Annotated in this window: 38 protein-coding genes and 3 pseudogenes; 28 read left to right on the top strand and 13 right to left on the bottom strand. The window is 71.1% G+C overall.

The genetic code is table 11. From position 1 onward, the window contains the following. The first annotated feature begins 242 nt into the window (after nt 1-242). From ACFWPS_RS44995 to ACFWPS_RS45085, 19 genes are all read left to right on the top strand, one after another. Nucleotides 243-1,262, top strand: coding sequence for a LacI family DNA-binding transcriptional regulator (locus tag ACFWPS_RS44995; RefSeq protein ID WP_383717580.1), 1,020 nt, complete (start codon nt 243-245; stop codon nt 1,260-1,262). After that, entirely contained in the window at nt 1,160-1,765 is a 606-nt protein-coding gene (locus ACFWPS_RS45000) for an alpha-galactosidase (RefSeq protein ID WP_383717583.1), read from the top strand. The genes ACFWPS_RS44995 and ACFWPS_RS45000 overlap by 103 nt, the downstream gene beginning before the upstream one ends. 5 nt (nt 1,766-1,770) lie before the next feature. Next, entirely contained in the window at nt 1,771-2,013 is a 243-nt protein-coding gene (locus ACFWPS_RS45005) for a GH36 C-terminal domain-containing protein (RefSeq protein WP_383717586.1), read from the top strand. Between the two features lie 274 nt (nt 2,014-2,287). Next, nucleotides 2,288-3,355 carry a sugar ABC transporter substrate-binding protein gene (locus ACFWPS_RS45010; protein ID WP_383717589.1) on the top strand — a complete coding sequence of 356 codons (1,068 nt, stop codon included), beginning with the start codon at nt 2,288-2,290 and terminating at the stop codon, nt 3,353-3,355. 46 nt (nt 3,356-3,401) lie between these two features. Continuing rightward, complete coding sequence (locus ACFWPS_RS45015; protein ID WP_383717591.1) at nt 3,402-4,967, top strand: sugar ABC transporter ATP-binding protein; 1,566 nt, start codon at nt 3,402-3,404, stop codon at nt 4,965-4,967. Beyond that, nucleotides 4,960-6,000: an ABC transporter permease gene (locus tag ACFWPS_RS45020; RefSeq protein ID WP_383717593.1), complete on the top strand. Its 1,041-nt coding sequence runs from the start codon at nt 4,960-4,962 to the stop codon at nt 5,998-6,000. Before ACFWPS_RS45015 ends, ACFWPS_RS45020 begins: the two co-directional genes overlap by 8 nt. 94 nt (nt 6,001-6,094) lie before the next feature. Then, nucleotides 6,095-7,420, top strand: a complete 1,326-nt coding sequence (locus ACFWPS_RS45025) for an L-fuconate dehydratase (protein WP_383717595.1) — start codon at nt 6,095-6,097, stop codon at nt 7,418-7,420. Then, nucleotides 7,413-8,315 carry an amidohydrolase family protein gene (locus ACFWPS_RS45030; RefSeq protein ID WP_383717598.1) on the top strand — a complete coding sequence of 301 codons (903 nt, stop codon included), beginning with the start codon at nt 7,413-7,415 and terminating at the stop codon, nt 8,313-8,315. Before ACFWPS_RS45025 ends, ACFWPS_RS45030 begins: the two co-directional genes overlap by 8 nt. After that, nucleotides 8,306-8,743, top strand: a complete 438-nt coding sequence (locus ACFWPS_RS45035) for an RbsD/FucU domain-containing protein (protein WP_383717601.1) — start codon at nt 8,306-8,308, stop codon at nt 8,741-8,743. The genes ACFWPS_RS45030 and ACFWPS_RS45035 overlap by 10 nt, the downstream gene beginning before the upstream one ends. Beyond that, the gene (locus ACFWPS_RS45040; RefSeq protein WP_383717604.1) at nt 8,740-9,783 is read left to right on the top strand and encodes a zinc-binding dehydrogenase; all 1,044 of its coding nucleotides are present in this window, start codon (nt 8,740-8,742) and stop codon (nt 9,781-9,783) included. Before ACFWPS_RS45035 ends, ACFWPS_RS45040 begins: the two co-directional genes overlap by 4 nt. After that, nucleotides 9,780-10,541 carry an SDR family oxidoreductase gene (locus ACFWPS_RS45045; RefSeq protein WP_383717606.1) on the top strand — a complete coding sequence of 254 codons (762 nt, stop codon included), beginning with the start codon at nt 9,780-9,782 and terminating at the stop codon, nt 10,539-10,541. Before ACFWPS_RS45040 ends, ACFWPS_RS45045 begins: the two co-directional genes overlap by 4 nt. 165 nt (nt 10,542-10,706) lie before the next feature. Further along, complete coding sequence (locus tag ACFWPS_RS45050; protein WP_383717609.1) at nt 10,707-11,168, top strand: bifunctional 4-hydroxy-2-oxoglutarate aldolase/2-dehydro-3-deoxy-phosphogluconate aldolase; 462 nt, start codon at nt 10,707-10,709, stop codon at nt 11,166-11,168. Then, complete coding sequence (locus ACFWPS_RS45055; protein WP_383717612.1) at nt 11,165-12,202, top strand: PfkB family carbohydrate kinase; 1,038 nt, start codon at nt 11,165-11,167, stop codon at nt 12,200-12,202. Before ACFWPS_RS45050 ends, ACFWPS_RS45055 begins: the two co-directional genes overlap by 4 nt. Nucleotides 12,203-12,238: 36 nt before the next feature. Next, nucleotides 12,239-13,219 carry an aldo/keto reductase gene (locus ACFWPS_RS45060; protein ID WP_383717614.1) on the top strand — a complete coding sequence of 327 codons (981 nt, stop codon included), beginning with the start codon at nt 12,239-12,241 and terminating at the stop codon, nt 13,217-13,219. A 23-nt stretch (nt 13,220-13,242) separates the two neighbouring features. Continuing rightward, nucleotides 13,243-13,989, top strand: a complete 747-nt coding sequence (locus ACFWPS_RS45065; protein ID WP_383717617.1) for a FadR/GntR family transcriptional regulator — start codon at nt 13,243-13,245, stop codon at nt 13,987-13,989. Nucleotides 13,990-14,262: 273 nt separating this feature from the next. Then, nucleotides 14,263-17,328, top strand: coding sequence for a glycoside hydrolase family 2 TIM barrel-domain containing protein (locus ACFWPS_RS45070; protein WP_383717619.1), 3,066 nt, complete (start codon nt 14,263-14,265; stop codon nt 17,326-17,328). 115 nt (nt 17,329-17,443) lie between these two features. Then, complete coding sequence (locus tag ACFWPS_RS45075; protein WP_383717621.1) at nt 17,444-17,902, top strand: nuclear transport factor 2 family protein; 459 nt, start codon at nt 17,444-17,446, stop codon at nt 17,900-17,902. Between the two features lie 93 nt (nt 17,903-17,995). Continuing rightward, nucleotides 17,996-18,610: a TetR/AcrR family transcriptional regulator gene (locus ACFWPS_RS45080; RefSeq protein ID WP_383717623.1), complete on the top strand. Its 615-nt coding sequence runs from the start codon at nt 17,996-17,998 to the stop codon at nt 18,608-18,610. 266 nt (nt 18,611-18,876) lie between these two features. Next, nucleotides 18,877-19,035, top strand: a complete 159-nt coding sequence (locus ACFWPS_RS45085) for a hypothetical protein (RefSeq protein WP_383717626.1) — start codon at nt 18,877-18,879, stop codon at nt 19,033-19,035. A gap of 160 nt (nt 19,036-19,195) precedes the next feature. Here ACFWPS_RS45085 and ACFWPS_RS45090 read toward each other — a convergent pair whose 3' ends face one another. From ACFWPS_RS45090 to ACFWPS_RS45100, 3 genes and pseudogenes are all read right to left on the bottom strand, one after another. Beyond that, entirely contained in the window at nt 19,196-20,044 is an 849-nt protein-coding gene (locus ACFWPS_RS45090; RefSeq protein WP_383717672.1) for a collagen binding domain-containing protein, read from the bottom strand. Between the two features lie 48 nt (nt 20,045-20,092). Next, a pseudogene (locus tag ACFWPS_RS45095) lies at nt 20,093-21,652 on the bottom strand (MFS transporter); the annotation flags it as partial. A gap of 157 nt (nt 21,653-21,809) precedes the next feature. Then, the gene (locus ACFWPS_RS45100; protein ID WP_383717629.1) at nt 21,810-22,295 is read right to left on the bottom strand and encodes a MarR family winged helix-turn-helix transcriptional regulator; all 486 of its coding nucleotides are present in this window, start codon (nt 22,293-22,295) and stop codon (nt 21,810-21,812) included. A gap of 650 nt (nt 22,296-22,945) precedes the next feature. Here ACFWPS_RS45100 and ACFWPS_RS45105 point away from each other — a divergent pair. Next, nucleotides 22,946-24,421, top strand: coding sequence for a DHA2 family efflux MFS transporter permease subunit (locus ACFWPS_RS45105; protein ID WP_383717632.1), 1,476 nt, complete (start codon nt 22,946-22,948; stop codon nt 24,419-24,421). Between the two features lie 379 nt (nt 24,422-24,800). On the opposite strand, the gene ACFWPS_RS45110 is transcribed toward ACFWPS_RS45105, so the two are convergent. Beyond that, a complete protein-coding gene (locus ACFWPS_RS45110; protein WP_383717634.1) occupies nt 24,801-25,274 on the bottom strand; it encodes a MarR family winged helix-turn-helix transcriptional regulator in 474 nt (157 codons plus the stop codon). A gap of 57 nt (nt 25,275-25,331) precedes the next feature. Here ACFWPS_RS45110 and ACFWPS_RS45115 point away from each other — a divergent pair, with 57 nt between their 5' ends. Together ACFWPS_RS45115 and ACFWPS_RS45120 are read left to right on the top strand one after the other, a co-directional pair. Continuing rightward, nucleotides 25,332-26,081, top strand: a complete 750-nt coding sequence (locus ACFWPS_RS45115; protein ID WP_383717637.1) for a pirin family protein — start codon at nt 25,332-25,334, stop codon at nt 26,079-26,081. Nucleotides 26,082-26,124: 43 nt separating this feature from the next. Then, entirely contained in the window at nt 26,125-26,778 is a 654-nt protein-coding gene (locus ACFWPS_RS45120) for an FMN-dependent NADH-azoreductase (protein WP_383717639.1), read from the top strand. Between the two features lie 528 nt (nt 26,779-27,306). On the opposite strand, the gene ACFWPS_RS45125 is transcribed toward ACFWPS_RS45120, so the two are convergent. Further along, nucleotides 27,307-28,806, bottom strand: a complete 1,500-nt coding sequence (locus tag ACFWPS_RS45125; RefSeq protein ID WP_383717642.1) for an MFS transporter — start codon at nt 28,804-28,806, stop codon at nt 27,307-27,309. Nucleotides 28,807-28,914: 108 nt separating this feature from the next. On the opposite strand from ACFWPS_RS45125, the gene ACFWPS_RS45130 reads away from it, so the two are divergent. Beyond that, nucleotides 28,915-29,928 carry an Lrp/AsnC family transcriptional regulator gene (locus tag ACFWPS_RS45130; RefSeq protein ID WP_383717644.1) on the top strand — a complete coding sequence of 338 codons (1,014 nt, stop codon included), beginning with the start codon at nt 28,915-28,917 and terminating at the stop codon, nt 29,926-29,928. Nucleotides 29,929-30,047: 119 nt separating this feature from the next. Here ACFWPS_RS45130 and ACFWPS_RS45135 read toward each other — a convergent pair whose 3' ends face one another. The 4 genes and pseudogenes from ACFWPS_RS45135 to ACFWPS_RS45150 form a co-directional block, all read right to left on the bottom strand. After that, the gene (locus ACFWPS_RS45135; RefSeq protein ID WP_383717647.1) at nt 30,048-32,297 is read right to left on the bottom strand and encodes a glycoside hydrolase family 3 C-terminal domain-containing protein; all 2,250 of its coding nucleotides are present in this window, start codon (nt 32,295-32,297) and stop codon (nt 30,048-30,050) included. A gap of 226 nt (nt 32,298-32,523) precedes the next feature. Continuing rightward, the gene (locus ACFWPS_RS45140) at nt 32,524-33,810 is read right to left on the bottom strand and encodes an MFS transporter (RefSeq protein ID WP_383717649.1); all 1,287 of its coding nucleotides are present in this window, start codon (nt 33,808-33,810) and stop codon (nt 32,524-32,526) included. Between the two features lie 88 nt (nt 33,811-33,898). Beyond that, entirely contained in the window at nt 33,899-34,669 is a 771-nt protein-coding gene (locus ACFWPS_RS45145) for an SDR family NAD(P)-dependent oxidoreductase (RefSeq protein WP_383717652.1), read from the bottom strand. Between the two features lie 646 nt (nt 34,670-35,315). Continuing rightward, nucleotides 35,316-36,035, bottom strand: a pseudogene (locus tag ACFWPS_RS45150) (aldo/keto reductase); the annotation flags it as partial. Between ACFWPS_RS45150 and ACFWPS_RS45155 the strand changes: the two are divergent. The 3 genes and pseudogenes from ACFWPS_RS45155 to ACFWPS_RS45165 form a co-directional block, all read left to right on the top strand. Then, nucleotides 36,025-36,133, top strand: a pseudogene (locus ACFWPS_RS45155) (aldo/keto reductase); the annotation flags it as partial. The pseudogenes ACFWPS_RS45150 and ACFWPS_RS45155 sit on opposite strands and share 11 nt — an antisense overlap. A 31-nt stretch (nt 36,134-36,164) precedes the next feature. Beyond that, complete coding sequence (locus ACFWPS_RS45160; protein WP_383717675.1) at nt 36,165-36,317, top strand: hypothetical protein; 153 nt, start codon at nt 36,165-36,167, stop codon at nt 36,315-36,317. 24 nt (nt 36,318-36,341) lie between these two features. Then, entirely contained in the window at nt 36,342-36,464 is a 123-nt protein-coding gene (locus ACFWPS_RS45165) for a hypothetical protein (RefSeq protein WP_383717655.1), read from the top strand. Between the two features lie 451 nt (nt 36,465-36,915). Here ACFWPS_RS45165 and ACFWPS_RS45170 read toward each other — a convergent pair whose 3' ends face one another. Further along, nucleotides 36,916-38,490, bottom strand: a complete 1,575-nt coding sequence (locus tag ACFWPS_RS45170) for a carboxylesterase/lipase family protein (RefSeq protein WP_383717658.1) — start codon at nt 38,488-38,490, stop codon at nt 36,916-36,918. A gap of 319 nt (nt 38,491-38,809) precedes the next feature. Beyond that, the gene (locus ACFWPS_RS45175; protein ID WP_383717660.1) at nt 38,810-39,205 is read right to left on the bottom strand and encodes a winged helix-turn-helix transcriptional regulator; all 396 of its coding nucleotides are present in this window, start codon (nt 39,203-39,205) and stop codon (nt 38,810-38,812) included. Nucleotides 39,206-39,353: 148 nt separating this feature from the next. Here ACFWPS_RS45175 and ACFWPS_RS45180 point away from each other — a divergent pair, with 148 nt between their 5' ends. Next, the gene (locus ACFWPS_RS45180) at nt 39,354-39,815 is read left to right on the top strand and encodes a YybH family protein (protein WP_383717662.1); all 462 of its coding nucleotides are present in this window, start codon (nt 39,354-39,356) and stop codon (nt 39,813-39,815) included. A gap of 193 nt (nt 39,816-40,008) precedes the next feature. On the opposite strand, the gene ACFWPS_RS45185 is transcribed toward ACFWPS_RS45180, so the two are convergent. Together ACFWPS_RS45185 and ACFWPS_RS45190 are read right to left on the bottom strand one after the other, a co-directional pair. Then, nucleotides 40,009-41,001 (bottom strand): alpha/beta hydrolase family esterase, encoded by a 993-nt coding sequence (locus tag ACFWPS_RS45185; protein WP_383717664.1) that lies wholly within the window; start codon nt 40,999-41,001, stop codon nt 40,009-40,011. Between the two features lie 245 nt (nt 41,002-41,246). Next, complete coding sequence (locus ACFWPS_RS45190) at nt 41,247-41,672, bottom strand: nuclear transport factor 2 family protein (protein ID WP_383717666.1); 426 nt, start codon at nt 41,670-41,672, stop codon at nt 41,247-41,249. On the opposite strand from ACFWPS_RS45190, the gene ACFWPS_RS45195 reads away from it, so the two are divergent. Next, complete coding sequence (locus ACFWPS_RS45195) at nt 41,671-41,811, top strand: hypothetical protein (protein ID WP_383717669.1); 141 nt, start codon at nt 41,671-41,673, stop codon at nt 41,809-41,811. The genes ACFWPS_RS45190 and ACFWPS_RS45195 overlap by 2 nt on opposite strands. Nucleotides 41,812-42,400: the final 589 nt, after the last annotated feature.

Consider the following 42,400-nt stretch of genomic DNA (forward strand, 5'->3'; position numbering starts at 1 on the left):
ACAGACTTCCGGACACGATTCACTCCCGGTGCATCAGAGGGCGGAGGGGCTGATGTGACCTATGAATCTCATCCGTGTATCGGGCCGGTCAACCCTCGTGCAGGGATGAATAGCCTTTGAAAACAAAGTGGTTGACGGAGCAAAACCTGACATTACTTCCCAGAGCCTCCCGCATACATCACATGTATGACTCGCACCTCGCTCGGTCTCGGCTTGACCGGCACGGTGTTAGCCATGACACCGTGCCCGTGGAACCAGCGGCCCGAAAGGGCGCCGAGTCCTCACCGGGGAGTGGGGCCGGGGCCGGCCCGGCCAGGGCGGTCAGCATCTTCGACGTGGCCAAGGCCGCCGGAGTCTCCCACCAGACCGTGTCCCGCGTGATCAACGGCAGGCCGAGGGTGAAGGAAGTCACCCGGGAGCGGGTCCGGGAGGTGATCGACGCGCTGGGCTACGGGCCCAACCGGCTGGCCAGAGCGCTCCGAGGTATCGAGGAGGCGGCCCGCGGGGCGGACTTCATGGTGTCGATCAGCGTGCTGGACGACCACGCCCCGCTGACATCCGAGGACATCACCGGCAGGCTCGCCCGCCCAGGCGAGCCCGTGCTGGTGATCGCCTTCAACGGGCCGGGGCGGCCGGCCTGGCGGGCGCTGCCCGTCGGGTACCCCGCGGCCGCCGTGGTGGAGATGCCGCCCGGAGGGCGTGACACCGGCTGGCCTGTGGTATGGCTCGACGACCGGACGGCGGCGGCCCAGGCCACCCGTTACCCGCTCGGTCTGGGGCACGGAACCGTCCGCTACCTGGCGATCCCGTCGTCGACCACCAAGGTCGGCCGGCGCACCGAGGCGTGGCGGGACGCCCTGGCGGGCGCCGGGCGCCCGGCGCCCGAGCCCCTGGAAGGCGGCTGGAGCCCACGGTCCGCCTATCTGGCCGCCCGCGCGCTGGTCGCCGACCCGCAGGTCACCGCGGTGTTGTGCGGCAACGACGAACTCGCCCTCGGTGTGCTGCGCGCGGCGCGGGAGGCGGGCCGGGATGTCCCAGGAGACCTGAGCGTCGTCGGCTTCGACGACACCCCCTACGCCGGATTCATCCTCCTCGCCCTGACCACCGTACGGCTGGACCGCACCAGCCGCACCGCCGCCGCACCGAGCACGGCAACCAGTTGGTCCTCAACCTCGCCCGCCCTGAGGTGGCGGACTGGCTGTACGGCACACTGCACGACCTGCTGTCGAAGAACGCGATCGACTTCCTCAAGTGGGACATGAACCGCCCCTTCACCGAGGCCGGCTGGCCCGCGGCCTCGGGCGACCCGGACCGCCTCTGGATCGATCACGTACGCAACCTGTACGCCGTGATCGACCGGCTGCGTGCCGACCACCCGGGGCTGCGCATCGAGTCGTGCAGCAGCGGTGGCGGCCTGGTCGACCTGGGCATCCTCGCCCGTACCGACCAGGTGTGGACCTCCGACAACACCGACGCGGCGGACCGCGTGGACATCCAGCACGGCTTCTCGCAGGTCTACCCCGCGCGGGTCATGGGCGCCGGGGCAACCGTCAGCCCCAATCCGTACACGGGACGGCGACTGCCCCTGGACTTCCGTTTCCATGCCGCCATGGCCGGAGTGCTGGGCGTCGGCGACGACCTCAACCGCTGGGACGAGGGCGAACTGGCGCGGGCCGCGGAGCACGTGGCCGCCTACAAGCGTGTACGACAGCTGGTTCAGCGGGCGAACAGTACCGGCTGCGGACTGTCGGCGACGGCGAGCTGAGCGCCGTGCAGTACCTCGCGCCGGACGGTCGCGAGACCGCGGTGATCGTCCTGCGCCGGGCGCGGCGCTTCGGTCACCACGACCGTCCGCTGCCGCTGCGGTCGCTCGATCCGGCCGCCCGCTACCTGGACGCGCTCACCGGTGCCGTCCACCACGGTGCCGTCCTGCTCAGCCAGGGACTGCCGTTGGACCTGGACGCCGACGACTACGCCTCCGCGCTCGTCCATCTGGTGCGTGAGCAGGGCTGATTCCGATCCTGCCACATCGGCCGCCGGAAGGGGCGGGGGCTGCCGCAACCTGCGACCCCCGGCCCCCTCTGAAGGTGTGCTCCGTCCAGCGAGCATCGACATTGATGGGATTGATTCCTCGTCCTGTGGCGAGGGCCTGCCTTCGAGTCCTCTTTGTTACCAGCGGATTTCGAGTTTCTACGTCAGGGGTATGGACAGCTCAGTCGGGCTCTGTCTATAAAGACATCCCATCTATCGGGGGAATCAGTCGCCCGCCGGATCAGTGCGAGGAACAATGACGAGACTCAGAACTGCTCTCTTCTCCGCGGTATCGGCCTGCTCGGCTCTGGCCCTGCTCAGCGCCTGCAGCTCCAGCACCGACTCCTCGTCAGCGACGAGCGACAAGCCGCTGGTGGGTGTCGACTACCCGCGCTCCGACACCGACTTCTGGAACTCGTACATCAAGTACACGCCGGAGTACGCCAAGCAGCTCGGCCTCTCGCTGAAGACCACGAACTCCCAGAACGACGTGGCCAAGCTGACCTCCAACGCGCAGACGTTCATCAGCCAGGGTGTCAAGGGCATCGCGATGGCGCCGCAGGACACCGCCGCGATCGCGCCGACCCTGGCGCAGCTGGAGGCGAAGAAGATCCCGGTCGTCACCGTCGACACCCGCCCCGACAGCGGCAAGGTGTTCATGGTGGTGCGGGCCGACAACCGCGCCTACGGCGAGAAGGCGTGCCAGTTCCTCGGTACGAAGCTCGACGGCAAAGGCAAGGTCGTCATGCTGGAGGGCGGTCTGGACTCGATCAACGGCCGTGACCGCACCGAGGCGTTCAACGACTGCATGAAGAAGAACTACCCAGGCATCAAGGTCTTCGGCGAGCCCACCAACTGGGACGGCGCGACGGCCGCGCAGAAGCTCCAGACGGACCTGACCGCCCACCCGGACATCAAGGGCGTCTACATGGAGTCCAGCTTCGCCCTGTCCGGCACGCTCCAGGTGCTCAAGCAGAAGGGGCTGCTGGTCGGTCCGAAGGACAAGAAACACGTCTTCATCGTGTCCAACGACGGCATCCCTGAGGAGCTCAAGGACATCGCCGCCGGCAACATCGACGCGACCGTCTCCCAGCCCGCCGACCTCTACGCCGAGTACGCGCTGTACTACCTGAAGGCGGCGATCGACGGAAAGACGTTCAAGCCGGGCAAGACCGACCACGACAGCACAATCATCAAGGTTCGTGACGGTCTGCTGGAGGACCAGCTCTCCGCCCCGCTCGTCACCGCCGACGGCGGTACCTACGGCGGTGTGCCCAGCGTGAAGAGCGACGACAAGTCGCTGTGGGGCAACAACCTCGACTGATGGTCCGTCGGAAAAGCCAACAGCTCACGATTTCAAGGCGGTTGAGATGAGCGACGGGGAGCGAGCAGTCACCCCCGCGCCCGCCCCGGCTGACGACGGGCGGGCCCCCGCAGCCCCGCCCGTCGTCGAGGCGACGGGCATTGTCAAACGATTCGGTCCGACGGTGGCCCTGCGTGATGCCCGGATCACCGTCCGGCCGGGCGAGACGCACGCCCTGGTCGGCCGCAACGGAGCCGGGAAGTCGACCCTGGTGTCCGTCCTGACCGGTCTGCAAGCCCCGGACGAGGGCACGGTGACCTTCGGGGGCGAGCGGGCCCCCCGGCTCGCCGACCGGGACGCCTGGCGGCAGCGCGTGGCCTGCGTCTACCAGAAGTCGACGATCATCCCCGCGCTGACCGTGGCCGAGAACCTCTTCCTCAACCGCCACCAGCGCGGACGCAGCCGCCTGATCAGCTGGCAGGGCATGCGCGGCCGGGCCCAGGAACTGCTGTCGACCTGGTCGGTGAACGTCTCCCCGCAGACCATGGCCGGCGATCTGAGTGTGGAGCAGCGGCAGTTCGTCGAGATCGCCCGGGCGTTGTCCTTCGGGGCCCGGTTCATCATCCTCGACGAGCCGACGGCCCAGCTCGACGCCGCCGCCATCAACCGGCTCTTCGACCGGATCCGCGACCTGCAACGGCAGGGCGTCACCTTCCTGTTCATCAGCCACCACCTCCAGGAGATCTACGAGATCTGCGACATGGTGACGGTGTTCCGCGACGCCCGGCACATCGTGACCGCCCCGGTCGCCGAGCTGCCGCGGACCGAACTGGTCGCCGCCATGACCGGTGAGGCCGCCGGGTCCGACCGTCCGGAGCGGGCGGGCGGTCCCGACACCGCCGCTCGGACCGCCCTGGACGTGCGTGCCCTGCGCAGCGAGGGTGTGTTCGAGGACATCAGCTTTACCGTGGCCGCCGGTGAGATCGTGGGGCTCGCCGGCGCTGCGGGCAGCGGCCGTACGGAGGTCGCCGAGACCGTCGTAGGGCTTCGGGCCGCCGGGGCGGGCGAGCTGGAGATAGCCGGGAACCGGCCCCGGCCGGGCAGCGTCCCGGCCGCGCTCGCCGCCGGCGCCGGGTTCGTCCCGCAGGACCGGCACCACCAGGGCTTCGTCCCGGACATGTCGATCGCGGACAACGCCACCCTGTCGGTGCCCGGCCGTATCGCGCAGCGCGGCCTGCTGAGCCGGGCCCGCCGGGACCGGCTCGCCGGGGACATGATCGAGAAGCTGGCGATCAAGACCCCTGGGCCGGAACTCCCGGTATCCGCACTGTCCGGGGGCAACCAGCAGAAGGTGGTCATGGCACGCGCCCTCGCCGACGACCCCCGGCTGCTGGTCCTGATCAACCCGACGGCAGGCGTGGACGTGCGGTCCAAGGAGTTCCTCCTCGGCAAGGTCGAGGAGACGGCGGACGCCGGAACCGGAGTGCTCATCGCCTCCGACGAACTCGACGACCTGCGCATGTGCGACCGGGTCCTGGTGATGTTCCAGGGCCGGATGACGACGGAGATCGCCCGCGGCTGGCACGACCACGACCTCGTCGCCGCGATGGAAGGAGTGGACCTCGATGCCTGAAACCGCCCTCGCGGAGACCCCCGCGCCCGAGACGGGAGAACAGCCCGGGCGTCGCGCACTGTTCGGCGGACGCGTCCCCCTCGCCCGGCTGCGCGACCTCGCCCTGGTCCCCGCCATCGTCGTCATCGCGATCGTCGGCCAGATCGTCAACCCGATCTTCCTGCAGACGGACAACCTGATCAACGTCCTGCAGACCATGTCCGAGATCGCGCTGCTGGTCCTCGCCCAGACGATGATCCTGATCGTCAAGAAGATGGACCTGTCCCTGGAGTCCACCATGGGCCTCGCGCCCGGCGTGGCGGCCTGGCTGGTGGTGCCCACCGGCGCCGGGCACGGACTCGGCCTGCTCCCCGGTGCCTGGGCGATCCCCGTCACGCTCGCCGTGGGCGTACTGATCGGTGTGGTCAACGCGCTGCTGATCATCCGCTTCGGCCTCAACGGCTTCATCGTCACTCTCGGCATGCTGATCGTCCTGCGCGGCATCCTCACCGGCATCTCGGGCGGGCAGACCTTCTTCCAGCTGCCCGAGTCGATGCTCTACCTCGGAACCGCGGAATGGTTCGGCATGCCCGCCTCCATCTGGGTCTGCCTGGTGCTGTTCGCCGTCGCGATCGTCGTCCTCGGCTGGACCAGCTTCGGCCGCTCCCTCTATGCCATCGGCGGCAACGTCGACGCCGCGAGGGCCGCCGGCATCCGCACCGACCGGGTGCTCGCGATCGTCATCATCACCGGCAGTCTGCTCGCCGCCCTCGCCGGACTGCTGCTGTCCGGACGGCTGGCCTCGGTCGCCTCCGCGCAGGGCAACGGCTACATCTTCACCGTCTTCGCCGCCGCCGTCATCGGAGGCATCAGCCTCAACGGCGGCAAGGGCACCATGTTCGGCGCCTTCACCGGCATCCTGCTCCTCTTCATGATCCAGAACGTGCTCACCCTGGCGGGCGTCCCCGCCCAGTGGATCGGGGCCCTCAACGGCCTGATCATCCTGGTCGCCCTCTGCATCTCCCGTATCACGGGCGGCAAGGTCCAGGACTGAACCGACCGCGACGGAGCCACAGTGCCGATCGCAGTCCCGTACATCCCGTCGCAGAGCGCCGAGCGCCCGACCGACCCTCACAGGAGTTCCCGCCATGACGCCTGCCGTGCCCGCATCCGCCCGCATCACCGCCCTGGACGTGCTCGACGTGCGCTTCCCGACGTCCGAGCACCTGGACGGGTCCGATGCGATGAACCCCGAGCCCGACTACTCGGCCGCCTACGTCGTCCTGCGCACCGACGCCGGCGACGGACTCGAGGGCCACGCCCTGGCGTTCACCACCGGTCGCGGCAACGACGCGCAGGCCGCCGCCATCGCCACCCTCGCCCCGCACGTCGTGGGCCTGTCGGTGGAGGAGGTCTGCGCCGACCTCGGCGCCTTCGCCCGCTCCCTCGTCCACGACCCCCAACTGCGCTGGCTGGGACCGGAGAAGGGCGCCATCCACATGGCGACCGGAGCCGTCGTCAACGCCGCCTGGGACCTGGCCGCCAAGCGGGCCGGCAAGCCCGTGTGGCGGTTCCTCGCCGAGATGACGCCCGAGGAGCTGGTCGCCCAGGTCGACTTCCGCTGGCTGTCCGACGCCCTCACCCCCGAGGACTCCCTGGAAATCCTGCGCCGCGCCGAACCCGGCCGCGAGGAGCGCATCGCCCACCTGCTGGAACACGGCTACCCCGCCTACACCACCACCCCCGGCTGGCTCGGCTACTCCGACGAGAAGCTGTCCCGCCTCGCCCGCGAGGCCGTCGCCGACGGCTTCGCCCAGATCAAGCTGAAGGTCGGCGCCGATCTGGAGGACGACATACGCCGGATGCGCACCGCCCGGGAGACCGTCGGCGCGGACATCCGTATCGCCGTGGACGCCAACCAGAGATGGGACGTGCGGCCCGCCATCGACTGGATGCGCGCGCTGGCCCCCTACGACCCGTACTGGATCGAGGAGCCCACCTCACCCGACGACATCCTCGGCCACGCGGAGGTCCGCAAGGCCCTCGCGCCCATCAAGGTCGCGACCGGCGAGCACATCGCCAACCGGGTCGTCTTCAAGCAACTCCTCCAGGCCGGCGCGGTGGACATCGTGCAGATCGACTCCGCGCGGGTCGGCGGCGTCAACGAGAACATCGCCATCCTCCTGCTTGCCGCCAAGTTCGGTGTCCCCGTCTGCCCGCACGCCGGCGGCGTCGGCCTGTGCGAGATGGTCCAGCACCTGTCGATGTTCGACTACGTCGCGGTCACCGGGACCACCGAGGACCGGGTCATCGAGTACGTCGACCATCTCCACGAGCACTTCGTCGACCCCGTCCGCATCGCCCACGGCAACTACCTGGCACCCGAACTCCCGGGCCTGAGCGCCCAGATGCACCAGACGTCCCTCAAGGAGTACACCTACCCCGACGGCCCGGTCTGGTCCGCCCGTGTCTGAGCCGCTGTCCCTGGTCGACGCCCACCACCATCTGTGGGACCTCGATCGCCGCCCCCAGCCCTGGCTCGACGAGCCTGGACACGAGCCGATCCGCCGCTCGTTCGGCCCCGGCGACCTGCGCTCGGCGGCCACCCGGCCGATCGCGGGCCGTCGGCTGACGGGCACGGTGGTCGTCCAGTGCGTGACATCGTTGCCCGAGACCCGTGAACTGCTCGCCCTGGCCGACGAGGACCCGCTCGTCGCCGCCGTCGTCGGCTGGGCGGACCTGACCTCCCCGACCGTCGGAGACGTCCTCGACGAGCTGCGGGACGGGCCCGGCGGCGGTCACCTGCGGGCCCTGCGCCACCTCGTGCAGGGCGAGCCGGACCCTGCATGGCTGCAACAGCCCTCCGTGGAGCGGGGGTTGCGCGCGGTCCAGGAACGCGGCCTCGGATACGACGTGCTGATCCGCAGCCACCAGTTCCCGCAGGCGATCCGCCTGGCCGAGCGGTTCCCCGGACTGGAGCTGGTCCTGGACCACGCCGGAAAGCCGGACCTCGTCACCGGCGAACTGAAGGACTGGGCACGGCAGGTGGGAGAACTGGCCGGCCACCCGCAGGTGCGGTGCAAGGTCTCGGGTCTGGTCACCGAGGCCGACCACGACAAGTGGACGCTCGACGACATCCGGCCGGCGTGGGACGTGCTGCTGTCGGCCTTCGGCCCGGACCGGCTGATGTTCGGCTCGGACTGGCCGGTCTGCAACCTCGCCGGCAGCTGGAACCGCTGGGCGGAGACGGTCGAGGAACTCCTCCACGACTGCTCCGGAAGCGAGACCGAGGCGGTGCTCGCCGGCACGGCCGCCTCCTTCTACCACCTTCCCGCACACCGGACCGAGGGGACGGCCGCGTGCTCCTGACCGAACTGCTGCACCCCGGCATCCTCGAAGCCCTCGCCGGAGCCGGTCACGGCGCCCGTGTCCTGCTCGCCGACGGTCACTACCCGGCGAGCACCGCCACCGGTCAGCGCGCCAGGACCGTGCACCTCAACCTCGCACCCGGTCTGCTCGACGTCACCAGCGTCCTCGACGTCCTGCTGCGCGCGCTGCCCGTCGAGTCGGCCCATGTGATGGTGCCGCCGGAGGGCGAACCCGAGCCGCCCGCGATCGCCGAGTACCGCTCCCGGCTCGCGCCCGTACCGGTCGAGACGCTCGGCCGCTTCGAATTTTACGACGCCGCCCGCTCGCCCGACCTGGCGCTGGCGATCGTCACCGCCGACACCCGTACCTACGCCAACCTGCTGCTGACCATCGGCGTCCGCGCGGAAGGGACCCTGACCTCACCATGAGTCTTGCTGTTCGTTATGTTTCTGCTCGCACGCTGGAGACGGCCGTGGTGGAGGGGGCGCCGCCGGGCGCGGGGGAGGTGGAGCTGGCCCCCGCCTACGTCGGTGTCTGCGGTACCGACCTGCACATCTTCCACGGTGACATGGACGCCCGGGTCGCCGTGCCCGCCGTCCTTGGGCACGAGATGTCCGGCCGGGTCGTCCGTGTCGGCGCGGGGGTGGAGGGCTGGGCGCCCGGCGACGCGGTGACGGTGATGCCGCTGCGCTGGGACGACACCTGCCCCGCTTGCCAGGCCGGTCACCAGCACGTCTGCCAGCACCTGGACTTCATCGGCATCGACTCACCGGGCGCGATGCAGCAGCGCTGGACCGTGCCGGCCGCCACCCTCGTCCGCCTGCCCGACTCGCTTGCCCTGGACCGGGCCGCGCTCGTCGAACCGACAGCCGTGGCTGTGCACGACGTCGGCCGGGCCGGCGTCCAGGACGGCGAGAAGGTCGTCGTGGTGGGCGGCGGGCCGGTGGGTGTGCTGATCGCGCTGGTCGCGCGGGGTGTGGGCGCCGAGGTGCGGTTGGTGGAGCTGAGCGCGCACCGCCGTCTGCTGGCCGAGGAACTGGGCCTTCGGACCTGGGACCCGGCCGCGGTCGACGTGTCCGAGCTCGTCCGCGAGTGGACCGGTGACGCCGGCGCGGACGTCGCGTTCGAGGTGTCGGGGGCGGCGGCCGGCGTGGAGAGCGCGGTCGATGTCCTGGGCGTGCGGGGCCGGTTGTGCCTGGTCGCCATCCACTCCCAGCCCCGGGAGGTCAATCTGCACCGCTTCTTCTGGCGCGAACTCACTCTGGTGGGCGCCCGGTTGTACGACCGCGCCGACTTCGAGAGGGCTGTGGCGCTGGTCGCCGACGGGACCGTCCCGGTCGAGCGGCTGATCAGCAAAGTGGTGGCGCTGGACGCGGCTCCCTCGGCGTTCGAGGCCCTGGAGGGCGGCGGCGACGTGATGAAGATCCTCGTGGACTGCGGCAACGACGAGACGGGAGCGGGCGCGTGAGCCTGTTCGATCTGAGCGGACGGCTGGCCGTGGTCACCGGGGCCCGGCGTGGTATCGGCCGGGCGATGGCCCGGGCACTGGCCTCGGCGGGCGCGGACGTCATTGGCGTCAGCGTCAACCTGGAGGAGACCGGCAGCGAGGTGGAGAAGGACGTCACCGCGGCGGGCCGCACCTTCGAGGCGATCCGTACGGACTTCGCCGATCCCGACGCCGTACGCGCCCTGGGCGCCGAGCTCGCCGGACGGGAACGCCCGGTGGACATCCTGGTCAACAACGCGGGCACGATCCGCCGCACCCCGGCCGCCGACCACTCCGACGCGGACTGGGACCTGGTCATCCAGGTCAACCTGCATGCCCAGTTCGCGCTGACCCGCGCGGTCGGCGCCACAATGGTCGCCCGAGGCCGGGGCAAGGTCGTCTTCAGCGCGTCGCTGCTCAGTTTCCAGGGCGGGATCACCGTGCCCGGCTACACCGCGGCCAAGCACGGGATCGCCGGGCTGACCAAGGCGCTGGCCAACGAGTGGGCGCCGCACGGGGTAAACGTCAACGCGATCGCGCCGGGCTACATCGCCACCGACAACACCCAGGCGCTGCGCGACGACGCCGGCCGCAGCCGGGCGATCCTGGAGCGGATCCCGGCCCGACGCTGGGGCGAGGCCGATGACATCGCCGGCGCCACCGTCTTCCTCGCCTCGGACGCCGCAGCCTACATCCACGGCACCATCCTTCCCGTCGACGGTGGATGGCTCGGCCGATGACCAGCGGCCTCGCGTCCGTACTGTCCGGCACCAGGATCCTGCCGGTGCTGACCGTGCCCTCGGCCGCGATGGCCGCCCCGCTCGCCGCCGCGCTGGCGGCGGGCGGGGCCCGGTGCGGCCGAGGTCACCTTCCGAACCGACGCCGCAGAGCAGGTGATGAAGGCGATGGCGGCGCACGGTGGCCTTACCGTCGGTGCCGGTACGGTCCTCACCGCCGAGCAGGCCGAACGCGCCGTCGCGGCCGGCGCACACTTCGTCCTCTCACCCGGCTTCGACGAGGAAGTTGTCGAGAAATGCCGGGAGTTGGAGGTGCCCGTCGTCCCGGGCATCGCCACGGCGACCGAGCTGATGCGGGCGCTGCGGGCCGGGCTCGACACGGTGAAGCTGTTCCCGGCCGAACCGCTCGGCGGTCCGGACACCCTTCGGGCCCTCGCCGCGCCGTTCCCGCAGGCGCGGTTCGTGCCGACCGGCGGCATCGGCGTCGACCGGCTGGCCGACTATCTCGCCGAGCCCTCGGTCCTCGCCGTGGGCGGCAGCTGGCTGGCTCCCGTCGCCCTCCTGGAGCGCGGCGACTACGCGGAGATCCTGCGGCTGACCGCGCAGGCGGTCGAGAGGAGCACGCCGTGACCGACGTGGTGGCCCTCGGGGAGGTGATGCTCCGCTTCGACCCGGGTGAGGGCCGTATCCGCACCACCCGCTCCTTCCAGGTGTGGGAGGGCGGCGGCGAGTACAACGTCGTACGGGGACTGCGCCGCTGCTTCGGGCGCAGTACGGCCGTCGTGACCGCGCTGGCCGACAACGCGGTGGGCCGGCTGGTCGAGGACCTGATCCTGCAGGGCGGCGTCGACACGTCCCTGGTCCGCTGGGTTCCCGCGGACGGCATCGGCCGTACCGCGCGCAACGGCCTGAACTTCGTGGAACGCGGCTTCGGTATCCGTGGCGCCCTGGGCGTCAGCGACCGGGCGAACACGGCGGTGTCCCAGCTGCGGAAGGGGGACGTCGACTGGGACGCCGTCTTCTCCGCGGGGGTGCGCTGGTTCCACACCGGGGGGATCTTCGCCGGGCTGTCCGACACCACCGTGGACGTCGCCGACGAGGCCATGGCGGCGGCCCGACGGCACGGGGTGACCGTGTCGTACGACCCCAACTACCGCCCCAGCCTGTGGGAGGGCCGGGGAGGCGCCGACCGGGCCCGTGAGGTCGATCTGCGGCTCGCCCGGCACGCCGACGTCGTCGTGGGCGCCCTGGGCCTTACGGGGAGGCACCCGGGGGCGGTGCGCGTCGGCGCGGACGAACTTCCGGACGCCCTCGCGGAGGTGTCCGGACTCCTGCCGCGGGCCGGGGTATTGGCGACGACCCTGCGTGCGGTGCCCTCGGCGGGGGTGAACGACTGGTCGGCCGCGGCATGGTCGCCCGGGACCGGTTTCCTCACCGGGCCTCTGATGCCGGGCCTGCACGTCCTGGACCGCATCGGCTCCGGCGACGGTTTCGCCGCCGGACTGATCCACGGTCTGCTCGCCGGCGAGAGCCTGGAGCGCGCCCTCGCCTACGGCACCGCGCACGGCGCCCTCACCATGACCACGCCCGGCGACGTCTCCATGGCCTCACTCGCCGAGGTGGAGGCGCTGATGGCCGGAGGCTCCGCGGCCGTCCGACGCTGAGCCGGGCACCGAACCACCCGCACCCTGGAGTATCCCTTGCAGCGCAGGAAGATCACGAACACCCGGGTCGAGCTCACCGAACTCGGCTTCGGCGCCTCGGTCATCGGCAACCTGTACCGGGTCACCCCGGCCGAGGACGCGGCCTCGGCGGTCGAGGCTGCCTGGCAGGCCGGTATCCGCTACTTCGACACCGCGCCGCACTACGGCCTGGGACTGTCGGAGGCGCGACTGGGCGCGGCCCTGCGCCACCGTCCGCGGGACGAGTACGTCGTATCGTCCAAGGCCGGCCGCCTGCTGGTGCCCAACGAGAGCCCCAGGGGCGTCGACAGCGAGGGTTTCGTCGTCCGCGACGACCTGCGCCGGCAGTGGGACTTCAGCCGGGACGGGGTCCTGCGCTCCATGGAGGCCACCCTGGAGCGGACCGGCCTCGACCGGTTGGACGTGGTCTATCTGCACGACCCCGACGAGCACTGGAGGCAGGCCGCGGACCAGGCCATGCCCGCCCTCGCCGACCTGCGCGACCAGGGGGTGATCGGCGCGATCGGGGCCGGCATGAACCAGTCGGCGATGCTCGCCCGCTTCCTCCGCGAGACCGCCGCCGACGTCGTCATGCTCGCCGGCCGCTACACCCTCCTCGACCAGTCCGCCCTCGACGACGTCCTGCCCGCCGCACACGAACACGGCAAGAGCGTCGTCGCGGTCGGCGTCTTCAACTCCGGACTCCTCGCCCACGACCGCCCCGCCGAGGGCATGAAGTACGACTATCAGGACGCCCCGACGCACCTGGTCACCCAGGCACAGCGCATCGCGGAGGTGTGCGAGGAGCACGGGACGAGCCTCCCGGCCGCCGCGCTGACCTTCCCGTTCACCCACCCCAGTATCATCAACGTCACCCTCGGCATGCGGAATCCGGAACAGGTCATGCGAAACGTCGAGCTCCACCGGCGACGCGTCCCCACGGGGCTCTGGGACGATCTTCGGGCTCAGGGACTCATCAGGCCGGATGCGCCCGCGTAGCAGGCTCAGGGAAGGAGTTCGCCATGTCTCTGACGGACAGGGCAATCGAGCAGATCCGGGAACTGATCCGGACCGGAGCGCTGCCCCCGGGCTCCAAACTGCCGCCCGAGCAGGAGTTGTCCGCGCAACTCGGGCTGTCCCGCAACCTCGCCCGGGAAGCCGTCAAGGCGCTCGCCGTGGCCCGTGTGCTGGAGGTCCGGCGAGGCGACGGCACCTATGTCACCAGCCTCCAGCCGAGCCTGCTCCTCGAAGGGCTCGGGGGAGCGGTCGAGCTGATGCAGAGCGACAAGGGCGCGCTGCTGGACCTGATGGAGGTGCGGCGGCTGCTCGAACCCCTTGCCACCGCCCTCGCCGCCACCCGGATCACCGATGACGGCCTGGCCGCGGTCAAACGCCACCTCGACGCCATGCGGGAGGCCCGTGAGGATGTCGAGCGGCTGAACTCCCACGACGCGGCCTTCCACCGGGCCGTCGTCTCCGCCACGGGCAACGAATCGCTGCTCACCCTTCTCGAAGGCATCTCCGGTCGCACTCTCCGCGCTCGTATCTGGCGCGGCCTCGTCGACGACCAGGCCGCGGGGCGGACCCTCGCGGAGCACGAGGCGATCTACGCGGCCCTTTCGGCACGTGACTTCGCCCTCAGCCAGGCGGCGGCGCTGCTGCACGTCAGCAACACCGAGGAGTGGCTGCGCGAGCACCTCCGTACGTCCGCTTCCCTTGGGGACGACCCGGGGAGCGCCGAGGACGGGGCCGACCTCAAGGCATCCTGAACGGCGCGGCCGGCGCGGCTCGCCGACGGCGGAGCGGGGCCGTTGTGGGGTTCCGTCTGCCCTCAGGCCGGGTCGGCGCAACATCGCGATGCCGCTCCCGCACATGTCGGTGCGTGCGAGGCGGCGGCTGCTCCGGGGACCCTTGAAAGCCGAGTGGAACTTGGTTTTAGATGAGGGGCCGCCATCGGGTGGCACCCCCGCGACAAGCGCCTGACCGGCCCGCGGCTGCACCATCGGGACGATGCGGCCCGGCCCAGAGCCGAGGAACCCCTAGTGAACACAGCCTCCCGCCACCCCGCTGCCGCCTGGGCCTCCCCGGGCCTGCTGGCCACCGGTCGACTGGCCACGCACGCGCTGGACCACCCGGACCGAGTGCGCCTGGACGGAACCTGGGAGTTCCAGCTGCTGCCGCACCCCGACGCGGCACCGGGGGAGTCCTGGGACACCATCGACGTCCCAGGGGCCTGGACCCTGCAGGACAAGGGTGACCTCCCGCACTACACCAACATCGTGATGCCCTTCGAAGCGGAGCCGCCGTACCCGCCGACGGCCAACCCGACAGGGGTGCACCGGAGGCGGTTCGACGTGCCGCGGGAGTGGCTGGCCCGGCGGACCGTGCTGCACGTCGGCGCGGCGGAGAGCGTACTGCTGGCCCGGCTGAACGGGCACGAGGTCGGCATCAGCAAGGACTCGCACCTGGCGGCCGAGTTCGAGGTCACCGGGCTGTTGCGCGAGCACGGCAACGAACTGGTGCTGACCGTGGTGAAGTACTCCGACGCCAGTTACGTGGAGGACCAGGACCAGTGGTGGCACGGCGGGATCACCCGCTCCGTCCACCTGTACACCACCGGGCCGACCTATCTGGAGGACGTGCACGTCGTCGCCGACTTCGACGCGGAGGCCGGGAGCGCCTCGCTGCGCGTCGCCACGCACGTCGCCACCAACTCCGGAAACCTCTCGGACGGCTGGCGGGTACGCGTACGGGTGCCCGGTCTGCTCGACGCTGTCGAGATCCCGGTGCCGGTCCCGGAACCGCCCCGGGGCATGACACCGACTTTCCCGACCGGGGACGAGATCCCGCAGCCGATGATCCCCGCGGACACCCTCGACCTGCTGAGCCTGCGCCCTGCGCGGGCGCCCCTGGGGGAGGAGGAGGCCACCACCGCGGACCTGATCCAGCAGGTGCTGTTCCCGCCGCCTCCGGGCGTGGCCGTGGTGCGCGCGTCCGGCCTGCCTGCCGCACCGTGGTCCGCGGAGGACCCGCGCCGTTACGGCCTGGAGGTGGAGCTGCTGGACCCCGACGGCACGGTGGCGGAGCGCACCACCCTGTCCATCGGGTTCCGCCGGGTGGAGATCCGCGGACGGGACCTGCTGGTCAACGGCCGCCGGGTGCTGATCCAGGGCGTCAACCGGCACGACGCCGACCCCCACACCGGTCGTACCGTCGGCCGCGAGCGCATGGAGCGGGAACTCTCCCTGCTCAAGAGGTTCAACGTCAACGCCATCCGCACCTCGCACTACCCCAACGACCCCGTGTTCCTGGAGCTGTGCGACACCTACGGGTTCTACGTGGTCGACGAGGCGGACATCGAGGCCCACGCGTACGCCTCCTCGCTGGCCCACGACCTGCGCTACCTGCCGGCCTTCGTCGACCGGATCGCGCGGATGGTGCGGAGGGACAAGAACCACCCGAGCGTGATCGTCTGGTCGCTGGGCAACGAGAGCGGCTACGGACCCGTCCATGACGCCGCCGCGGCCTGGGTGCGCGCCTTCGACCCGACCCGGCCGGTGCAGTACGAGGCGGCGATCCAGCCTGACTGGTACGCGGGCCACGCCGCCAGCGACATCGTCTGCCCGATGTATCCGGTGCCCGCGGCACTGCAGGCGTACTCGGCGTCCCCGGACGCGGACCGCCCGCTCATCCTGTGCGAGTTCCAGTACGCGCAGGGCAACTCCAACGGTGGCTTCGACGAGGTCTGGCGCCTGCTGGAGAGCGCACACGGCCTGCAGGGCGGCTTCGTCTGGGAGATGCTCGACCACGGCCTGGACCCGGACCGTGACGGCCGATACAGGGCGGGCGGCGACTTCGGGGACCAGCCCCACGACGGACTCGCCTGCATCAACGGACTGGTCTTCCCGGACCTCACCCCCAAGCCCGCTCTGTACGAGGCCCGGACCCTGTTCGCTCCGCTCACCCTGGCCGCGGCCCCCGACCGGGCCCGGTCGGATCTGCAGCGGGGACGACTGCGCCTGCGCAACCGGCAGGCCTTCAACGACACGACGGGCCTCGAACTGTCCGCGCAGGTGGAGACCTCCACCGGACCGTCGCCGTCCGTTCCGCTGTCCTGCCCCGTCATCGGACCGGGCGAAGAGGGAGTGCTGGCGCTCCCGGAGACGCTGCGGCGGGCGGCGACGGCGACGGACGCCCTGGCGGTCACCGTGATCGTGGCCACCGCGGACGATCACCCCTGGGGACCGGCCGGCACCGAACTTTCCCGCCTCCAGATCTCCCGGCCGCGCTCCTCCGCTCTCGGGTCCGCCGGGGCCGGAGTTCCGGCGGCCGTGCCGCTCGACGCCGACGGCATGCTCGACCGCCCCGGCCTGGGCGCCGCCCCCGAGCTGTCGCTGTGGCGTGCCCTCACCGACAACGACGCCGCGGGCGTACTCGACCACCGGCTGCGCCGCACCGGACTGTTCCGCACAGAGCGCAAGCTGGTGTCCGTGACCGAGGGGCCGGGCGCGGCGACGGTGGAGGCGGCCTTCACAGCGGCGTTCGGGCAGGTGGTCACGCACCGGCGGACCATCACCGCCCTCGGTGGTGACGCGTTCCGGTTCGACGAGGAGGTCGTCCTCCCCGACACGTTCGAGGAGCTGCCCCGGGTGGGGCTGGTGCTGGAGACCCTTCCCGGCTTCGACCGCATCGCCTGGACCGGTCTCGGCCCGCACGAGACCTACCCGGACCGCCGGGCGTCCGGCCTGCTCGGTCGCTGGGAGAGCACGGTCGCCGACCTCGCCGTACCGTACCTGCGCCCGCAGGAGAACGGCGGCCGTGCCGAGGTCATGGACCTGGAACTCGGTGACGCGGCCGGGCGCCGACTACGGCTGCGCACGGACCGGCCCGTCCAGATGAACGCCTCCCACCAGCGGGTCTCGGACCTCGAGTCGGCCGGGCGGGTCTGGCAGCTCACCCCGCGTCCGCAGACCGTGCTCCATCTCGACGTCGCACACCGAGGTCTCGGCACGGAGGCCCTCGGCCCGGACACCGCCCCCCGGTTCCGGATCCGGCCGGGCACGTACGCCTGGAGCTGGGAGCTGGCCTTCGACGGTTTCCAGGAGTGAGACCCAGATCTCCACGGGACTCGACGCAAGAACTTGAACAGCACCCTCAAGTTGGAGTTACGGTGGGGATATATCTTGAGGGCCTCCTCAAGATGATGGAGAGGGTCTGATCAGGATGACTGACCGTGACGATGTGCTGGACCTCGTGGCGCGTTCCGCCGACGCGGTGAACCGGCTGGACGCCGAACAGTTCGAGAGTCTGTGGACGCCCGAGGCGACCTGGGTGATCGACCCGCCCCTGGACTTCACCCTGGAGGGTTCCCGGGCGGAGATCGCCAAGGGGTTCGAGGCGGGGATGCGGGCGATGTGGGTGTCGTTCCTCCAGTTGATCCACAGCACGACGGTGGACATCGACGGGGACACCGCGACCGCACGGACGTACCTCACCGAACAGGGGATTCGTCTGGACGGCACCGGCCAGGTCCTGCACGGTGTCTACGAGGACACCGTCGTCCGCACCGACGAGGGCTGGCGGTTCGTCAGGCGGCACTTCCGCTACCTCTACCTCGACCAGCCGCAGCTCGGCGGCCAGGCCGCCGCGACCGGGACGTTCGCGCTCCCCGTCGCCCACTGAGCGGCACGGAGCCGGTGATTCCGGTACCCCGGTTACGATGCCGGGATCACCGGTCGGCGCGCGTCGGGCGCGGCGAGTTCCGGAGGAGGGCGCATGACAGGCCGACGTGACGGCACGCGGACGAGCGAGGACCCACCCTCGCCCCGGCTGCGCGCGGACGCCCGCCGCAACGTGGAGAAGCTGCGCGACGCGGCCCGGGAGATCTTCCTCCGGGAGGGCCTCGAGACGCCCCTGGAGGACATCGCCCGCAGGGCGGGGGTCAGCATCGGAACCCTCTACAACCGGTTCGGCAGCCGGGCCGAGCTGATCGACCAGGCCGTCGCGGACGTGGCGGCGCAGCGGCTCGTCGCGCTGGCCGGGCTCGTCGACCAGGCGGACGGCCCGTGGGCGAGGTTCGCCGCCTTCGTCTGGGGGACCTGCGAGATGCAGGCCGCCGACCGGGCGTTCAACGACGTCGTGGCCCGCCGCTACGCAGACGCTCCCCGGCTGCGGGCGATCTGCGACGACAACCTCGTCGTCGGCGACGACCTCATGCGCGCGGCGCAGGCCTCCGGTGTGCTGCGCCGCGATCTCACCCGGGACGATCTCTACCGTCTCTTCCGTTCGATCGCAGCACTGATACGCGACGGGGAGCCGGACGAGGGGTGGCGCCGGCACCTCGAGTACTTTCTCGACGGTCTGCGCACGGGCGGGCCCGCCGCACGGTGACGCGGGGACCACCTGCGCGGTGGTGTCCCCGACACCCGGTCTGCTGTGCCGCCGTTGCCTCCGCGCACAGCCCTCACACTGTGACCTTGCCAAGCCGCCGTCCGCCGTCGTTGTGAGTGTCCATCGCTGACCGGAGCCCCCGCGTCGGACGTCGACTGGACGAGCAGGGTGCCGTTGGCGGTGCCGGAGCCCGCCGTGTCCACGACGAGGCCGCTGCGCGCGTTGACCAGCCGGTACGGGCCCTTCAGGCCCGGAACCTCGGCGTGGTGAACAGGGAGCGCGGCAGCGTCGTGTCGGCCGGAGTCGTCGGGGAGAAGGCGTCCCTCGCTGCTCTCGCCGAACGCGCCAACGCCCTGCGCAGGGTCGGCGTCGACCCCGTAGTCATCATGGCACCGCACGAGCCGCCCTCGCCCTGCTCGGTTTGAACACGGCCGTACCTCCTGGACAAAGATCGCGAAAAGTACGAGACGGCATCAAGGAGAGTTCAGTGTGCAGCTTTGGGTGATGTCGTCGGTGTAGACGATCGTCCGGCGTCCTGCCCCTCGCCCGGGCCGTGGGGGGAGTGTGCCCGGGCGAGGGTGCCCGTCACTCGCCCGGGTGGGAGAGCTCGATGTCGTGGCCGTCCACGCTGGAGCCGAGGGTCAGGTGGGTGGCCCGCGGCGGGGAGCCCGTCGCCGTGACCGTGTACTCGCCGCCGTCCAGGTCGGTGAAGCCGTACGCGCCGTCTTCGCCGGTGATGGCGCTGGCCACCACGTTGCCGGCCGCGTCGACCAGGGTGACCCGGGCGTCGTTCAGCGGCAGGCCAGCGGCCGTGACCACGCCCCGCAGCCGTGAGCCGGAGGTCAGCTCGATCTCGGTCCTGGTGACACCGTGCGTGGCGACCTCGGCCGGCAGCGCCAGGGGCCGGTACCCGGCCGCGGTCACGGCGAGGGTCACCTGGCCGGGCACCAGCGCGGTGAATCCGAACGTGCCGTCCGCCCCCGAGATTCCGGTGTCGATCACCTCTCCGCGCACATCGGCCGCGACCACCAGGGCACCGCCGACCGGTGCCTTGGTGTCGGCCGACCTGACGATGCCGAGCAGACCGCTGGTGCCGGAGAGGAGTATGTCGTACGAGACCGGCTCGTCGCCGACCACGACCATCGAGGCCTGCGGCTGGTAGTCGTCGGCGGACGCGATGAGCACGTAGCCGCCGACACCCGGTGCGTACAGCCGGTACGAGCCGTCCGGCCGGGACATCGCACGGCCCAACTGCCGTCCGCCCAGGGAGATCAGCGTGACGGCGGCCCGCGCGACGGGCGTGTCCTCGGCGCCGCGGACGCGCCCGACGACCGGTGTTCCGCTGGAGGACGGGATCGGGGCCGCGCCGCTCGCGGGCGCCGCCGGGACATCGGCCGCGGAGAGCGGCTGCTCCGAAGAGCCGGAGGCAGGCACCGCAGCAGAGCCGACCGTGTCCGGCGCCGTCTCTTCGGCGTTGCTCCGGCGCAGCCCGACTGCCGCGAGGAGGCCACCGACGAGGGCGAGGATCCCGGTGGCCAGGACTGCCGTATGGACGCCGTTCATGAAGGCCGTGTGGCTGCCCTCCGTCACGGCGGCCCTGAGCTGTGCGGGCATGGAGTCACTGACCGGGCTGACGCCCATCGCGACCGCGTCCTTCGCCTCGTCGAGGCGGGCGGCGACCGGGCCGGGCACCCCGGCGTCGGTGAGCGAGCCGGTGAGGGTGGAGCCGACGCGGCTGCTGATGATCGAGACGAGGACCGAGGTGCCGAGCGCGCCGCCGATCTGCAGCGCCGTGCCCTGCAGTCCCCCCGCGACGCCGCCATCCCGGACCGGGGCGTTGCCGACGATCGCGTCGGAGGACGCGGACATCACCATGCCGACACCGAGGCCGAGCGCGGCGAACGGCGGCCACATGGCGGCGTAGGAGGAGTCGGTGCTCCAGGCGAGCATCGTGAACGCGGCACCAGCCTGCAGTGCCATGCCCAGCGGCATGGTCAGACGCGGGCCGAACTTCTCGGTGAGCTTCGCGCCGATCGGCGAGGCCACCATGGAGACCAGGCTGAGCGGCAGGGTGCGCACCCCGGCCTGAACGGGCGTGAAGCCGCGGACGTTCTGCAGGTACAGCATCACGAAGAAAATCACGCCGAGCAGGACGAAGAAGTTCAGCGCGGTGACGAACGTACCGATGGTCAGGGCTGGGCTGCGGAACAGGCGCATGGGCAGCAGAGGGTGCGTCACGCGGGTCTCGTACCAGGCGAAGAGGACCAGGACGACCAGGCCCCCGCCGATCGAGCCGAGCGTGCCGCCCGATGTCCAGCCCCAGGTCTCGCCCTTGACGACACCGAAGACGACCGCGAGCAGTCCGAGCGCGAGCAGGACGACTCCGGGTACGTCGAACGTCTCGTCCCCGGCAGCCTCGTTCCTGGACTGCGGCAGCACGAACAGGCTGAAGACGAGGGCGATGACGCCGATGGGGGCGTTGATGTAGAAGACCGACTCCCAGTTGACGTGCTCGACAAGCAGTCCGCCGACGATCGGGCCGAGCGCGGTGGAGACGGACGAGATCATCGCCCAGATGCCGACGGCCATGCCGAACTTCTTCGGCGGGAACACCGCGCGCAGCAGGGCGAGGGTGTTGGGCATGAGCATCGCGCCGAGGAGTCCCTGTGCGGCGCGGAAGGCGATGACGCCTTCGATCGAGCCTACGAGCCCGATGGCGACGGAAGACAGGGTGAACCCGACGACGCCGACGAGGTAGAGGGTCCGGCGTCCGAGACGGTCGCCGAGCTTGCCGCCGAGGATGAGGGTGGCGGCGAGCGCGAGCAGGTAGGAGTTGGTGACCCACTGCAGTTCGGCCGTGCTGGCGTGCAGGTGGCGGGCGATCTCGGGGTTGGCGATCGAGACGACGGAACCGTCGAGGCCGACCATGAACAGGCCGAAGGCGACGGCGATCAGGGTCAGCCAGGGGTTGGCCCGTGGATCGCGGGATCGGGAGGCGTGGGACTGCCGGGCGGGCGCCGCGGAGACAACGGTGACAGGCATGGGCGAGGTGTCCTCGGAGTGCGTGACACGCGAAAGGCCGCGTGGACGTGTGGGGTTGTGGTGGGGGGAGTGGTTGGTGGGGCAGCACATCCGGCCACGCACCCGGCCCAGGCCGCATCGACGGCGAGGGCGGTGTGCGTGCGGAGGCCGCGACCGGTCAGACGGAGTGGTCGCGGAGGCGCTGGGCGAGGCCTGCGAGGGCGCCGAGGGCCGAGCCGAGGGCCTCGGTCTCGCCGTCGGTGAGGGTGCGCAGCGCGGACGCGAGCTGCCGGATCGCGACGTCCTCGGCCTCGGCGATACGCCGACGGGCCTCGGCCGTGACACGCAGGTGCGCGACACGCTTGTCGGTGTCGTCCAGGTGGCGTTCGAGCATGCCCGCGTCGGTGAGGCGGGTGACCAGGGCGCTGACATTGTTCGGCTTCATCAGCAGCGCGCGGGCCGCTTCGTGGACGGTGGCGTCGTCATTCTCGGCGACATACCGAAGGAGCGCCAGTTGGCGCTCGGGGGGCTTCGGGTAGGGCAGTCGGGCCGCGATGGCCCGTTCGACGGACCTGTTCAGCGCGGGCAGGCACGCCGCGAGGCCTGCGGCCACGTGGTCGATGCGCTGGCTCCCACTCTGGCGAGCCTCGCTGACTCCGGACATGCCCGCAAGTTACCTATGAACGGAAACCTATGTCAACATACCAAAGCCCGTGATGTCGGCCCCGGACGCGATTGCGTGCTCGCCGCGGGCGCATTTGTTGACATGGAAACTTTTCCGGTCTACCTTTGGTTCTGTGTCAACAAACAGTGTGTGTGTTCTGCCCGGGAACGGCCCGAGTCGGCCGACCGGGACGGGGGCGACGCACTGTCGGACAGGTTCGTCGATGAAGGTCGCTCCGCAGACGGGCGAGGGGCCGGAGGCCCGTCCCGCCGGGTCCACGCCCATGTCGCGGGCGGCTTCACCTTCGCGCCGTGCCCACGGGGCGGACCAGGAGCGTTTCGTTCATTCGCGAGGGCGCCGACTGTCACATCGACGTGATCCGATCGGGCTCTGATGGGTTTCCGGGCCGGGGTCGGGGTTCTCACGTACCTGAGCCAGGTGTCACACCGTGACCGCGCGGAGGCCTCGTCGTCCCGCGCGCGCCACGGCAGGCCGCCCGCTACTCCGCCGGTGTCCGAGTGACCGACGGCCGGCGCGGGACGACGGACGTGGGGGACACGTCCTCCGCGCCCGGGCGGCGGAAGAACTGGATCATTCGCGGACTGCGGCAGCACATGCCGTCGCCGTCCGTGCATCTGGGAAGGCGTCACATGAACAAGGTCGAACAGGCGTCGGGCTTCGGTGAAACCGCGGACCGTCCACCGGTGACCGAGGCCTCCGCGCCGATGTCCGACCACCGGGGATGGATCCTGGCGGTGCTGGGGGCGGCGCAGCTGATGGTCGTGCTCGACAACACGATAGTGAACGTCGCGCTGCCCTCGGCGCAGGCGGACCTCGGCTTCGGCACCGGTGGCCGGCAGTGGGTCGTCACCGCCTACGCGCTGGCCTTCGGGAGCCTGCTCCTGCTGGGCGGACGTCTGACCGACCTGATGGGGCGCAAGCGGGCGTTCATCATCGGCCTGATCGGTTTCGCCGGCGCCTCGGCCGCCGGTGGCGCGGCCACCGGTTTCGGCATGCTGATCGCGGCCCGCGCCGTACAGGGGGCGGCCGGTGCCCTGCTCGCGCCGGCTGTGCTCTCCCTGATCACCACGACGTTCCCCGGCGGAAGGTCGCGCACGCGCGCGTTCGCCATCATCGGCACGATCGTCAGCGTCGGAGGGGGGATGGGCCTCGTCCTGGGAGGCGTCCTCACCGAGTACATCGACTGGCGATGGACGATGTACGTCAACGTCGTGTTCGCGGTCGGGGCGGCCCTCGGCGCGTGGCTGCTCCTGCCGAGCCGGCGGGCCGACGAGCGACCCCGGATGGACCTGATCGGAACCGTCCTGGCGTGCGTGGGTCTCCTGGGTGTCGTGTTCGGCTTCGCCCAGGCCGAGACCCGAGGCTGGGCCTCGCCGGTCGTGCTGGGGACGCTGCTCGGCGGTGTGGTGGTCCTGGCCGGCTTCGTGCTGCGGCAGCACCTCGCGCCGGCGCCGTTGCTGCCGCTGCGGGTGCTGCGTGACCGTGAACGCGTCGCCGCCTACGTCAACCGCTTCGCCTCCTCCACGGGCAACTTCGGCATCATCTTCTTCACCACCTTCTTCCTCCAGGAGAACCTGCATCTGTCCCCGGTGCTGGCGGGCCTGGGCACCCTGCCGATGGTCATCGGAGTCATTGTCTCGTCGAACGTCCTAGGCAGTGCCTCCTGGCTGGTTCGTATCCGGCCGAAGGTGGTCATCATCGCCAGCCTGGTCCTCACGGCCGCCAGCCTGGTGTGGCTCAGCAGGCTCGAGCCCTCCTCGTCGTACTGGACCGTAGTGCTGGGCCCGCTGTTCCTCTTCGGCATCGGCCAGGGGGTCAACACCACCCTCGCCATGAGCAACGCGCTGGTCGGGCTCGACCCCGACGACGTCGGAGTGGGATCCGCCATGTTCTCCGTGATGCAGCAACTCGGCGGTTCCGTCGGAACGGCCCTGCTGTCGACCGTCGCCAGCACCGTCACCGCCGGATACCTGAGCTCCCACGCCGGCTCCCGCGACGCGGCGGCCGTACACGGTTACAACGCGGCGTTCCTGACCATGGCGGCCGTCTTCGCGAGCGCGGCGCTGTTGTGCGGGATCCTGATGCGCTCCGGGAAGGCTCGCTGAGCTGCACGCGGACGGGGGTGTACCGGACCCGGAGACCGGTTCGGTCGGCGCAGATGTGCTGGGCGTTGCGTGTCGGTCAGAGCCAAGAGCGCGGCATGTCGTAGGGAAGCGGGAACCGGGGTGCGGGACCTCGCGCCGTGGACCCGCAGCAACGCCTGGTCCCGGAGACGTCCTGGATGGGGCTCGAACAGGCCGGGGCCGACCCGCAGCGCGCGCGGCGGTCGCCCCGGATGTACGCGGGTCTGCCGCCTCGCTCCCCGCCGAGGTGTTCCGCCGGCGTCGTCAACTCCGAAGTCGCCGGTCGGTACGGCGCCGAGGGTACGCCAGGCGGATCGGCGCTCCACGGACCGCTCGGCGGTTGCGGAGGCGGCCCGCGGCCTCAGTCGGCCGGAACGTCGTCGTGTTCGGTGGCCAGGTGCTTGGTGACGAGCTCGGTGATGTCGCCCAGCGTCTCGAGTTGTTCGGTGGTGAGCAGGTCGGCGAAGCAGTGGCGCACGGCTTCGAGCTGGATCCGGGAGGCGACCCGGACGGCGGCGAGTCCCGACTCGGTGAGTACGACGTCGAAGCCGCGGGCGTCGTCGCAGGAGGCTCGCGCGATGGTGCCGCGGCTCTCCATGCGGGCGATCTGTCGGGACAGACGGCTCCGGTCCCACTGCAGGATCCGGCAGAGGTCGCGGGACCGGATCCTGTGCCCCGGCGCTTCCGACACATGGAGCAGGACCGAGTAGTCGGCCTCGCTCAGGCCGCACTTACGGGTCAGCCGCCTCGCCAGGAGTGCCGTCATGTTGATGCGCATCTCCTGGAAGCCGCGCCAGGCCCGCTCTTCCCGCTCGTCGAGCCACCTTGGTTCCATGGTGGCCACCCTAACATTTGTTGACATGGAAACTACGTGTCGTCTAGTTTCGGTTCCATGGAAACAAACGGGGCGACCGTGCTCCCGAAGCAGGACCGCGCCAAGCCCGCGCCCGGGGTCAACGCACTGTCCAACCGGGTGGTCGAGGGCGGCTACGCCGCTGACGGGCAGCCGTCCGCCGCGCTGTTCTTCTGGTCCCACACGCGCTTCCTGAGCGATTTCACCTTCGGACTGCACCCCCACGAGGGGTTCGAGATCATCTCGTTCATCCTCGAAGGACGTACGCGCCACTTCGACACCAAGGCCGGCCGCTGGCTGGACCTTCGGGGCGGAGACGCCCAGATCATCCGGTCGGGCTCGGGTCTGTGGCATCGCGAAGGCGCCACCGAAGGCGCGCGGGTGTTCCAGATGTGGCTCGACCCGGGCTTCGACACCGCGCTGCGAACCGAGCCGTCCTACACCGACCACCCCGCCGCGCAGTTCACGGCGCGACCGGTGGGCGACGCCCTCGTCGCCGACCAGGTCGGCGGGGAGGGGCCGGTACAGGCGCACACGGAGGGGCTCTCGATCCGTCGTGTCGCCGTGCCGCGCGGGGCCCGGGCGGAGCTGGACGTCGGCGCGGGCCGCTTCACCCTGGTCTACGTCCTCGGCGGGGAGGCCACGGTCAACGGCACCCCTGCGGCGACCGACGACACCGTTTCCCTGAGCGGCGCATCCGCGATGACCGTCGAAGCGGCCGAATCGGCTGACCTCTTCCTCGTCTCGCTCCCCAGTCACCCGGCCTACCAGCCGGTCCGCGGGCGCTGACGGCCCGCTTCAGCATCGTTTACCCCACATTTGGAGAACAGCCATGGCCACCTTGCTGCACATCGATTCCTCCGCCTACCCGGGCCAGGCGTCCACGTCCCGCGTGGTGACGGAGGCCTTCCGCGCCGCGTGGGAGGAGCAGCACCCCACCGGGACCGTGATCTACCGCGACCTCGCCGCCGACCCGGTGCCCCACATCACGGCCGACGCCTACCTGGCCGGCATGGCCGACCCGGCCCAGCGCACGCCCGAGCAGGTCGCCGCCTTCGCCCTGCGTGAGCAGCTCATAGAGGAGCTGGAGAACGCGGACGCCGTCGTGATCGGCGCTCCCATGTACAACTTCTCGATCCCCTCCAGCCTCAAGGCGTGGCTGGACCACGTGATCCTCCTGGGCCGCACGGCCCGCGGCGAGGACTCGAAGGTCAAGGGCACGCCCGTCACCGTGGTCACCAGCCGCGGCGGCTCGTACGCACCCGGCACGCCCCGGGCGCCCTACGAGTACGTCCTCAACTACCTGGAGGCCGTCCTGACGACGACCCTGGAGGTGGAGCCCCACTTCATCGTCGCCGACCTGACGCTGGCCAAGCTCATGCCCGGGATGGAGGAGCTCATCCCGCTCGGCGAGAAGTCCCGGGCGGACGCCCTCGAGCAGGCGGCGTCCAGGGCCAAGGAGCTCGTGGGGCGCCTCGCGGCGTAGCCGGGCCCGGAGAGAAGCCAGGGACGCCGTCCCCCTCCCCGGTTGCGCGTCCCGCACCGAAGCGGCCGAGTACCCACTCGGCCGCTTCGGCTCGTTCGGGGACAGCCCGGTTCCGTGTGCGCAGGCACGGCACCTGCGGAAGCCGGGTGCAGTCCCCCGCCGAGCGCGGCGACGGTGGCGGTTCAAGAAGGGAGCGGTCTCGCGGCCTTCGCGGAAGCCGGGCGGCATCTCGCCACTGTCGGAAACCGTCCGGCGCGTGCCCGGGGTCGTGAGTTCACCGAACGCCAGATGCAGGGTGCGGAACCATACGTCGAACTCTGCGGCCGCGGAGGAGGCGTACAGGTCGGGGTCGTCGAGGTGGTCCTCGATGTACCGGCGGGCCCGCAGTGGCGGCGCTTCCCGCGCGGTGGTGACGCGACGGCAATGCGCCCGCCGGCCCGTCCGCAACCGGGACGGCTGCCGGGTGGGGCCGTGGGCGCACGGAGCCCCACCCGAAGCCGCGCAGGCTCCGGGCGGGCTCGACTGCGGTCACTGGCCCGTGACCGGCGCCTGTTCCGCTGGTGCCGTGTCCCCGCCCGTACCGGCCGCCCGGCGGGGGCCGCGGACCAGGGCCAGGACCGCCAGGCCCGCCACGAGGCCGGCCGAACCGGCGGTCACCAGCGCCGAGTTGAGCCCCGAGGCGAACGCTGACCGCAGCACGTGCTCGGGGAACCCGTGCCGCAGGAAGGCCGCGCCACCACCGGCCAGGGTGTGCGCCGCGTCGTGCGGCAGGGTGTCACCCATGCGTGAGGTCAGCACGGTGCCGTAGACGGCGACCATCAGGGCGTACCCCAGCTGCCGGAGGGTGTTCACCACACCGCCCGCCATGCCCGACCGCTCCGCGGGGACCGCGGCGAGCGCCGCCCCGGAGACGGTGGGGGAGAGGAGCCCGGTGCCGACACCCACCAGGACCAGGCCCAGGACGAGTGACGTCCAGTCGGAACCCGCGTCGAGGAACGCCTGCGCGAAGGACCCGGCGGCGAGCAGCAGCAGGCCCGCTACGATGGTCCATCGTGCGGTGACCCTGTGCGACAGCGCGCCGACCGTCATCGCGACCACCATGGCCGCGGCCGGCAACGGCAGCAGCGCGAGGCCGCCGTCCACCGGGTCCATGCCCAGCAGCGTCTGCATCCAGATCGACTCGTAGGCGATCACACCGAACGCCACGCCGTCGAAGGCCAGCGCACCCACCAGCACACCGACGAACGCCGGCTTCCCCAGCAGTGCCAGGTCCAGCAGCGGATGCGCCACCCTGCGCTCCACCAGCACGAAGGCCACCAGCGCCGCAGCGGCCAGACCGAAGGCCGTCGACGTCCCCGCGGAGGCCCAGCCGTGCTCCCCGGCCCGTACCATCGCGTACGTCATCCCGCCCGCGAACACCGCGAACGTCGCCATGCCCGCCCAGTCGACGCGCATCCCCCGCATCCCCCGCGTCCCCCGGGACTCCGGCACCACCTTCAGCGACAGCCACACCGTCACGACGCTCACCGGCACGTTCACGAAGAAGATCCACCGCCAGCCCGGACCCTCGGTCAGCACCCCGCCGAGCAGTGGTCCCACGGCCGCGGCCGCACCGCTGACCGCGCCCCACACCCCGAGCGCGGCGCCCCGCTCCCTCCCCTGGTACACGGAGCCGAGCAGCGGCAGCGTGGTCGCGAACATCGCGGCCGCGCCCAGCCCCTGCAGCACCCGCGCGGCCACCAGCATGCCGGGCCCGGACGAGACACCGCACAGCAGCGAGGCCACCGCGAACACCACCACACCTGCCACGTGCACCCGGCGGCGCCCGACGATGTCGGCTGCGGCACCCGCGCCCAGCAGCAACGCGGCCAGTGCCAGCGCGTACCCGTCGACGACCCACTGCAGGTCGCTCAGCGAGGCGTCCAGCGAGTGCGCCATGTCCGGCAGCGCCACCACCACGATCGTCACGTCCAGCAACAACATGAACGTGCTCAGGCAGATCGCCGTGAGCGGCCCCCATTTACGCATGTCCTCAACTCCTTGCGCGGTGATCGGTACGGCTCCGTACGATGGCCCTCACGCGGTCGGACGGAGCGGAAAGAGCCCTCTGGCCGGTGAAACGCGACAGGAGTGTCCATGTCGACGAAGAAAAGCAACCAACCGCAGACCGAGCCGGCCGGCTCCGGCGACCTCGACCTGCTGATCCTCTCGGCGTTGGAGGTCAACGGGCGGGCGTCCTTCAAACGGATCGGCGCGGCGCTCGGTGTCTCCGACCAGACCGTCGCCCGCCGCTACCGCAGGCTGTGCGCCGAGGCGGGGCTGCGGGTGGTGGCCGTCCGTGACCCCGAGCGCCTGGCCCTCGACCAGTGGATGCTCCGGCTCCGCTGCGTCCCCGACACCGCCCTGACCATCGCGGACGCGCTGGCCAAGCGCCCCGACACCGGCTGGATCGCCCTGGCCTCGGGCGGCACCGAGGTGATCTGCGGAACCCTGCCGCGCAACCCCTGGGACCGCGACGACCTGTTGCTGGGCAAGTTGCCCCGCACGCCCAGCATCGTCGAGATCCGCGCCCACCAGCTCCTCTTCCGCTTCTACGGCGGCCCGAGCGGCTGGCTGTGGAAGTTCGGGGCGCTGTCCGACGAGCAGATCGCCGTCCTGCGCCCCGAGCAGGTGCCGGAGCCGGGCCCGCCCCGTATCGCGCCCGAGGACGAACCCCTCGTCGCCGTCCTCGAACGCGACGGCCGCGCCGTGCACGCAGAACTGCAGCACGCCACCGGCCGCTCCGAGTCGGCCGTCAAGCGCCGGCTGGCGGCCCTGGTGGCGTCGGGGGCCCTGTACTTCGACGTCGAGTGCGACGCCGCGATCCTCGGCTACCCGATCACCGCGGTCCTCTGGGTGACCGCCGCCCCCGCCGCCCTGCGCGTGGTGGGCGAGGCGCTCGCCCACCACACCGAGGTCACGCACGTCACCGCGACCGCGGGGCCCTCCAACCTCATGGTCACCGTCCGCGCGAGGAGCACCGTCGGACTGTACGACTACCTGAGCGGTCCGCTCGGACAACTGGAGGGCGTGCAGCATGTGGAGGCGACACCGTTCCTGCGGCAGGTAAAGCAGCTCACCTACCAGACGCCATCGCTTCGGACGCCGTAGCCGACCGGGCGCCGTGGCCGGACGACAGGGCGGCCACGGTAGGGCGGGCACCTGGGTGCCGGCCGCGCCATGGCCGCCTCGAACGGGAACCAGGGCCGGGGTGTCCTCCGGCCCGCCGACTACGGAGCCACGGGCTCGGGCGAGCGGCTCATCGTCATGAGCTGGTCGAGGAACTCCGCCGGGATCGGCGTCGGCAGGAAGCCGAGGAACTGGCGCATCGGCATGGACTCGACCATGCGCATCGCGTCCTGGTTCTCCGCGGCGGCAGCGGCCTGCTCCTCGGACATCCCGGCCATGAGGGCCCCGTTGAGCACCGGGCCCACCGTCGTGTGGCCGAACCACTCGCCGACCGTGGAGTCCATGGTGAGGGGTACCGCCAGGCGGTCCCCGGCGAGGTGTAGCGGCTGTACGGCGATCACGTCGTGGGCGTTCTCGCCGAGCTGGACCTCGTACCGTCCGGCGGCCACGGTCCAGTCGTCGCGGGTGATGTCCCAGAAGGCGAAGGCACGGCGGTCGAGGTCGATCTCGACGACCTTGCTCTCGCCGGGCTCCAGTGCCACCTTGGCGAAGCCCCGCAGCTCACGGGCGGGGCTGCTGACCGGGCGCGCGGGCGCGGAGACATAGACCTGCACCACGTGCTTGCCGGAGCGGTCGCCGGTGTTGGTGACGGTGACCGTGGTCCTGGCGGTGTCCTCGCCGGTCGCTGTGACCTGGAAGCCGCTCTGTTCGAACGTGGTGTAGCCGAGGCCATGGCCGAAGGGGTAGCGGACGGCGACGTCGGCACTCTCGTAGTAGCGGTAGCCGACCATCACCCCCTCGCCGTAACGGACATGGCCCTGCTCACCGGGGAAGTTGAGGTAGGCGGGGTTGTCGTTGAGCCGGAACGGGATGGACTCCGCGAGGCGCCCGGACGGGTTGACCCGCCCGGTGAGCACGTCGGCGATGGCGCCGCCGCCGGCCTGGCCGGGCAGCCATGCCTCCACGATCGCGTCCACCTCGTCGTGCCATCCCTCCAGGGTCACCACACCGCCGTTGAGCACCACGACGACGGTACGGCGGGCCGCCCGGGCCACGGCACGCACCAACTCGACCTGGTCCTCGGGGAGCTGGATGTGGTCGCGGTCGAAGCCCTCGGACTCGTCCGCCTCGCGCAGGCCGATGACCAGGACCGCGGTGTCGGCCCCGGCCGCGAGCGCGACGGCCTCCTCGCGCAGCCGCACCGCGTCCGCCTGCCCCGCGATGTCGTAGCCCCGGGCGAAGCCGACCTCCGCCTCCGGCAGCAGGGCGCGCAGCTCGGCGAGGGGGCTGTCGACCCGGGTGGCGTTGACATGGGAGCTGCCACCCCCCTGGAAGCGCAGCTCCTCCGCGAACTCGCCGACGACGGCGACACGGCCGGCCGGCGCGAGCGGCAGGGTGCCCTCCCGGTTCCTCAGCAGGACCAGGCACTCGCCGGCGACCTCGCGGGCGAGCCGGTGGTGGGCCTCGTGGTCCAGCTCGACCTCGCCCGCGGGCCGGACACGCCCGGTGAGGTCGCGCAGGCGTGCCAGAGCCGTGTCGACCACGGACTCCTCGAGACGGCCCGACCGCACCGCCTCGGCGACCTCGGCGTCGGTGACGCCACCGTTGCCGGGCATCTCCAGGTCCATCCCGGCCGTCAGCGCCGCGACGCGGTCGCCGACGGCGCCCCAGTCGGAGACGACCAGCCCGTCGAAGCCCCACTCCTCGCGCAGCACCTGGGTGAGCAGCCAGCGGCTCTCGGCGGCGTGGACCCCGTTGATCCTGTTGTAGGAGCACATGACGGTGGCCGGACGCGCCTGCTTCACGATGCGCTCGAAGGCCGGGAAGTAGATCTCGCGCAGAGTGCGGTCGTCGACGTCGGAGCTGACCCGCATCCGGTCGGTCTCCTGGTTGTTGGCCGCGAAGTGCTTGACCGACGCGCCGACGTCCCCGCTCTGCATCCCTTCGACGAGGCCCACACCGAGTACGCCGCTGAGCAGCGGGTCCTCGGAGAGGTATTCGAAGTTGCGGCCGCACAGCGGGGAGCGCTTGATGTTGATCGCGGGGCCGAGGAGCACGTCCACGTCGAGTGCGCGGGCCTCGACGGCCAGCGCCTCGCCGACCTGGCGGACGAGGTCGGGGTCCCAGCTGGAGCCGAGGGCGGCACCGGGCGGGAAGCAGGTGGCGGGCTCGCTGCGGTGGACTCCGAGGTGGTCAGCCTCGCCCTTCTGGCGCCGGACGCCGTGCGGACCGTCGCTGAGCACCAGCGCGGGGAATCCGGCCTCCTCGTCGGGCTTGCTGGACCACATGTTCAGACCGGAGAGCAGCGCGGTCTTCCGGTCCAGATCGAGCTCGGTGGGGTTCTGGGACATGGTGCGAGTTCCTCGGAATGGTCGGTGGCGGACGGGCGCCCGTCGGCGATCGGCGGAACAGCTCGTGAGAGCGCTCTCGGGTGGATCCTAGTACAAAACCGAATAGAGCTCGGTTTTTGGTGTGCGCCCGGAGGGTGCATCTTCGGGGGTTGCTGTGGAGCGTGTCCGCGGTGGGCTTCCGCGGGGAGCGGGGCCGGAAGGACTCCGCTGGACCGGTGCCACCGGTTCAGCGGACTCCCCGGATCGGGCGTACGGTCAGCCCGCCGGCCACCGCGACCCCCGCCGCGCTCAGGAAGAGAAGCGGGTAGTTGTCCCCACCGTCCACGGCAAGGATGAACGGCGCGATCAGCGGGGCGACCGACTGCGGCAGGGCGGCGGCGATGGCGAAGACACTCATGTACTTCGCGCCCTCCGTCTCCCGGTTGGGGATGACGTCGGTGATGAGGGCGATGTCCACGGCACCGAACATGCCCGCCCCCAGCAGGATGATCTGCGAGCCGACGAACACCTGCGCGAACGACGAGGCGAAGGTGATCACGACGAAACCGACGGCGAACGCGGTCGCGGCGAGGTAGATGAACCGCTTCCTGCGCCGCAGACGGTCTGAGAGGATGCCGCTCGCCACGGCGCCCGCGGAGGTCATCAGCAGGCCGACACCGCCGGTGAGCGCCAGCAGCCCCGTCACCTTGCTCAGCTCGTAGTGCAGATGGTCGGTGAGGAAGTAGAGCTGGTATGTCGACAGGAACATGAGGCTGAGCTGGATCAGGAACCGGCCGCCCCAGGTCCAGCCCAGGTCGGGGTGGCGCCGGGGGTTGAAGGTGAGGTCGCGGAACATGGCCACCAGACTCTGCCGTTCCCGGTCCGCGCGCCGGACCGCCGGATCGGGCAGGAAGAGGACCACGGGCAGCAGGGCCAGGCAGGCGATGACCGCGGGGACCAGGAAGAGCAACAGCCCGGAATGCCGCAGCGGTGTGGCCAGCTGGAAGCCGGCGACCCCGGCGATCTGCGCGGTGAAGCCGAGCAGGCCGGAGACCTTGCCGCGCTGCTGTTCCGGCACCTGGTCGGGGAGCATCGCCACCAGCGGAGTCATGAGCGCGCTGAGCCCGACCTGGCCGACGACGAAACCGGCCAGCAGGACGGACACCGAAGCGCCCGCGCCGGTGACGGCCGCACCGGCGAGCAGGACCGGCATCCCGGCGAGCATCCAGGGCTTGCGGCGCCCCAGCCGGGACGTGGTGTTGTCGCTGAGCACCCCGAAGGCCAGGCCGGACACTATGCCGACCAGGGTTCCCACGCCCACCACCAGGCCCAGGCTGCCGGTCTTGCCGTCCGGGTCGATGGTCTCCAGCCGCATCGCCAGCGACACCAGCAGTGGGGTCATCACGGCGACGTAGACGCCCAGATAGGCGATCACGTACAGGGTGATGAACCGGCGGCTCACCGGCGGGGGGCCGTCCTCCGGACCCTTCGGGCCGTCCTCGGTGGCGGGAAGCCCGGCGGCGTGCTGTGTCATCTTGGCCTCCGGCCGTACGGACACGTGAGGGTACACGTGTGGGGAAGGGGACGAAACGGGCACCGGATGCCGGGGTGCCCGTGCCGGGTTACTGGTGGGTTCCGCCGTCGATGCGGATCTCGGTGCCGGTGAGGAAGGCGCCGTCGTCGGAGACGACCATGGCGACGACCCCGGCGACGGCCTCGGGGGAGCCGAAACCCTCACCGATGGCGGGGGTGAGCTTGCCGAGGAGACTCCAGTCGGTGTCCTCGGGCATGAGAGAGAAGATGTTCTCGGTGATGCCGGAGGAGATGCTGCCGGGGTTGACGTTGACCGCGCGCAGCCCCTGCTTGCCGTATTCCTGGGCGATGCTGTGGGTGAAGGAGAGGATGCCGCCCTTGCTCGCGGAGTAGGCGGCCATCATCGGGTGGGCGAACTGGGCGGAGGTGGAGCTGAAGTTGACCACGACGCCCTTGCCGGTCTCCAGCAGGGCGGGCAGGGCGGCGCGGGTGACCAGGAAGGTGCCGGTGAGGTTCACCCCGATGACCTGGTTCCACAGGTCGAGGGAACAGGTGTGGGTGTGGGCCCCGCGCAGCATGCCGGCCACGTTGACCAGGGCGTCGAGCCCGCCCAGCGAGGCGATGGCGTCGGCCACGACGCTCCCCACGGCGGTCTCGTCGGACACGTCGAGTACGGCGGTGTTCAGCTGCTCGCCGGTGCCTGCCTTGGCCGCGAGCTCCGCGGTCTCGGCGAGGCCGTCCGCTGCGATGTCGGTCCCGGTGACCCGGGCTCCCTCGGACAGGAGCCGGAGTGTGGTGGCGCGGCCTATGCCCGAAGCGGCGCCCGTGACGAGGATGCGGCGGTCGGCGAGTCGTTGCATGGGTGTTCCCTCGTGTTGTCGCGGTGAGAGCTTGCCCCGCGCCGCTTCGTCGGGGAAGCGGGCGCGGCGTCCCGTCGATCGGGACCGGACACGTCGGCGGGAGCACGACCCCGGATGCTGTCGGGGTGGCTCGGGGGCGGTGTGCGGTACGCCCTTGCCCGCGTCCTGAGGTGGAACCTTTCACATCCGTGGCGGTCGGGGTGGGGATGGTCTGTCCGCTCTGCAGTCCTGTTCCGCCGGGACGGATCCGCGTCGAGGCTGACGCGGTCGTCGCCGGAAAGTGGCTGTGAGGGGTGATGAACTGAGCGGACCGGGTGCGAACCGGAAGTTCACACGCCAGAAACCTAGCTTTGTTCGGTTTTTATGGCTAGGGTTTCGCTCAGAAAGTTTTGGAGTCGCCACCTGGTGAATCGATTCAAGCCTGCCATGGCATGGCGGTGGACGGCTCGTGGGCATGTTGGTGGGCTCCGGGCCTGCGGCCTCGTACCGAGGCACGACGGAATGTGTGGTCGGGACGGTGCTGCCTGGCGGCGAGAGCCTCCTCGCCGAACCCGCGCAGCGGTTCGCCCGACTCGAGAACGGCGCCACCTGACGGGCGTCCGCAGCGGGGGCCGGCACCTTGAGGGGGAGCCGGCCCCCGCAGACTTCAGGTTCCGCGGACGGGAACGTCCCCGCGCAGGAGCCCCCGCTCTAGCAGGTCCGCCCAGAGCCCCGGCGGAGGCACCCGGCGGTGCAGGTCCACGTACTGCGCGACGTGCGCAGCCGTGCCCATGCCCAGGGCGACGTTGGCGACGGCGATCGCCGGGGCCCGCAGGCTCGGACCGTGCCACTCACAGATCTCGGCGATCGCCCGGGCACGTGTCACGAGGTGGGCGGGTGCGGTCCGGTAGTCGTACTTCATGCCCTCGGCGGGGCGGTCGTGGGCGAGGAGTCCGGAGTTGAAGACGCCGACCGCGACGACGTTCTTGCCGTGTTCGTGTGCGGCGGGCAGGACGTCGTCGAGGGCGGACTGGTCGAGGAGGGTGTAGCGGCCGGCGAGCATGACGATGTCGGCGGCGGTCTCGCGGAGGAAGCGGGCGAGCATCGCCGACTGGTTCATGCCGGCCCCGATCGCGCCGATCACCCCCTGGTCGCGCAGGTCGGCGAGGGCGGGCATGGCCTGGTCCGCGGCCTGCCTCCAGTGCTCGTCGGGGTCGTGCAGATAGACCACGTCCAACCGGTCGAGGCCGGTCCGCTCCAGGGTGGCCTCCATGGAGCGCAGGACCCCGTCCCGGCTGAAGTCCCACTGCCGGCGCAGGTCGTCGCGGACGACGAAACCCTCGCTGTCGACGCCCCTGGGGCTCTCGTTGGGCACCAACACCGCGCCCCACTACGGCCTCGGCCTGTCGGAACAGCGGCTCGGCCGGGCCCGCCGCCGCCACCGCGACAGCTATTGCGTGTCCTCCAAGGTCGGCCGCCTGGCAGCTGGCGGAAGTCGAGGGAGCCGACCCGCGCCTTGTACCGGCCGTTCCCGGCCGGGGTCCAGCCGGTGATCGTCCGGGCGCTCGGCGCGACCGGGGTCTCGGAGCCGTACGCCGTCCAGATCATGTCGTGGCCGTCGGTCCCCGAGTCCCGTGTCGAGAAGCGGACCGGCCTGGACAACCGGTAGGTGCCGCCGCGCAGGTGGACGGTGATGTCCCCGGCCATGTGGGAGTTGACCGCCCGTACCGCGGCACGGGCCCGCTGGATCGTCCTGAAGGGCCTGGACTCCCGGGTGCCCGGGTTGTGGTCGTTGCCGCGCGAGGGGTCGACGTAGAAGTCGGTGCCGGCCGCCGCGTGTGCCGTCTGGGCGGGGCAGCACGCGCTCGAGGACTACCGGCAGGAGATCCAGCGGAGGGTGTTCCGGTAGCGCGGAGGGCGAACTCGGGGAGAGCGGGAAGGCCCGAGCGGGAGTCCGACGGCCGTGCGAAACGGCACCGGGCCGTTCGTCGACCCGGCACGGCAGGGAAGTGCGGGCGCGCTGGGACGGCGAAGGGACGCAGGGCACGGTACGGCAGGCCGGTCATGGCGCGACAGGCCCGGCGAGGCTGCGGCACGACGAGTCGGCGCGGGGAGGCTCGCGGCGCTCCCGTTCGCCCTGGGCTTCCCGCGCCGGCGACATCGTGGCGGAGTATATGGGGCTGTTCGCCCCTGCCGCGCCGGTCCTGCCTCGGAGGCAGCCGCGAACTGCTCGCGGGCACCGCTCGTCGCGGTCCCGGGCGGGTCGGTCAGGTGCCGAGGTCCCAGTGTGCCGCGATGTCGAGGGGCGGTTCGTGGATGTCCCGCGGGTCCGGTCCGATCAGGCGGGTGGTCCCGGTGGGCGTGGCGGTGGGGTCGTGGGTGGGCCAGCCGGGGTCGGCCGTGTACAGGAACCGCCTCCAGGCGGTGGCGAGTTGGTCGCGGATGGCCCGGTTGTCGGGGGTGTCGATGTCCAGGGCGGCGAGTCTGTCGCCGAGGTAGAACGTCTCGGCGCCGTGGAACGCACCCGTGCCCGCGCCGAAGGGCTCGGCGGACAGGAGGTAGGTGTGGGCCGGGCCGCCCGCCGCAACCTGGGCGCGGGCGAGCCGGGCGGACGGGACGCGGTAGACGGCGTCGCTGAGGAACAGCGTGCGCAGATCGCGCAGTTCGTCCGGCGCGGCGGCCTCCGGACGGCCGGGCTGGGGCGCGCCACGGAGCTGAACGCGGTATGCCTCCAGGAGCGCCGCCGGGTCGGCGACACCCGCCCGGGTCATCTCGGCCGTCAGGGCGCCCTCGTCGGCGGGGCGGTAACCGGCACCGCCGAGCTCCGCCCACATGCGGATCTCGTCGCGGTTGGCGCCGATCAGGAGTGGGATGCCCACGGCTGCTCCGGCCCCGACGGCGTCGAGGGGGCGTGCGGGCAGCATCGTACCGTCGTGGACCACGCCCCAGATGCGTCCTCCCGGCAGGTTGCGCCGGCCGACGTCGGAGTCGACGACGGAGGGCTGCGCGTCGAGGATGCGCCCGAGCGGGGCGGTCGCCAGTTCGTCGAGGGACTTGACGCCCACGGCGGAGAGGAAGTGCTCGGTGAGTGCCCGCGCGGTGTCGGGGGCCTGCACGCGGGTGACGCTGCCGCTCTGCAGGATCGCCTTGTGGAACAGGCCCTTCGCGTCCGGGAGGGCCAGCAGGGTCCCGACGGAGAACGCCCCGGCGGACGCGCCGGCGACCGTGACGTTGCCGGGGTCGCCGCCGAAGCGGGCGACGTTGTCGCGGATCCAGCGCAGGGCTGTGGTCTGGTCCTGGAGGCCGAGGTTGGCGCTCGCGGTCCACCGCTCGCTGCCCGGTCCCGCCGGATGGAGCCATCCCAGTGCTCCGACGCGGTAGTTGGCGGCCACCACGACCGCGCCGGTCAGCCGGGACAGCGCCGTGCCGTCGAAGCTCGGCGGCGACGCCGTGCCCGACTCGAACGCTCCGCCGTAGATCCACATCAGCACGGGCAGCCGGCCGTCGACGCCGGGGGTCCACACGTTCAGATAGAGACAGTCTTCGGAGAACTCGCCGTCGGCCGCGCCGAGCGCCCGGGCGACGCCGACCGCGTGTGTACCGAGCGCCTGGATCTCGGGGGTGATGCCGGCGTGCTGGGCCGGTGCCGCCGGGAAGCGAGACGCGTCGCGGACACCGGCCCAGGGTGCGGCGGGCACAGGCGGCCGCAGCCGCAGTGCGCCAACGGGGGGAGCGGCGAACGGGATTCCGGCGAAGCGCAGACCGCCGTCCGAGCGGACTCCGCGGACGGCTCCGTGGGTGGTCGTCACCACCGGGCGTGCCGTCTCCTGGGAATCGGTCATCTCGTCATGCCTTTCACGCTCGGCCCCGTCGTCCTGTCGTTCGCTCCCGGTTTTGCATGGGGGCCGGCTCCGTGCCCGGCCCGTCCGCCTGTGAGGCGCTGGTACCGGCTCGGCGCGCGGCGGGTGGTCGGAAGGCTCCCTGTGCGGGCGAGAGCCTAGACTTGAAAACCGAACACTGCAAGGTTTTTGTTATGGGGACGTCCACGAGCGCGCTCCGCGACGGCACGCCGCGTCCGGGCGGCGCCGAGGTCGGGCGGCGCCGGAATCGGGTGACGCCGGAATCGGGTGACGGAGATCCCGCCTTCGCGTGTCGCGACGCTCACCGGTCCTGGGCGCGACCCTCGTAGTCGTACCGTGCGGCGACGACGGCGTCGTGATGCGCGTCGGCCCACTCCACGAGGCCGATGACCGGCCCCAGGAACGAGCGTCCCAGCTCTGTCAGCGTGTACTCCACGCGAGGAGGAACCTCCGGGAAGACCGTCCGCTGGACGAATCCGTCCTGTTCGAGCTGCCGGAGGGTGCGCGCCAGCATCTGCTTCGAGACGTCGCCGATCTCACGCGACAGCTCACTGAACCGTTTGGTCCCCTCCGCCAGCGTCGTGACGACCAGCAGACTCCACTGGTCACCGACCCGGTTCAGGATGTCGCGGACGACGCAGTGCGCATCGAGCGCGCCCTTCCGTTTGTCCAGCAAGTCCGACGCGGTGTGTGACATACCAGAGCCTCCCGTTCCCTCTCATGGTCACACGGATGCGACCTGATCTCTGCAAAGTGCCTTCTTGTGGGCCCGTTTCAGCAGGTCGTACCGTCGGTTTCCCCGGGGACTCCCGGACTCCGTCAGGCTTGACCACAGGGAAGTACTCATGAGCGAGGCCACAGGTTCCGCGGCGACGGCGGCACCGTCCCAGGACGAGGAGACCGCGGCCGTGGAGGCCGTGATCCGGCATCATGTGCTCGCCTTGAACAGCGCCGACGAGGATGCCATCGCAGCCGACTGGGCGCCGTCCGGGATGCTGGTGGACGCGTTTCCGCCGTTCGTCTGGGAAGGCGACTCGCCGACCCGGGCGTGGTGGAAGGACCTCCAGGCCGCCATCGGGTCGGTGGGGCTGACCACGGTCGAGTTCGAGCTCGGTGAGTGGCAGCGGATCTACGTCGCCGGTGACCACGCGTACGCCGCGGTGTACGCGAGGGCGCTCGTCTCCGGCCCGGAACTCGCCGTCGAGGCACGGGGGACCTGGACGTTCGCATTGGCCAGGTCGGGCGAGCAGTGGAGGATCGTGTCGTGGAACTGGGGCGGACCGCCGAACACGCCCGTTCAGCGCTGAGTGGCGGTGGCGGTGGGGGGTGCCGGGGTCTCCGGCACCCCCCCACGAGCGGTTCGGGCGGCTTCCCTGCGGTCGGCGCAGGCAATCGGGCTGCTGTCGTCCGTGCAGGCCTCCTCGGTGACGAGCCGGCCGTGTCCCGTGAGACCCCTGACGGGGTTTCACGAAGGAACCGCCCTGCGGTGTCGGGTTCGCTTCAGGAACGTTCGTGGTCCTGGAAGAAGCGCCACATGAGCTGGTTGGCGCTGATCTCCTGGGTGACCGTCCCCAGAACCGGCGGCCACGGCACTGTCGCCCCGGGCCAGGTGTGGCCGCCGCCTTCGACGACGTACATGGTGACCTCCGCGCCGTGGCGGCAACCGGCGTAGCTGGTGCGGGTCACGTGTTCGGAGACGCGGGTGTCCCGTGGGCCCCGGCGGCAGTGGTCGAGGGCGGCCCAGCGGCTCTGGGCGGCGACGGCGCCGTAACCCCAGTACGCGGCGCCGCCGCCCGTGAACGGGTTGATCTGGTCGCCGGTGCCGGCGAACGCCAGTACCGGGACGGGACGTTCGGGTGCGCACGTCTCGGGGTCGGGTACGAGGGCCCCGTCGGCTCCCGCCACGGGGGCACCCGCCCGCAGGCCCGAGACCGCCGCGATCGCCGCGACCCGGCCGGGGTTGTCGCAGGCGTACTGGGACACCATGCGGGCGCCGCCGGAGTACCCGGTCGCGTAGACCCGGTCCTCGTCGGCACATCCGGTGCGGACGAGCTGTGTGATGGTGTCGGTCAGGAACCGCTCGTCGTCCGGTCCGTCGCCGTCGGTGACATGCGGAACGTTCCACTGGTATCCGGCGCCCAGGACCATGGCGCCCTGCGGTGCGGCCACCAGAAAGCCCTCGCTCTCGGCGGTCTCCTCCAGCTGGCTGCCGTCCAGTTGCCAGGTGGCGGCGCCCTGGCTGCCGTGCAGGTTCAGCACCAGCGGCAGTCGGCCCTGCCCCGCCGTGCCGTGGGGGACGTACACCACCACGACCCGGTCAAGCCCGCCGGAGCGGACGGTGAGGGTCGTGCGTCCCGGCTCCAGCCGGCATCCGCGGTACGAGGCGGAGCCGTCGCGGGTGGCCGCCGTGGACGGCGCCATGGCCGCGGCGGTGAGGAGCGTGGCTGTCAAACAGGCGAACAGGGTGCGAAGCGGGGTTCTCGGTCTGCGCACGTGAGATCTCCCTGGAGTGCGGCTCGGAGGCCCGCGGTCGTGCGCGGCGCCGGACATCCGGACAGCCGGGCATACGCGGGCGGTGCCGTCTCGCGGACGACGACGCCCGCCCGCGGGAGGGGTGGCCGGAACCCTAGCGGCTAATTTCGAACGAAACTAGGTTTTAGGCTCCATGGCCGCGCCGGCCTTGAGGCCGCGGGGTGCTCGACACCCCGCGGCCAGGCCTGTCGACCATTGCCGCGTCGTCAGAACATGGTGTTGTCGTTCGCGGAGCTGGTCGGCACGTTCTGGATCACGTCCCAGTGCTCCACGACCTTCCCGTCGCGGATCCGGAAGATGTCCACGATGGCCAGGCCGGGATCGCCGGGCGCGGGGATGAAGTGGCTGTGGAACGCCACCAGGTCTCCCTCGGCGATGATCCTCTTGGGCTGGACATCGAGCTGCGGGGACTGCTCGAACAGCGCGGCAAGACCGGCGCGTGCTCCTTCGGGGCCGTCCGCGATGGCGGGATTGTGCTGGTGGTACTCCGGTGCCACGTAGGTGTCGATGGCGGAAAGGTCCTGGTGGACGAGGAGCCGGTCGTAGTACTCGGTGGTGAGCGCCTTGTTGCGCGCCGTGAGCCGGTCCGGGCCGGGGTCGGACGTCTGGGGCCGGCTGAGCGTGGAGAACATGTCGTTGCCGCTGACGGAAGTGGCCGGCACCTCCTCGATCACGTCCCAGTGTTCGGCGATCTTCCCGCCCTGGAAGCGGAAGATGTCGACGGCGGCACTCCCGCGCGTCCCCGGCGTGGGGGAACTGCTGGTGGAATGAGCGGCCGATCGCCTTGAGGGCGGCCGCTCCGTCGCCGACCTGCGGATTGTGCTGGATGTAGTCGGTCCGCACGAACCGGTCGACGACGCTGGTGTCTCCCCGTTCGAACACGCCCTTGAGGACGCGGACGGCGACCGACTTCTGCAGTTCGAGCCGGGCCTCGTCACCCTGGCAGTGTCGCTGAGAGGCGCTTGTGGGGGTGGCCGCCGCGGCGGGTGCGACGGCGACCGCGGTGGCGAGGGGCGACCGTCATGAGTACGGCGGTGGTGGCCTTGCGGGCTTGCATGGATTCTCCTGCACGGCGTCATGGGCAAAGGATGCTTACCAGAGGTCAGCGCTAACTTCTGGTAAGTGGAAGTTGGGTAGGGGGCACGCCAAGCGGCCAAGCGGAGATCGCTGCCTTTTCAGATAAATGATTCCCTACGTTGTTCTGCGGGACGTGGTGAGCCCTTCGTATGGTTCATTCACCCAGGGGCGCCGGGTGTGGTTGAAATAGCTCTGCCGCTTGTGGCTCTCAGTGATTGGCCGCCCGGCGCCCCACGACGACTCGGCTGCCAATTAGGAATTGCGAATGATCGCTCCGTAGGGA

Origin of the sequence: Streptomyces sp. NPDC058457 (genome assembly GCF_042720695.1) — a bacterium.
GTDB lineage: Bacteria > Actinomycetota > Actinomycetes > Streptomycetales > Streptomycetaceae > Streptomyces.

Excerpts from the sequence above, each read along its gene's own strand:
- ACFWPS_RS45115 (WP_383717637.1), top strand. The coding sequence starts at position 25,332 with ATGGAAACAAACGGGGCGACCGTGCTCCCGAAGCAGGACCGCGCCAAG.
- ACFWPS_RS45105 (WP_383717632.1), top strand. The coding sequence starts at position 22,946 with ATGAACAAGGTCGAACAGGCGTCGGGCTTCGGTGAAACCGCGGACCGT.
- ACFWPS_RS45040 (WP_383717604.1), top strand. The coding sequence starts at position 8,740 with ATGAGTCTTGCTGTTCGTTATGTTTCTGCTCGCACGCTGGAGACGGCC.
- ACFWPS_RS45075 (WP_383717621.1), top strand. The coding sequence starts at position 17,444 with ATGACTGACCGTGACGATGTGCTGGACCTCGTGGCGCGTTCCGCCGAC.
- ACFWPS_RS45175 (WP_383717660.1), bottom strand. The coding sequence starts at position 39,205 with ATGTCACACACCGCGTCGGACTTGCTGGACAAACGGAAGGGCGCGCTC.
- ACFWPS_RS45125 (WP_383717642.1), bottom strand. The coding sequence starts at position 28,806 with ATGCGTAAATGGGGGCCGCTCACGGCGATCTGCCTGAGCACGTTCATG.
- ACFWPS_RS45020 (WP_383717593.1), top strand. The coding sequence starts at position 4,960 with ATGCCTGAAACCGCCCTCGCGGAGACCCCCGCGCCCGAGACGGGAGAA.
- ACFWPS_RS45135 (WP_383717647.1), bottom strand. The coding sequence starts at position 32,297 with ATGTCCCAGAACCCCACCGAGCTCGATCTGGACCGGAAGACCGCGCTG.
- ACFWPS_RS45050 (WP_383717609.1), top strand. The coding sequence starts at position 10,707 with ATGGCGGCGCACGGTGGCCTTACCGTCGGTGCCGGTACGGTCCTCACC.
- ACFWPS_RS45100 (WP_383717629.1), bottom strand. The coding sequence starts at position 22,295 with ATGTCCGGAGTCAGCGAGGCTCGCCAGAGTGGGAGCCAGCGCATCGAC.
- ACFWPS_RS45145 (WP_383717652.1), bottom strand. The coding sequence starts at position 34,669 with ATGCAACGACTCGCCGACCGCCGCATCCTCGTCACGGGCGCCGCTTCG.
- ACFWPS_RS45120 (WP_383717639.1), top strand. The coding sequence starts at position 26,125 with ATGGCCACCTTGCTGCACATCGATTCCTCCGCCTACCCGGGCCAGGCG.
- ACFWPS_RS45180 (WP_383717662.1), top strand. The coding sequence starts at position 39,354 with ATGAGCGAGGCCACAGGTTCCGCGGCGACGGCGGCACCGTCCCAGGAC.
- ACFWPS_RS45010 (WP_383717589.1), top strand. The coding sequence starts at position 2,288 with ATGACGAGACTCAGAACTGCTCTCTTCTCCGCGGTATCGGCCTGCTCG.
- ACFWPS_RS45025 (WP_383717595.1), top strand. The coding sequence starts at position 6,095 with ATGACGCCTGCCGTGCCCGCATCCGCCCGCATCACCGCCCTGGACGTG.
- ACFWPS_RS45190 (WP_383717666.1), bottom strand. The coding sequence starts at position 41,672 with ATGTTCTCCACGCTCAGCCGGCCCCAGACGTCCGACCCCGGCCCGGAC.
- ACFWPS_RS45110 (WP_383717634.1), bottom strand. The coding sequence starts at position 25,274 with ATGGAACCAAGGTGGCTCGACGAGCGGGAAGAGCGGGCCTGGCGCGGC.
- ACFWPS_RS45170 (WP_383717658.1), bottom strand. The coding sequence starts at position 38,490 with ATGACCGATTCCCAGGAGACGGCACGCCCGGTGGTGACGACCACCCAC.
- ACFWPS_RS45165 (WP_383717655.1), top strand. The coding sequence starts at position 36,342 with ATGTCCCCGGCCATGTGGGAGTTGACCGCCCGTACCGCGGCACGGGCC.
- ACFWPS_RS45065 (WP_383717617.1), top strand. The coding sequence starts at position 13,243 with ATGTCTCTGACGGACAGGGCAATCGAGCAGATCCGGGAACTGATCCGG.
- ACFWPS_RS45080 (WP_383717623.1), top strand. The coding sequence starts at position 17,996 with ATGACAGGCCGACGTGACGGCACGCGGACGAGCGAGGACCCACCCTCG.
- ACFWPS_RS45015 (WP_383717591.1), top strand. The coding sequence starts at position 3,402 with ATGAGCGACGGGGAGCGAGCAGTCACCCCCGCGCCCGCCCCGGCTGAC.
- ACFWPS_RS45195 (WP_383717669.1), top strand. The coding sequence starts at position 41,671 with ATGTCGTTGCCGCTGACGGAAGTGGCCGGCACCTCCTCGATCACGTCC.
- ACFWPS_RS45130 (WP_383717644.1), top strand. The coding sequence starts at position 28,915 with ATGTCGACGAAGAAAAGCAACCAACCGCAGACCGAGCCGGCCGGCTCC.
- ACFWPS_RS45140 (WP_383717649.1), bottom strand. The coding sequence starts at position 33,810 with ATGACACAGCACGCCGCCGGGCTTCCCGCCACCGAGGACGGCCCGAAG.